Genomic DNA, 57,671 nt, shown 5'->3' with positions numbered 1-57,671 from the left:
CCGGCACCGAATTCCGGGAAAAAGGCGCCGGACGGCCCACAAAACGGGAACGACGTACCATCGAGCGCTTCAAAGGTGATCTTTTTGATCTTGAAGACGAGTAGCCCGCGCGCCTGAGGCGCGGCAAATGATTTACCCTTTACCCCGAACCGGCCACCGCTACGCTACCAACTACCCCGCTAAGGTTCGTACCTTGGCGCCCGCAACCCAATAGCCTATGTCCAAAAAGGAGCCTGTCGGCATAATCGGTGCCGGATCATTTGGAACGGCAATGGCCAACTTACTGGCCCTCAATACCGATGTGCTGGTTTATTCCCGTAACCCTGAACTGGTAGAGCAACTGCGTAAGAACAGGTTCCGGTTCGGAGTGCCTCTGCACGATCGTGTAACGGTACTCAATGATTTCGAAGAAATCGCCGGCCGCTGCCAGTTAATCCTGCCGATTGTTCCATCAGACAGTTTCCGGGCCATGATGAAATCGGTAACGCCTTACCTCGAGCCCAGCCACGTACTGTTGCACGGAACCAAAGGTTTCGACATTACGGGCGTAGACCTGAATGATGTGCCCAAGCTCGGCATCGACCGCAAGCAGGTCCACACCATGACCGAAGTTATGCTGCAGGAGAGCGTAGTGGTTCGTACCGGGGCTCTCACCGGACCGAACCTGGCGCGGGAGCTGCTCGATGGTCAGCCTTCGGGTTCCGTTATTGCCAGTAAGTTCGACGAAGTGATCAGGCGTTCCACCGAAGTGCTCTCTTCAAGTCAGCTGCACGTTTTCTCTACTCACGACGTACTCGGCGCCGAGCTTGCGGGCGTACTCAAAAATGTGATTGCCCTCGGCTCCGGCATCCTGAAGGGATACGGACTGGGCAAAAACGTTCAGGCCATGATGATAACCCGGGGCCTGCACGAAATGATACATTTCGGACGCGCACTGGGGAGCGACAACCGGGCGTTTTTCGGGACCGCCGGGGTTGGTGACCTGATTGCGACGGCTACTTCCAGCAAAAGCCGAAATTACACCTTTGGGTTCCGGCTCGGAACCGGGGAGACCCTGGAGGAAGTGCGCAGCACCAGCCAGGAACTGGCTGAAGGCGTCCGCACCCTGATGATTACCCGCCACCTGGCTAAAAACCTGCGCCTGCGGGTGCCCATCACCGAAATGTTGTACCAAATCGTCTTCGAGGGCTTTCCCATCGAAGTCGCCATGAATTACCTGATCACGTACCCTTACGAGGTTGACGTGGATTTTTTATAAGTTTGCCGTCCATGGATTTTAAGAAAGCACTACCCCACATTGCTGCAGTTGTTATTTTTCTGCTTGTTGCCTGCGTTACCTTCAGCCCTCAGTTTTCGGGCAAAGGCCTCCGGCAGGGAGACATACAGAGCTACCGGGCTGCCTCGAAGGAGATGAAAGACTACGCCGAAGCAACCGGCGAGCGCGCCAACTGGACCGGAACGAGCTTCAGCGGGATGCCAACCTACCTGATTTCGACGGTCAGCGCGGGCAACAACCTCAAATACCTCGGCAAGCCTTTCCGCGCCTTCATTGGCGGCGGAGCGGGTATTTTCTTTGCCGGTATGCTTTGTTGCTACCTGCTTTTGGTCCTGAATGGCGTAAACCCCTGGCTGTCAATAGCGGGCGGCGTCGGTGTGGGCCTCGCCACCACTACCCTGGTGGTGTACGGAGCCGGGCACACCACTAAGGTTCAGACCATCTTTTACCTGCCCCTGGTTGCAGGCGGCGTCATCATGGCTTTCCGGAAATACTACCTCCTGGGCGGTCTGCTGTTTGCCCTGGGTATGGGCATGGCAATCATGTCTAACCACCCGCAGATGTTGTACTACTTCGGCCTTACGCTGCCGGTGTACGGGATTGCGCAACTGGTCAAAGCGGTACGCGCGGGCGAGTTGGTCAGCTTTGGTAAATCTCTCGGCGTGTTGGTTGTTGGTCTCGTCCTCGCCATCGGAGCTGGCGCAAGTAACCTTATGACTACGCTGGAGTACAGCCCCGCCACCATGCGTGGCGGGCAGGTGCTGGAGACGCCCCTTGTAGACAGCAGCACGCCTTCGGGTGATGTCCCCGAGGACGGTCTTGCGTGGGACTACGCCACCATGTGGAGTAACAACACTAAAGACATCATTGCTACCTACGCACCGCTCGCCGCCGGAGGCGGCGGTGGCCAGGCCTTCAACGACCGGGCTTTCTCGGCGGCAATGCGCTCTGCCGGCTTTCAGGCTCCGCCGGCCAACCGGGTACCGGCTTACCACGGCGGTAAAATAGAAGGAACGGCAGGGCCTGAGTACCTCGGTGCCGTGATCTGGGCTCTTTTCATCTTCGGATTGTTTACCGCCCGCCGCTCGCTGGCCATCTGGCTTGGTCTGGGTACCCTTCTGGTCATGGGCCTGAGTATGGGTAAATACCTCGATGGCTTCAACCATTTCCTGTACGACACCCTGCCCTACCTCAACAAACTCCGCGCGCCCTCGTCGGCGCTGAACATCCTGCCCTTCATGATGGTCGGGCTGGGTGTGTTTGGCATCGACCGCTGGCTGCGGACCCGGGAAGATACCCCCGAGACTGCCCGTAAGCAACTGCTGTACAGCGGTATCGCAGCTGCCGTTTTCGGTCTCATGGTACTTTTCGTATTTCCCTCTGTCCTCGGATTTTCCTCACCGACCGATGCCAGCATGTTCGCCGGCGTCGAGCAGCAGAAACCGGGTGCACTCCGTAATATCCTTGCCGGCCTGGAGGAAAGCCGCCGGAGCCTTTACATGGCCGACGCCTGGCGCAGTTTCCTCTTCGTGGGGCTTACGTTCGGCGTACTGTTCCTGCTGTTCAGAAAAACGGTGAGTCCGCTCATCGCAGGTCTTGCCCTTACCGCACTGGTCGCTTTCGATTTCAGCGGCATCAACGGACGCTACATCAGCGACAAAAACTGGGTTACGGTCAATAAGCGCACGAAAGAAGTGCCGATGACAGCGGCAGACAAGCAAATTCTGGCGGACCCCGACATTCATTACCGGGTCTTCAACCTTACCACCAGTTTCCACCAGGACCCGATGACGAGCTACTACCACAAGCACATCGGTGGTTACTCGGCCGTAAAAATGCGCCGCTACCAGGACATCATCACGAAGTACCTCATTTCGCGTGATCCGGACGTGATCAATATGCTCAACACCAAGTACATTATCGTACCCGGTCAGGGAGGTGCGCCGCAGGCGCAGCAGAACCCCGCAGCATACGGTGCAGCATGGCTGGTGAACGACATTATGCCCGTCAGCTCCAACGATGCCGAATTCAATGCGCTAGGCACCGTCGAAAACCTCAAGGGAACCGCCATCGTTCACTCCGACTTCAGCGATGAGGTGGCGGGCTTGCAGCCCACCGGCGAAGGCTCCATCGAGATTACCAATTACTCGCCCAACGAGCTCACTTACTCCTTCAATTCTCCTTCCGAGCAACTAGTTGTTTTCTCCGAAGTATGGTACGGCCCGGACCTCGGTTGGGAAGCCACCATTGACGGATCGCCCGCCGAGTTGATCCGGACCAATTACATCCTCCGCGGATTGCGCGTTCCTGCCGGGCAGCACACCATCACGATGACGTTCCACCCAGCGAGCTACTTCACGGGCAAGACCATTTCCATGATCTGCAGCCTGTTGATTATTCTCGGACTCATCGGGTACGCCGGCTGGCGTTTTATGGAAAACAGAAAGGCTGCAACAGCGGCTTAAAACCTTCCTTGCATCCTGCGTTCGCGCCGCCTGTTCTTAAGTATTTCGGGGGCGCTGACGCAGGATGCAGAGAACGTTTGCGGATTTCTGACTTTCGCCCCCGGAGAGGCATTGAAGCCCACACCCCGTCTACTTTGTCCGCTTGGTTCTCAGGACGACCTGCCGTTTCTCGGCCTTCCTCACGTCCACAAAAAACTGGCGGTATTCCTCATAACCGGAAGCCGGTAAATCTACCGGCAAAAGCTTGAGCGTCCGGATCCATGTAATGGAACCGGGGGCAGAAACAACCTGCGCGCGGTACTCTCCGGCGGCATGCCGGATGGTGGTTTCCTCGTCGCCAAGACTCTCCACCTCCAGTTCGTCGGGGAAGTTTAGGTGAACGGTGTCCACGTAAAAGCGGGCAATGTTGCTGACGATCGGAAACTTCCTCTCCGTCAGTTTATCCGGCACATAATCGTAGGCGTAGAACTTATTCAGGGGAACAAACATCCGCTTACCCAATTTGCGGACGTAACCGGGTACTTCGGTGGTATACCTGAGTTCCGCTACGGGCAGGTCGGGATTGCAGGAGAGAGAGAAATCCTGTCCGTTCACATCAGGCAGTACGTCATTGCGCTGCAGGCCTTCGCGCAGTTTTTTTTCGTCGAGTTCGTTGCTGGCGTAATAGCGGAGCAGATCGTGGCTGGCTCCGTAGTATCCTGCGTCGAGCCGAACATCAGCCGAACCACTATTCTTCACAGCGATCGTGATGGTACGGAGATGACCGTTGTCGGCGGTTTTCAGGGCGGGAGTCCGGGCAAGCTTTCCTCCTTCGGGCGTGATGTGAAGTACGTTTCGGTCGTCGGTCCCATCACCGAGGTAACCAGGAGGTGCGTCGCTGCTGGTACATTCGAGATACATATCCTCAGAAGGCACGTAGAGAATCATGTGGTTGAAGGCGGAAGTCGTAAAGTTTTCGTCGACCGGGAAGTAAGGCGTTTCTCCGGCGTAAACGAGGACGGGATAGCTTTCTATGCCAACCTCTTTCAGCATTGCTCCCATGTAGTTACTCAGGGCTTTGCAATCGCCAAAACGGTTTTCCTCGACGTAACCGGCAGAAAAAGGCTGCCAGCCTCCCACGCCGAGTTGGACGCCTACGTAACGGGTGCGCTCCTGCAGGAGACGGTAAAGTTGTTCAATCTTTTCCCGCTCCGAGCTGATGCCATTAGTCGATTCGTGAACGAGAGTCACCAGCTCACCGGGGAGTTCGTCGCGACCGTCCATTAGTCCACCGATAAAAGCTCCGAAGCTTTGCCAGCTGTCGTAAGTGCCATGGTAATCACCGATCGAGAACGCCCGCAACCCGGTTCGCAGGTAGGGCATCGTTTTGCTGGCGGGCGGTGCGTCAGTTTCGTACTTTCTGGCGGTCAGGCCGCTCACTTCCCAGCGGTAAACCTTTCCTTTTGCGGATGAAGATGTTTCCGGCTCCGGTAATTCGTTCTGGTAGTAGAGTAGCTCGTTATCAGCCGGGACGATGGCCTCGAAACTCGCCCGCTCAACGGACTGATTGAAACCCAGTGGCTGCCAGTTCGGGAAACCAGCGACCATGCTGAAGTCTTTTACTACAGATTTGTACTCAAATTCCACAGTGTAAGGATAGCTGAGGTCTTCGATGACGGTTGTCATTACCCGGTTGTCCTCGTAGAACTGGCCGCTGGAGATGTAGAGAAAGTCTTCGATGTCTGACTTTTTCGCCGTTTTTACTTTATCTCCGTACGCATCGTAAAGAGTTGCTTTAAACGTAACTACGTCGGTATCCTTGTCGTAGTGCATCACCATCCTGTTTTCGTGCTGGTGCTGGTCATTGAGGATGGTAACCACCTTGCGCTCCGTTCGGGTTGCTTTATTGGTGGAATGCACTTCGTAGGTGATATCCCGCAGCCGGACGACAGAACTGGCGCCTTCCTTTAGTTCCGGCGGAATAGTGAACGCCGAGTAGTCCACATCCTGAGCACCGAGGTTAAATGAGAGGAAGACCAGTAGGATAAACGAACGCATTATTCAGCTTTTTTGAGTACAATAGTGGCCTCCTGGCAATTGATTACCCGTCGGAACATTTCCCGCAGGCCGGCATATTCATTTGCCGGATATACGGTCTGTTTTACAGAGACATTGAAATTGACTCCTATTACTCCGTTTCCTTTATCCTCTGATGCGAAGGTGACAACAAAGGTATTGTCTTCCGATACGATACGCTCCGAAGCGGGTAGTTCATCGACCACGTACCCTTCAGGAATGGTAATACTGGCGATGTAACGTTCCTGCCAGGGGTAAGCAAAATCTACGGGAAACAAACGCTGCTCCACATCGTCCAGCCCTTCATCCAGAACAGGGAAGAGGACTGGCTGCAGGTATAAATAATCGTCTACAGCCTGCGCAATCGGTACTTTGAGGTTCAACTTAAGGTTCAGTGGTCCGCTGTTGTCTTCTCCCTTGTCGACTTCCTTGTTTACAAGTTCGGTTTCCGGATAAGCTTCAATCACTTCGTCCAGGATTGGGAATTCATTATCGTTCTCCATTTCTTCCAGCTTTTCGCGGGCCGTGACGCCGTAGTAGCTTTTAAGGTTGGCCTCTAACCCGACATCAGCCATTCCTTCGGCATCGAGGCTCATGTTGACCTGAGTGATCTTGACTGCCCGGGGAGCGCTCACATCGATCCAATGGGGGTTTTCCGGATCGGCAACGAAAGCACGGTGGTTTAGTGCCGGAATCCGGGGCAGGCCCATGGGACGAAGTATGGTATTGGGGTCCAGGAGAACGTCTTTGCCATCGAGCGTGGCAAGTACCATGAGGTGATCGAACTGGTTGAGGAGCGGGTATATCTCCAGCGGTGCTCCGCCATTGCGCAGTGGAACTATCAGGGGTTTGGCTTCAATATTTGCCTGCCGAAGCAAGGCGAGCAGGAGGATACTCATTTCGCCGCTGGATCCCCGGGCGTTACTGAATACCTTGTTTGGGGTCAAATCTGCCGTCCAGCGGTAGTTCCCGTCCCAGCTGATTTTGCCCGCAACAAAATCGTACAGCACCTTAGCTTTCTCCTGATCGGTGGTTGCACCCGCGAGCAGAGGCTCGACTTCCTTCCAGACCTTGTTGCTGTTTATATCATTACGGTACGCTTTCCCGAAATCGATCCAGTCGTCAATTTCCTCGGTGGTTTTTTGCCAATCGGAAAAAATATTGTGAGGAGCCTGACCTGGATAATGGACCGTCTGCAGCTGCAACTTCACCTGGGGCAGGTAATCGCTGAAGTTGTTGATGTAAGGCTGGATACTGTAGGCCGGCAGGTCCTTCATCACCCAGCGGATTCCCGTGTGCTTGAGGTTCTGGCTGCCGTAATTTCCGTTTACCGTTTTGACACTGTTAATGGTATAATTTTTCGCTGCCGTAGACAAACTGACGTATTTGAAATACGGAGGAATTACTGCCCGGTACTCTGCCCAACGAACGGGGATGTCTTCCTGAAAGAAGTAACGACTGGGAATTACGATGTATTCATCCGTCTTCACGTAGCTGTACTCAATGATGGCTCCCTCCCTAACGCCGGGAAAGGTAAACTTGCAGATGTCGTAATCTTCATCGTAGCGTTCACGGATGAAGTCAGACCTGGACAGTTTTTTAGATGATCCGTCGGGGAAATGAACAACGCCTTTCAGGGTGTTTACCCGGTCGCTCTCGCGGTGGTAAATGATTTCGATGTCTGCGCGGTCAAAACTTGCCGCAGTGAAAAGCTTCAACCTGCGGTGGCGGTACTCTTTTGTCATCGGTGCGCCGTCGGTGTTCTGAACAAACTCGAGGCTCAGCAAATCGTGTAGAACGAATGCTTCCGCTGTAGAGTCGGTGGGGTGCGACATCATCTCCCGGTCTGCATCGGGGATTTTTCCGAATTTGACCTCGTCTTTCTGGGCGAAAAGTGTTCCGGTGAATAATAAAAGGCAAACGAATAGGGTGGTAAATGGACTGTTTTTCAAGAGACAGACGGTTGTTTGTATGGGTAACTTGTGCGCAATGCACAAAATGGGTTTTTCAGAAAATTCTATGTCAAGATACGGCACTCCCCCCATTATTAAAACCAATATTGCTATATATTATAAATTGGTCAGGTGGACTGCAATACGCATTGCACTTCGAACACCACCTAATATTATCTATTATATACTGATGTACAGCTGAATAGCAAACTATATTGTCGCTCAACCCCCTCCCTGCCTCCCCCCACCGCTGCGCTGGGGAAAAGCAATCACGACGATCTGGTTTGCGCCCAAATCGCATAGCCCTTATCGCTTTTCGCATATCCGCCTCCGGCAGGTCCGCGCTTCAACGGAGCCTTGAATAACTAAGTCTGCTGCTGAAGCAGCGCCTGCTGTAAACGCAGTATCGCAAAACTCAGAGCTGTTACGTGCTAACAATAGACGTAGTACCTGACAGCAGGGTTACGTATCCTGCTTTTAAAAACCCGCCTTTGCATCCTGCGTTCGCGCCTACTCGGCCTTGTAGAAATCATCGATCTTGCGCTCCTGCGGCTCGCCGAGCTTATCGACCGATTTGGCCACCAGCATCGCTACCGTTGCGTCTCCGGTGACGTTGGCGACCGTACGGCACATATCCAACGGACGGTCTACCGCGAAGATGAGCGCAAGCCCCGCTTCGGGGATGCCCGCCTGACCGAGCACGATCACGAGCATTACCATACCAGCGCCAGGCACTGCTGCTGAGCCGATACTCGCCGCCAGTGCCGTAGTGATGATGCCCAACTGGGTCATCAGGTCGAGGTCCATTCCGTAAGCCTGAGCGATGAATACTGCCGCAACGGCCTGGTAAAGACTCGTACCATCCATATTAATTGTTGCGCCAATCGGGAGCACAAAGGAGGTCACTTCCTCATCTACTCCCAGGTGTTCCTCCACCCTTTCCATCGTTACCGGCAGCGTTGCAGCACTTGAGCTCGTAGAGAAAGCCAGCAACTGAGCGGGGCTGATACCCTTGAAGAAAAAGCCGGGGCTGCGGCCGGTGAATACCTTTACCAGGGCGGGATAAACCACGCCGATCATAAGGCCCAAACCAGCCAAAACACAGAGGGAATAGTACAGCAGCGCCATGAACAGATCGGTGCTCGGGGCATCCACCACCAGAGCTGCAAGCAGGGCGAATACGCCATAGGGCGCCGCCATCATGATGAGGTCGATCAATTTCAGAATAACATCGTTGACCCCGTCGAAAAAGTCCTTTACGGGCTTCGCCTTCTTAGGGTCGATGAGGATAAGGCCAATACCAAAACAGATGACGAAGAAGATCACCTGCAGCATGTTTCCGTTGCTGGTTGCAGCACCGACGATGTTGTCGGGCACCAGGTCCACGAGGGCTTGCAACGGACCTGCCTCCCGCTGCGCAGCGGCAGCATCGATACGTGCTCCGGCATCGGAGGCAAAATCGTTGAGGAGACTGTCGCGGGTAGACTCGTCGAGGCCGCGACCCGGGCCTACGAGGTTTACAATTCCCAGGCCGATGACGATGGCAAGGACGGTTGTACCTACGTAAATACCAATGGTACGCCCCCCCATTGCGGATAGCTTGGAAATGTCCTTCAGGTCGGTGATTCCCTTGATTAGACTGGCAACGATCAACGGTATTGCGATCAGTTTCAGGCAGTTGATGAAGATGGTACCGAAAGGCTTGATCCAGTCGACCACAAACTCACCCCAACCCACATTCACCGCCAGGAGGCCGAAAGCCACCCCGACAACCATACCTATCAAAATTTTCCAGTGTAATCCCAAGCTTATCATCAATTTAAATTTGGGTCTGAAAGTACCGCTTTGATAAGCGAACCGCCAAATAAGAACTGAAATAAGAACAAAGCCGGTTGGGGCGGGGACGCAGGATGCAAGGCGGGTTTACTGAACAGACACGCCGTTGGGCAGGTCGTTTCGGAGGCGTTCTGCGGTAAAGGGCGAAGGCCCGTAAGCGGTCCAGCCTCCATCGACGAGCAGGGTTTGTCCGGTAATATGACGTGCCTGCGGGCTCAGCATAAAAGCAACCGTATGGGCGATGTCTTCGGGCATTCCCACTCTCCCGTTCGGGTTCAGCTTCGACCATATCCCGGCGTAGTCCGGTTCTTCCTCCATCGTTCGCTCGGTGAGCGTTGCTCCCGGAGACACACAATTGATACTGATACCTAGTGGCCCCAGGGGCAATACAAGTTGCTTGGCCAACATACTGATACCGGCCTTCGACATTCCGTAGGCCGCAAGGTTTTTGTACGCCCGTGCGCCTACGTTGGAGCCGATAAGGACGATATTGCCGCCACCGCCTTGTTCCTTCATCAGCTTTGCGGCCGTTTGGGAGAGGAAAAAAGCTCCCCTCAGGTTGAGATCAACCACCTTCTGAAAGCTTTCCGGGCTGAACTCGAAGAAATCACCGAATTCGGTAAGTCCTGCGTTGGCTACGATCATGTCGAGCTTGCTGTTCTCTATTTTGGCGGCAAAATCCACCATCTTGCGGATAAAGACCGGGTCGCCGGCATCGCCGGCGATGGCGTAGGCGCGGGCGTCGCAGTATTCACAACTTTTATTGATCTTATCGACGGCAATATCCGCTGCTTCCTGATCAATGTCGTTTACAACAACGTTTGCTCCTTCGTGCAGCAAGTGCTTGGCGATGGCGAAGCCAATTCCATTGGCCGCTCCAGTCACGATAGCCGTTTTGCCGATGTAAGGTTGATAGTTCATTTAGTATTTGGTTCGGGTTTGTAAAACACTCTTTAGCCCCGGGTTAAGACGAGAGTGACCAGGCACAGTCACTTATAAGTCTTTTAACACGGTGGTGCCGTCCTAATGTTCGGGTGAATGAAATGGTTCTGAAAAGAACTGAATTTGTTTGTCATAAAACGTCAGATTTCCGGAAGACGGCTCAATAAAAGCCCGGAAGGGGCCCACTGGCTTTGCGCTTATCCTAATTTCCAGCACCTTTATATACTACTCCATTTTTAGCTTGCTATATTTGCCGTCCAATTAAAATCAGATTCCATGGGACGCGCATTTGAATACCGCAAAGCAGCGAAAATGAAACGCTGGGCGGGCATGGCCAAAGCCTTTACTAAAGTTGGTCGTGAGATCAACATCGCCATCAAAGAAGGTGGTCCTGACCCGGATTACAACCCGAGGCTTCGCCTGGCGATGAACAACGCCAAGGCCGTGAACATGCCTAAGGCCAATATTGATGCAGCCATCAAACGGGCAACAGATAAAGACACCTCTGCTTACGAAGAGGTAACTTTCGAGGGCTACGGGCCCCACGGCATAGCTGTGTTCGTTGAAGCAACATCAGACAACAACAACCGCACCGTAGCCAGTATCCGCCACGCCTTCAATAAGTACGGAGGCAGCCTCGGCACCAATGGTTCGGTAGACTATATGTTTGTCCGTAAGGGCCAGTTCATCGTTAAAGAAGAGAACTTTGATGGCGACCTCGAAGAACTCGAGCTCGAACTGATCGACTTCGGCCTCGACAGCATCGAGAAGGAAGAAGACGAGATCAACTTTTACACCGCATTCGAAGACTTTGCCACCCTGCGGGACGAGCTCGAGAAACGCAAGATCGAAGTGGCCAAAGCAGAACTCATCCGTATACCGACCCACACCAAGAAGCTGACCGACTCGGAAGTGGACGATGTCCTGGTTCTGATCGAAAAGCTGGAAGAAGACGACGATGTTGCAAACGTCTTCCACACGATGGATGACAGTGAGTAGCTTCGCGTAGAGGAGCGCGGAAAAACCTGTCTGCGGCCTTCCTGCTGCCCGAAGTCAGGTTTCCGCGCGCCACCATCTCTTGCCGGAGAAAACACAGTCATTCGCTTTCTGCGCTTTAGCGTTGAGATAAATAACATTATGCTGCCTCACATCAAAAGCTATTTAGCTGATCATTCATCTGGTTCAGAATTCCCCTTTGCGCTTCACTCTCCCGGGCGGATCAATATCATCGGGGAACATACCGACTATACCGGAGGACTGGTCATGCCAGCTGCGATCGACAAAGGCATCGAGTTCTACGCCCGCCCGATTGAAGGTAATGCCTTACGGCTGCATGCGGTCGACCTGAATGAACAGTTTACGCTTTCCTTACCCGTAGGTACAAAGAAGACGGGGGAGCTTTGGGTAGACTACCTTGCAGGAATCGTACACGAGTTTCAGCTACTTGGCCACGAAGTACCCGCACTGGAGATTGTTTTTGGCGGCAACGTCCCCCGTGGATCGGGAATGAGCAGTTCTGCCGCCCTGGAGGGCGGCATGGCCTTCTTGCTCAACGAAGTTACCGGGGCCGGCATCGGCCGGCCGCAGCTGGCCGTCTTGTGCCGCCGCAGCAGCAACAACTATATCGGCGTACCCACCGGCATCATGGATCAGTTTGCGAGCCTCAACGGCTCTGCTGACGGCCCGATAAAGCTGGATTGCGAAACATTACACTTCACGCCCGTTGTCGCAGATCTGCCGGGATATTCCTGGATACTGGTAAACTCTATGGTTACCCACGAGTTAGGCAGCAGTGAGTACCCCGTACGGGTGAAAGAATGTGCAGCAGCGCTGGCAGCTATTCGGGCTGTTAACCCTGACGTCAATTGCCTCAGCCACGCGACGGATGAGCAACTCTCAGCCGTCGAGGCGAAGCTTTCGGCGAAAGAGCGTAGCCGGGCTCAGTACGTGATTTCCGAAAACCAACGGGTCGAAGAAATGGCACGGGCACTAAACGAGGGCGACGCCACTACGGCGGGCAAGTTGCTGAACGCAACTCATGCCGGCCTGCGGGACGACTTTGAAGTCAGTTGTGCCGAGGTGGATTTCCTGCAGCGTGAAGCGGTGGAGCATTTCGCCGAGCTTGTTGCTGGCTCACGAATCATGGGAGGAGGCTTTGGTGGCTGTACGATCAACCTCGTTAAGACCGATAGTATTCCCGCCCTGAAAGACCACCTGTCGTTGGTGTACGCCATGAAGTACGACCAGCAACCCGAGTTTTACGAGGTTACAATTGGCCCTGGCACTCGTCTTATTTAGTGTTTCCCCTTTCAAAGAATTAATTAAGCTACAGACTATGGCCATTCAGGTACGCATTCTTCCTGCTCCGGAACTTTTTTTAAGAGATCCGCAAGATACCGACCTGGGCCGCAGGATTCTTTCCAATTCTATTCACCTGATGGATGAACTGGGGCTGGAAGCGTTCAACTTTAAAAAGCTGGCCGCCAGACTCGGATCGGCAGAAGCGAGCGTCTACCGTTATTTCAGTAACAAACACCAGCTGCTGTTGTACCTCGTTAACTGGTACTGGGACTGGGTACACCACCTCGTCAACCGCGACATTGCCGGGAAGGCAGAACCCGATGAACGACTGAAAGCTGCAATTGCGGCCCTCACCCGGCCTTTCGTGGACAACCCCGGCGTGCCTTATATCGACGAGCGTAAGCTCCACCAGATCGTGATCAGCGAAGGCTCTAAAGCCTATCACACCAAAAGCGTGGACCAACAGAATAATAAAGGTGTATTCCACGGCTACAAAAGCCTGAGCGATGAGATCTGCCAACTCCTCCTCGCAGTAAACCCTGACTTCCCCTACCCCAGAACCCTCGCCACCTCTTTGTTCGAGATGGCCCATAACCATCCGTATTTCGCAGGCCACATCCCCCAACTCACCGACCTTAAGTCTGGCGATGACCTCAGCGAACGGCTGGAAGAGATGCTTTGGTTCTGGACCTCCACCCTGCTTAAACTCCCGAACAAATAGCTTTTTAGGATTACGGCAGCTTTTTTTCAAATTTCAGTGAACCTTCCGAGTAAGAACCTTGTCTACCCTGATATGACAGTAAAGCTATCAGGCAAGGTAGTAAAGGTATCTGCCAGCTGAGCAAGTCCCATTTCGGCTGATGAAGCCGTAACCTGCTATCACCCCTGCTCCCCTACCCTTTCGGAGCAACTCAACCAGAATTAAAAACAAACTTCGAAATGCATACTCAAACTAAGGAAACTCAGGCTCAGTTAACCCCGGAAGCTGCACTGCGCATTCTCCTGGAAGGCAATAAGCGCTTCCTGAGCCAAAGCCCTGCTGAACGTCACTTCATCGAGCAGGTCAACGCTACCGCTGAAGGGCAATATCCCTTCGCATGCGTACTCAGCTGCATCGACTCCCGCGTCCCCGCCGAACTGGTTTTCGACCAGGGCGTTGGCGACCTGTTCAGTATCCGGATTGCCGGCAACTTCATCAACGACGACATTCTGGGCAGCCTGGAGTTTGGTTGTAAGCTGGCGGGTTCGATGGTTATTATGGTCCTCGGCCACACTTCGTGTGGCGGCGTGAAAGGCGCCTGCGACAACGCAGAACTTGGTCACCTGACCCAAATGCTCGATAAAATCAAGCCTGCCGTAGACGCGGTTAAGACCGAACCAGGCACCGACCGAAGCTCTAAGAACAAGGAGTTCGTCGATCGTGTTGCCGAAGAGAACGTTCGCCTCAATGTGAAGGCCATTCCTGAGCGCAGTTCTGTACTCAAGGGATTGGTTGACGAAGGAAAACTGATCATTGTTGGTGCGATGTACGACGTGTCCTCAGGTAAAGTCACCCTGGTTGACTAAACCCTACCTCAAGACAAAAAAGTCGAAACAGAAAGCGGCCAGAACTCCTTGATTGGAGTTCTGGCCGCTTTGGTTTTAGCAGATATGTTACAACGGTGCCTTTAACTTGTATTGCACCTGCGGTCGCGCCTGACCGTTGATATAGTTGCCTCGGCCATCCCAGCTGACTTTTGACGACCGAGGCAACTATAAATGGTGCTGTATCCGTTACGCTTTAAAGTACTCGGATACAGCACCTGTTTTTAGTGTTAGCGTACGAGACTGAACTGTCCTTCTTCACTCACTTCTGCTCCGTTGATCCGGAACTTGACCAGGTAGAGGTAGATGTCGCTGTTCTGAGGCGTACCGTTTTTAGTACCATCCCAGGCCTGATCAACGTCAGAAGATGAGTATATCTGCTGGCCCCAGCGGTTGAATATGATCATACTGAAGTCAGTGATCTGTCCACCGTAGTAGACCCGGAACTCATCGTTTACGTCATCTCCGTTCGGCGTGATCAACTCGGGGATTTCGTAGTCTGATTCTTCAATTTTGGTAACAATACCATCAAAGAAAGGACAACCGCCCTCCTGGGTAGTAACCGTTACGTTGTAGCGCAGGTTATCGGGAGCGTTTTCATTCGGACCGGGAACCATGACGGTAATCGTTTCACCATTACCCATGTCCGGATTCAGGTTTCCGCTCCACTCATAGTTGACAGCCAGGCCATCCGGTACGCCCAGAACAGAGAGGGTAACCGTATTTCCGCTGAAGACAGTATCTACCTCAACCCCGTTTTCAAGAGTAGCGATAACGATTGGTTCAAAATCTGCGGCAACAACATCCACAGATGTAGAAGCGGTAGCAGTGGTTCCACAGGCATCACCGGTGAAAGTTACGACGTAGGTCGCAGCCATTTCGGGTGTAACCGAAATTTGAATTCCGGTACCTATCTCTTCGCCGTCGACAGTCCAGACGAAAGTACCCTGGGTATCGTCGCTCAACTGAGCGGTGAGGGTGACATCGTCGCCCTTACAGACAACCTCAGGACCGGACGCAGAAACCGTGAACTGATCGCGCAGGCGGAAAGTTACTTCGTCGGTAAAGGTCTCGCATTCACCAATCGTAGTTACGACGTAGGTGGTGTTATCAGCCGGCGGGGTGACCAGTACTTCCGGGTCAGAGGAATCAATTCCTCCGCCAACGATGCGGTAGGTGTAGTCGGGGTTAATGTTACCGACAATTACCCGGCGGGCATCTCCGGTACACACGGTAGTCTCGTTGGTCAGCACGGGCTCCTGATCGACGATAATGTCAATAGCGTACATTGAAGGCATGGTACAATCAGAGCCTTCGGAGGTGACCTCAATGTTGTAAGAGGTTGGTTCGTTTACCGTTGCTACGGGATCAAGGCAATCATCGCAGCTGAGGGTACCGTTCGGGTCTTCCCATTCCAGTTCTCCGTTAGGGCCGGAAGGGTCGAAGCTGACGTTGATCTGAAGTGGTGTTCCCGGACAAACGGAAGGATCAGCAGGATCGAAAATCAGGATTGGAGGCTTGATCACGTTCACCTGGAAGGTGTCGATACGGCCACAGGCACCATTCTCGGTGATGCGGGTAAAGAGGGCAGAATCTTGCGCAAAAACAACTGCGTTGTACAGTTCCTGCGGGCTGGCGATGCCCGGAGCTACCGTCCATTCGTGGGTAATCAGCGGGAAGTCTCCCACATCATAGATCGGAGACTGGATGTAAAAGGTGTCTCCCTGACAGAACGGATCTTTCAGAGGGTCAAGCGTGAGGTCGGTATTGGCCGGAAGAGAATCGGTGCGCACAACGACCGAATCGATCTGGTAACATCCGTTCACAATTGCTTCAACGTAGTATTTCACCTCGGTTTGCGGAGCTACGCGCAGCGTAGATTCGGTGGTTGACCCGATAACACCCGTACTTGGGAACCAGCGGACATCCAGGCCGGCAAAAGGATCTGCTCCAACTTCGATGACGGTCACCTCGTCCCCTACACAACGGAAAATAGTGTCTCCGCCGAAAATCTCGAGGTTACTGCGGATAAGCTCTACCCGAACCGATTGGGTGTCCGAACAAGCACCATTCTCCGCAGTAGAAACCAGAGTAAAGGTAGTGTCGATGAATACCGCAGGATCGTACACCGCGTTCACATCGGTTGAATCGGCAAGAAAGTCTCCGGGGCTGAAATCGTAGAGGGTATTACCCGTAACACGAAGGCTGTCGCTGGCCAGCATGATGGGATAACCCTGGCAAAGCAGGGTGTCACTGATCAGTTCCGGTACAATGAAGACATCGACATCGATGTAGATCGAATCCTTTGCGCTACATCCGCCTCCGGGGCCAACCTCTACGGTGTAGAAGCGGGAGAAGTTGGGTACTACAAAAGGGTTAGGCGTATCGGGGCTGTCGATAAAACCTGAGGTGGTCAGCCAGTTTACGCCCTGATCTTCCACGTTATTGGTTTGCATCAACTGAACAGTATCTCCCCGGCAGATCATGAGGGTATCGGGATTGGTGATTTCCACTTCGGTTTCTACTGCAACCAGATCGAACACCAGGGTGTCGGTACAAAAACCTACCGTGCCCACCAGGGTAACCTGCCCGTCGCCTTCCGGCGTAACGGACGTTACGTTTCCGGTAGCAATGATGACGCCGGTATTAGTGGACCAAGTGTAGGAACTGGCCCCAGTAGCCGACAGATCAAAAGTGGATCCCGGACAGAAGTAAATAGGACCAGTACTGTTTTCAGCCACGAGTTCCACATCGATCCGGTCGCGTAGTGGTATGGAAACAGCGCTTACATCGACGTCGGTATTACAGCCGAAGTCGGCCACGAAGGTGAAGGTGATTTCTTCTTCCCCTTCCTCTGTTCCGTCGGCGATGATCACGATGGGGAAAGTGAGGACGCTTAATCCCGGAGGGAAAACGATGTTTGCAGGCAAACCGGGAAGAATATAGTCCACATTTCTTTCGGCCGAACCGCCGGTTTGCAGCTCGAAGCTCTGGGGAACGTCTTTGCGGTTGTTGTAGGTGATCCGGATAGAGTCCTCGACGTTGAGGCATTCCTCGACGAGGAAGTCGATACCTGCGGTCATGGTAATATCGATGTCCGGCAAGCCACCATCGAGCCCCCCGATGAATACACCTGAATCGTAGAGGTGGTCGCCCCGGTCAGCGATGGCTAGTTTGAGGTGATAGGTTTCACAAGGGATCACATTGGCGCGTGCGCGCAAGGTTTTGGGGTCTCCACGGTATCCGCTGGTAATACCATCGTAAGCCACACTCTGGCCGAGGCGGTTATTGCGGTAATACTGGTTATTGGAATTGTCGTTGATACTGTCGATCTGGACCACAGTCTGCTGTTCGTTATCGAGGACGGCGATGTTTTGCTGTCCGTTGAGTTCTGCTACGCCGTCGATTCCGGGGCCACTGATAAAGAAGGCGAAAATGTCATTCACCTGATTGTCCACAAATTCCGGGTATTCATCGGACCCGAAAGCATAGTCGAAGACCAGTTCATCGGTATTCACAACAACATCGAGTTCCAGTACACATGCATCCTGGGAGATATTGAAGTCTCCGAGTAAAGTACCAAGCGAATCGAGGTCAGCATCTCCGGGGCCGAAAGGTGCTAATTGGTCTGAGCCAAGGCTTCCTCCGGTGTTGGGTCCAACCGCTGCGGCGGCGGAGCCGGTGGTTAATAGAATTCCAGTGGGGATGCCGAGGTCTGAACCGTCACCGGTAAAGACGCCATATTGGCCGGAGGGGCAGTTAAGGGTGATGTTGGAAATAACGGTACCCGGCCGGCGGATAGACTCGGTCAGGGCATCAAGAGTAACGGATGTATCCACCTCGATGGGCAGGGCCGCGTCACAATCTGCGGGGGCACAGTTCCAGCTGGCCGAGAAGCCAGCTCTTTCGGAATCACCGTCTGAGTTGAAAGCGACCGAGAGACAACCGTTGGTGGCAAAGGTGCGGAAGCAAACGCCGCCGTCGGCTTCTCCGCCGCTGTTAGCAGTACCGCCCAGGACGACGATCTCTTCCGCAATTTCATTGTTAAAATCGCCGTCATAGATCGTGAGCCGGTCTCCCCCGGTAGTATTGTCGAAGTCGTAGTATTCGAGGGTAAACTCAATACAATCGCTGCCTCCGGCGGGGCAGATCACAAAGACGTTATTTTCGTCTGTGCCGTAGTTTCCGTCGGGGCCACCGGTGTCAAAAAGTTGGCCGGTACAATCAGTCGAGCTACCTTCATTGATAAGGAAAGTAGACTGGGAAAATAGGTTCGGCAGGCCGGTAAGGGCACAGATCAGTAGTAAGAGTAAACGGTTCTTCATAGGTAAGCCGCCGCTGGTTTAGGTTATGGCACGGGGTTAGCCCGGCCTTTGGTGAGGCCAAAGTACGAATTTTACCCGCTCCGGGTACTATCCGGGCTCACGTAATGCGCACACGTCGCACAGCCGCTATTCTTCCAGCCATCTCCGGGTCTCCTCCACGGTAATCTTCCCAAAGTCGTTCCCCCAGGCCTGATTGATGTAGTTCATGATGTTGACGATCTGGAATTCGGAAAGCTCCTTATTACCGGGCATCTCGTGGTTAAAGGTCACTCCGTTTACGACCATCTCTCCGGACATTCCCTTACGGATGCCCCGAACCACCATCCCCGGATTTTTTTCCAGGTAATCCGACCCGGCCAGGGGTGGCATAAGCTGGCGCAGCCCCTCCCCCGTTTCAAAATGGCAACTCGCGCAATGCTGAAGGTACAGGTTCCGCCCCTGAAGGTGATCGGTTTTGCCGCAGGCAAACGGCAGGGCAATCAGAGTGCAGATAATAGCAAGGTACAGGAGGGAACGCATGGGCATAAACGGCTTTGGCCTTACTAACGGTTGGTTGCCGTTTAGGTTTGTAGCACACCACCTGATTCTTTTGCGGGCGCAGAACGCAGGTGCAGTGGGGAGGGACAAAGGAGCAATGAAGCCCGTTTTATCTGTTCACCGGGGTGCCCGGCCCGACGGTAGCGTCTTTAAACCAAACTTCAGCATAACTTCCGTTGGCGTACTGCTTTTCGATGTCTCCTCCGTAGATGTCGGCTCCTGTGCTCCAGATCATATTGGTTTCCGGAGCCTTACCGTTGGTTTGGTTATACGCCCCCTGCTTGAAATACTGAAGCTCGCCGGCGTAAGCCATCGCACGCTCCGTTCCATCCTGGCCAATCGGAACGAACACCCTTTGGGTCTGCTCGGGGATATCGGCGTATTCAGCAAAATCCGTAGCAATCAGGCTCTTGGTGAACGACACCGGAGGATGCCCCTTACTCGAGAAAGAAACGTACATGACTCCTTCGAATACGTTTATCTCATAGCTGAACTCCTCACCCAAGGCTATTCCGTCTGCAGGTTCTTCCGGATACGTATTTGCGGTTTCGCCCACAACCGACATGTCGTAGCCCCACACCGCTTCGGAGTAATCCCACCGGCCCGAGTTATCGTCCCCTTCGGTGTTGATCTCGTAATTCCAGAAGACCGAACCTTTGGTATGGCCGGGAAACTTCTTGTAGAATATCTTAATCGGTTCGTTCTCGTGACCTTCCGAACCATGAATCTGCCCCACTACGACTGAGTACGAAGCAGCTACCCTTGCGTCTCCGGAGGTAGAGACGTGCATCACCTTCAGGGTTCCCGTGAGTTTACCCCCGGTTTTGGGCAGCCATTCTTCTACCTGATGCAATTCTGTCCGGGTATTGCTGGAGTTTTTCGACGTGGTACCGGAGTTCGGCGTTTTATAGACAACCCAGTCCGCTCCGTCATTGGCAGCGTAGAAGAAATCTTTCTCCTCGTAGCCGATGAGGTCCTTCACGTTAGTTCCATCCCCCAATAATATCTTCCATTCGTCGAGGAACGGAAGCACGTCGCTGGGGTATTTCTTTGTTTCTGAACTATCTGTAGCGGTAACCTCGGGAGAGTTCGAGCAATTGCTCATAGTAATAGCTAACAGCGTTGCTGCAATGATCGGGAACAACTTGATCAGTGTTCGGGAAACCTTAAAATTCATTAAACTGTGTTTGGAAAGACTAATAGATGAACGCGCCGGTTTTTCCTTGTTCTAACCCTGAAAAGATGAGACCGAAAGGATAACCTGAACAGCGTCCGGTGAATGATCAACTTTACGAGGACAACTCGATCTTTAACTGCAACTCCGTTTGTTTCTGAGCGGAAGTGTGGACAATAGTAAGCCTGAAAGTGTTTTGCTAAAGCTAAATATACAGTCTCCTGGCTAAACATATAATGATTGTTTCCGCGCTATGTCCGGTGACCAACTCGTGTCCTGCCCCTTTCCCGCACTGTGTGGACACGACGATCACCGCATTCACCCGATCAAACACAGATGCCCGAAAGACGGCCCCAACGCTTATTGCACCTGCGACCGCGCCCGAAACCTGTTGCTTTTTTTCAATGCTACTTAGCCCCATACACCGCCGAAGCCCTGCCGCCGTTGTTCCGTCGGGATGCTTTTCAGCGTAGGAGCCACCACCTCTTCGTCGGGCAAAGGCTCGATCCTGAAGTGGGCCAGCGCGAGGTCTGCTGAGCGCAAAGACCCGTTTACCCAGGCTTGCATATCAGAAATTGCCTCGTTGCAGAAGTACAGGTTGCGGTCTTTGTACGGTTTCGACAGGTAAGCCCTTGTCTTGCTGTCTTCAGCGTTGAGTTTCCATTGGTGATAAGCATACTCGAAGTCATCTTTGCCGTTCCAGGCACGGTAGCTTGTCATGATCGGCTCCGGCAAATTGGTCGCACCGAACAAGAGGCCGAGTTGTTTCATCATTTCGTCAACCACCGCCTGCGTTGCCGGAAATATCTTCTGCACTTTGGCATCCGAAAAATGAGTCTGCAAGTCGGAGGAAAAGGACGGTGTGATATTCTGCAACCCTTCCCAGAACTGGCTCTTACTGAAATCGGTGTACAAAGTCAGTGCCGCGGGACGATCGTAGTGGCTCTTCTTCAAAGACACTTTTCCCTGCTCCGTTTCGAGGCTTTCGATCGCGTAGAAAGGATAGATCGCATTCAGGGGCAAGGTGGTAAAATTGCCTCCGAACTGAATTTCAGGGCGGCCCGTCATTCCGTTGAGCCACCAGGCCTCCTTGAAGTAAAGGTTGATTTTCATCAGCTCTGCACCTTCCACTTCATTGATGGCCTCCCATAATTTCGGAGCCTCCGCATGTCGGAACAAAGCCGGAGATTTATAGAAGATATCCTGAATTCCCTTCACCGCCGTGGCAATCACAATTTGCTTCGCGCAAACCGACTTGGTCTCCTTGCTGAACGGCGTGGCGTTCTGGCCGAACTCTGCCTCCGACAGGCGAAGCTCAAAGCCGTGCTCTTCCTCGTGCAGACTGTTCAGGTTAGTACTCAGGAAAATGGAAACCCGGTCGCTGATCTTATCAACGATGGCATCCGGCAGGGTACTGAAACCGTCGATAAAAGTGTTGTAGACCGGATTTTTCGGGAAATCCGCCAGCAGCTGAAATGCGCCACCGGCATTGGTGAAAGCCTTGAAGGTGTCCGGGAACCCCGTTGTGTCGGCCAGCATCCGGATGCACTCTTCGGAGTAGCCCATGTCGCGCAACAGTCCCCAGATGTGCCATCGGTTGAGGGTTTTGCCCTTCCATTCTACCTTTTCCCGCACTTCCGTCCACTGGTCGGCCGAGAGTTCCTCGCCCATGGTCCAGTCGTTGGCCTTCAGAATTCGGTTGAAAGCATTGGCGATGATCTGGTTGGGGTCAAGGTTTTTCTCCACCTGTTCGATGTCGTACAATTCTCCCCAGATGGTGTTGTTGCCTGCTGCGGCATCGGCTACGGAAAAGCCGCGCCCTCTGAAGAAAAAGCGGTTGGTATTTACGGGGTCTGCCCCTGGGTTCAGCTCCACTTCACTCTTCATCGGGAAGGGCACGATCTGATTTTCGAGGTTTAGTTCACGAATCAGGTTCATCAGTTCCTTCATGCTGTCGTTGAAGCGCATGCCACCCTGTTCTTCCTTGATCGTGTTTACGTCCTGCTTTTGCTTTCCGGTGGCCAGTTCTCCGTTGTTGGTGAGCCGGATGATGTCGGAATCCAACCTTCCTCCCGTACGGTTCAGGCGTTCGAAGATGGCGATCTTCAGCGAATCGTCGTTCTCAATCAGGCGGTAAGCAGTGTAGAGGCCGGCGATGCCGGCACCGACGATTGCGATGTCATAATCGGCCTTTACATGGAGGTCTTTGAAGTTTTGCATTATGGGTTGGTTGAAAAGAAACGGGTAATAAATGGTTGTTCAGCGGAAGGCCGCCACAGCTCCTAAAATTTATCGGCCGGAGGCCAGTTTTCGTTTGCGGTCTCGTCTTCGCCGACACCACCGGCCCCGGCGAGCAGATCGGCGGGGATATCGGTTTTAGGCACGACGATTTCCACGAGAAAATTCCGGTCGGGACAGTCGTCGATCTCGCAGAACACCTCTTCCAGTTGCGCCAGTGATTCTACCCTGCGGCCGATGCTTCCGAAGGATTCGCCCAGCTTTACGAAATCCCACTGGTGGAGATCGTTGTAGCTGTAAACGGAGTTCAGCAGGTCATCCTGAGGAGGGTAATCGACGGGAGAATTACGGAAAGGATTGGGATTGACGAGGTACTGCTCGATGCCGTAAATGGTATTTGACAGCACAAAGACCACGTTGTTCTGGCCATGGTAGTTCTGATCGGAGACCGCCTGGCATACCTCTTGAAAAGCGCCATCGCCGACGACCACGAAGGTCCTTTTGCATTCCCCGGTTTTTGCCATCCGGCGGCAGGCCTGCGCAACGCCCGTTGCTGCGGCAACGGGATAACCGATAGACAGCCAAACGCCATCGGTCAGATAGCCGTTTCTGGAGACTCCGGTCAGGTACGAAGCGATACTGAGCGTAAACCCGACTCCTGAAAGGAGGATATCGTCGTGTCTCCAATTGCGTTGCAATTGGTGGAAGAAAGTATCGAACGTCAGCATATCCCCCAGCTTAGGAGCGGGCAACGGAGCCAGCGCTTTACCGCTCAATTCCAGGTGTTTGGCCGCAGCAATTGCGGCGTTGAGTTCCCTGATAAAATCAGGCAGGGCCACCATCGGGAAGAACTGCGCGCCAACCAAAACGCCGCCGTTGCAGGCAACAATCAGGCGCTCGTCCCTGATGTTCTGGCTGGCTACGTTGGCATCCACCGTCCACCCACCGATACCCAGCAGGCAGTAATCGGGCTGGGGGTCGTACGTCATGTTCTTGCCGACCACCCGGCAACTATCGAACAATGGGTGCTGCTCGTCGAGCACGGATTTACTCAGGAAAGAAGTGATGAATTTAATAGGGGTTCCGCCCTCGGGCACGTGTTTATTGAGTTGGTGCAGCAGGGCTTCGAAAGGTCCGGTAAGCTGTTGCTGCCGCAGCTCAATCCCCGCCCAGGCGACCACCCGGGGGTAGCATTCGATTACTTCCATTGCCGCAGCAACCGCCTGGCCGACTTCGGAAACCGAGGTGGTCCGGCCGGGGTCTACCCTCAGTTCTCCTACCGGCGGTGGACAGGGAGCACGCCAGACATCTTCGGCAACTTCCAGGTAAGCGGGCTGCTGGCAGGCCATCATCGCGGTGAGAACCTTATCGATCTGAAACGGAGCAAGGTTAGCATTGGTGATGCGCTCCGCAGCAACGGTAACTTTCTGAAACACGTCCAGGTCTGCGAGTTGGTTCCCCGTGGAATGGGAAAACAGCAGCCCTGCATTTTTTTCGATGATGTTCTCTTTATTTGTCGGTGCGCCGTTGATCACCAGAACGGGCACTTTCTCCACATAAGAGCCTGCGGTGGCGTTGAGTAAACTGAAAGAGCCAACGCCGTAGGTTACAAAAACGGCTCCGTAGCCACAGTAGCGGGCGTAGGCATCGGCGGCGTAGCCGGCGTTCATTTCGGTACTCGTTCCCAGGAGTTTGATTCGTTGTTCCGCATCAGCCAGTACAGTGTCCAGAAACGGCGCGGCGTAATTTCCCGCAACGCCGAACATGTCCTGAACCCCCAACTCAATCAGCCGGACCTTCAGATAATTGGCAACAGTGTTTGCGGCCGGGGCTTTCAGTAAAAGCATTTCAATGGGTAGGTTTCTTCGGTTACATGAACGCGTACAATGTATAGGATTTTTCATCAGCTCAACTGCCAAGCGGCTAAAAACAAGGGTAAATACGTGTTTCGATGCGTACAAAAACTCAAAACAGCGGCCATTCGGCGCGAACGCAGGTGCAAAGATGGTTTTTGAGGGATTGAGTGCCCCATTGGATATTCCCCGGCTTGCTTCCCGGTTTCCATTTTTGCAAACTTATTTAGGAGTTTGGTACGCGCACTGTCTGGGAGCGGGCAGACTTTTGCAGTATGAATAAAATATCAAACTTCGGAATCTTCACCCTCTTGCTTGTCAGCAGCTTAACGATAATGGTTGGTACCGTGATTGCTCCGTCCTTGTCGGGTATCGTAGCAAACAGGGATTTGAGCTTCGCGCCCGGCTGGTTGATTACGCTTCCTTCTCTGGGCGTAGTGTTATCGGCCCAACTTGTGGGCCGTCTCCTCAACAGACTGGGCACCTTAAAACTTATGATGTGGGGCCTGACACCCTACGCTTTGCTCGGCCTCGCCGGAGCCTTCATCGTGAACGATTACCTGTTGATTCTGGACCGGGTTTTACTCGGCGTGGCTTCGGTGGCAATTCAGGTATCAGTAACGGCTTACATCGCAGACTTTTTCACCGGCGAGACGCGGATCAGGATGATCGCCTGGCAAGGAATGTCCATTGAGCTTGGCGGCGTCATCTTCCTGGCAATCGGAGGTGTGCTCGGAGAGTTGAACTGGCAGTTCCCCTTTTACATCTATCTGATCGCGCTGTTGTGCCTGCTTTTTGTGGTCAAATCACTGCCCGACCCCGCCGAAAAACCTCTCCCCAGGGAAGGCGGTTTAATCGTTAGCGGCAAAGCCGCTGCCAAAATGAGGTTAATTCTGATCGCTTCAGGGTTGGCTATGATGTTGTTCTTCATCGGTTTTGTAACCCTGCCGCTGTACCTGCCCCAGTCGTTTGGGTTCAGTGAATCCGAGACGGGATATTTTCTGGCATTCATCTCGGTGGTTGCCATCATCACCGCCAGCCAGATGCCCAAGATGGTTAAGCTCCTGGGAGACGGTAAAACGGTTGCGCTGGGCTTTATGCTTTTCATGACGGGCTACCTCATCCTGGCACTCATGAGTGCGGTTCCCTTCCTCATTCTCACCACCATCTTTATCGGGATCGGCTTCGGCTTCACCATTCCTCTCCTGAATTACATGACCGTTGAGACGAGCAACGCACAGAACCAGGGTAAAAACCTCGGCTTGTTTTCCATGGCGGTGTTTGGCGGGCAGTTCCTCTCTACGTTTATAGAGTATATCTCCGACAACTACACCGCCATTTACAGCATAACGGCCGCCCTGGCGCTGACGATCAGCGTTACGATGTTTTTCCTTTTCCGGAGAAACGCCGCTGTCCCTGAGTAATAGCTTATTTTTCCTGATTGGCCCCCGATAAGTACACCCCTTGCCCGGGCGCAAACCAGATTGTTGCTCCCCCCCCTCCCAGCCTCCTCACACCGCTGCGCTGGGGAGGAGCAATCGCGACAATCTGGTTTGCGCCCCCTTGCCCTCGGGTGAATAACAGAGTGCAGGTTATGAGGGCCAGAGGAGAGGGAGATTCGTGCATCTCGTGACACACCCTCTCCCCCAACCGATCTCAGAAGACCGGCCGAAATTCTTCTTACTTTTGAGACCAGTCCTCAGCAGCACATGGGTAAAGAAGAGCTACAAAACAAGGTGAAAATCGTAGAAGAATTCACAAGTAACGACCAGTTGCTTTCGGACAATTCTATGGGGATTTACTTCATGCCCCATCCTGACGCAACCCTTTCCATTCATTTCAAACCCCTGAATGAAATCTTTTCGGAAAAGGTGCTTACCCATCAGGGCGGCAAGCTGCTCAACTTCGAACGCGACCTGATCGATGAAGACGACATAGAGTATGCCCTCGATGTATTATCGATATTCAACAAATACCCCCTCTTCGTCTTGTCCGAACCGGACAAGGTTCGTAAGATCCGGCAACTGCTGGCACTGGTGGAAGAAGAGTATCACAATGCTTCCGGTTCCTACATTATGCTCAAGACTTTGCTGAAGGTTCTCTTGCTTCAGATGATAAGGTACCAGAATGACGACTTTCTGGTACAGGACCTGAATCAGAAGAGGGTTTTTCAGTTCCTGGAGCTGATGGAAATAAACTTCCTGCAGGAGACCGCCCCGCTATTCTACGCCAACAGCATAGGGATCAGTACCAAACGCCTGAACCAAATTCTCAAGGAAAAGCTGAATATGACCGCAAAACAAATCATTCAGCAACGCCAGATAACCGAAGCTAAGCGTCAATTGATCAGGAGTGAGATTTCCACAAAAGAGCTGGCTTTTGAACTGGGCTTCGATTCCATCAGTAGCTTCTCAAGGTTTTTCAAGAACAACACCGGGCTCAGCCCAACCGCTTTCAAGCAGGAAAACTGAAGCTTTGTAATCAGTTCCGTGATCAACGAACTGTTAGATTTTTTTGATAACCTGCAAGTAGCCGTGGGCGATATTACGGGTCTCGTTTTCGTTTACCCGAACCGCCCGGGTATAGCTGCCGAGTATAAACAGAGAAGCACCGAAATCAAGCGTCCAGGTTTTCTTTTGGTTCCAGAAGCGGACCCTGCTGTCGAGGGTATGCCCCAGAAAACGCCCCGACGCGCCGCTGGTGTCCTGATATTTCCCGATGATAAAGGCATCCGTAGCCGAAGCGAGGTTTGCGTACGAATAGTGCACCCTGGCATCCCAACGGGCTTCCGGCAGCAATTCGACGCGCAGGCCCGTTGCGGACAGGTTAGAAGGCGTGAGCGGCCCGTGGATCGAGGTATTGTTGAGGTCCGTTCGTCGTCCGCCAAACAAGCGTTCGAATTGCTGGAACTCATCGCCTGACGGGTCCTTGTCGCCACTCGCCACATAGTGCTGGAAGGCCACGTTCACTTTTAAGGGCAAACTGAAAGTGTACCCGGCCCGGAACAACAGCATATGGGCAGATACAGCCAGGGGAGCACCGTCAATAAAATCGTTTTCAGCCTGACGGGAACCACACCGGTAAGCAAACTCAACATCGTAGTTGAAGCGGTTTTCTTTTATTGGTTCCTGAAGCCTCAACCCCGTTGTGACGTAAAACCGGTTGCTGGAGCTCTTCCGAAAGGTATCCTGCTCATCGAAGCCGTAAACGAAGGCTTCCGCCCATTTGGGTCCACGATCTGTAAAAGGTCTGTGGTTCCGGTAATGAACGGCCCAGATATGTTGATTCCACATCTCCCTGTCCCACATAAACTCATTGCCCAACACCTGTGATTTCTCCTTCGGCAGTCTGTCGATCGGTACGACGTAGAAAACGTGCAGTTCGTCTTTTTTGTGGTTCTGCTCAAGGTAATGACCGCCGGTGTACGCCTTGATGACGTTCGCGTAGCTCACGCGCTCAATCTGTCTTTTGGATCCGACAGAGACGGTTTGGCGCCCAAGCTTCAAAGTGGCTTCTCCTTCTTTCCGGAGGAGCGGTTTGGTTTTCACTTCCACGTAGCCCTGAAGTATATCCGCAACATTAGTAAAACTACTGGAAACCGGACTATTCCCATCGCCCAGGTAAGTTCTTGAGTCCTGTAGTTCGAGCCCCACCTTTACCTTTTTACTTCCGTAGCGAAAGTGAAGGAGCGTGCGGAAGAGCAAGAGTTGATCGCTCCCGGATTTACCCGCTCTGAACTGCCCGTTCGAATGTTCGTAGCGCGCGCGTAATTCTCCCTGAAAATCAAGCTTTAAGGAATCCGTTTTTTGTGCGAACGATACCGTACACATCAGAAAGAGCAGAGCGAATAAGGTTGTTTTCATTTAGTTGAATCATCGTAAAATAGCAATATTGCAATATTACGACAACACAAAGGCCTGGCAAAAGTCCTGCCGCAAAAATGGCGAGCATCATACAACTTTATTTATCCTGAACCGACACAACAAACCAAACCCCCACGCAAAAACGTTTGCTTTAGCAAACAACCCAAATAACTATGAGATTTTTACTGATACTGAGTTTCCTGACCTTTACTTCTACCCTGCTCACCGCTCAGTTGGTTGGCGAGACCGAAAACGGACTAGCCAGTTACTACAGCAACGAATACCAGGGCGCTAAAACGGCCTACGAAGAAGTGTACAACAAAGACGAGCTCGTTGCCGCTCACCGGATGTACCCATTCAACAGCATCGTCCGGGTGCGGAACGTGGAGAACAATAAATCCGTCACCGTCCGTATTATCGACAAAGGCCCGTTCATTAAAGGACGCATTATTGAACTCAGTGAGCGAGCTGCCGCCAACATCGGCATGATCGGCAAAGAAACCGTGCAGGTAGAGCTTACCCTTATTTCCACGCCTGACCAGCCCGCGCAGCCGGGCCTCACCGCCGCTCAGGAAGCCGAAGAGCAGCGGCGCATAGACGCCGTTTTGGAAGAAACCAACCGGGTAACCACCACTCCCGCCGTTACCGAAACACCCGAGCCAGCGCCACAAACTGCCGACCGCCCCACCACTGCTCCATCAACCTACAGTGAACCTGCGGCCGCGCCCGAAAAACCCGCCGAACAGGTTCGGGCACCGGAGCCGACGGTATCGGTAACCGAAGCGAAAGCAATTGTCAAAGCTACCCCGGTAAGTAACAACGAAGTGGTGCGCAAAGCCGGGTTTGATGCTGGCACGTACAAAATCGAACTCTCAAAACCCACCGCTGGAACCTATGGCGTACAGGTCGGCAGCTTCAAAGATCTGGAAAGCGCGATGATCAAAGTGACCGAGTTACAGGCCAAATGGTTTGATAACATCATGCTGGAAAAAGTAAGCACCGGTACCGGCTCGGTTTATAAAGTCATCCTTGGCCCAAGCGATAAACCCGATGGGTTCGCCACCCAAAAGAGTGCCGCCCGGTTTGCTTCAGACCTGAAATCACGCTACAAAATTCCCGGTTTCACCGTTGAGATAAAGTAGAAAAAAGAAGTGCTGCCGCGGCGCGACCGCACTGGTTTCGTGCGGCGGCACTCCTTTTTTGTTTTTATTTGCTGGTCACTTTACCGTTGGCGTACACGAACCGCAGTTCGGCCATATCAGCGGCAACTACCTCGAAGGAAGTCGGGCCGTCCGAGAAACGCACCTCAGTTTCCTGCCCTTTATCCTGCAGGTTGATGAAGCAGATCTCGAACATCTTGTAGTTGTCTTCTTTGGTAACGCCTTTGAGGCTCAGGTCGGTCCACAGCGTGGAAACAACGCCCCGCTCGGCAAAGCGGGTACCGAAATTGTCCGCTCCGTAGCCCGGCAGACTAGTGGCCCGGATGGATTTGTACTCCAGGGCAGCACTATCGAACCGCATCGTGTACTGCAAGCCAATCAGGTTATTGAAGCCGGTGGCTTCAACCGGCAAACAGACCAGTTGGCCTTTTTTTGCCTTGGCTTCTCCCATACGCATTATTAGTGCCGGGGAACTGTTTCCCGCCTGGTCGGATTCCTGACGGAGTGGAGTACGGGGGTTGACTTTGCCCATAACGGCTTCTCCGTTTTGCTGAGCATTTGTAGCGCTGCTGCTACAACTAAGAATTACCATTAACAGGCTGGAGGATAGTAAATATTTCATCATTTTAAGAGAGACTTTTGCGTAAGCAAAGGTAGTTCTACCTCCGGCTAAATTTGAGTCCGGTGCAAACTTCGGTGAATTATCCTACTTTTAGGCTTATAATTAAGGAAAACTTACCAATTAAAGCTGTTCAAACCAACACCATGAAACGATTAATCATACCCGCCCTATTGACTGCCATCGGAATGTCTGCCTGTGTGCCAAAAAATCAGTACGAAGCGCTGGAGACGGAACGTAACTACTACCGTAACCAAACGGCACTTGCTGACAGTCTGAACGATCAGCGGGCCATTTCGTCGTACGACGAAGTAGACGTTACCGGTGTTGAGCTTAACCAACGCATTCGTCAGGTAGAAGCACTTACGGCCACCAACGTGGCCCTTAACCAGAGTTACCAATCTTTGCAGGCGCGCTACGAAGAGCTTCTGGGCCAAAGCCAGGAACTGTTGAGTACCAGCGGAGACCAGGTAAGCAGCCTGCAACAAAGCCTTGCCGAACGCACTACTGCAGTTAGCCAGCGCGAAGACGAACTCCGCCAGATGGAGGTCGATCTTGCCGCACGTGAGGCAGCGATTGCCCGGGTGGAAGCAGATTTCCAGACGGCCGGCGACGCGCCCGGAACTTACGGTTCCTCCGCATCAGCACCTCTGGCCTACGGAAGCAGCGTTACCCCACAGAACCTCTCGGCCAGCCAGAACACAGCCCTGCGCATCAACGAAATCCAAAGCGAACTGAGCCAGGTACTGGCGAGCTACCCGGTTTCTTCGCAAAAGATGGAAGTCGAAGGTTCGGACAAACTCCGCGTCACTCTGAGCGAGTCGCTGCTCTCTTCCGATGGCTTCTCCATTAACCCTGCCGGACAAAGCCTGCTCCGTAGTATTGCCGGCGTTTTACGTAACTATGCTTCTGCAGAAATTCTGGTGATCGGCCACGCCGACAATACCGGAGGAAACGCGCTGCGCGCTTATGAGGACAGTTCCGACAAAGCCATCAATGCTGCAACCCAACTCATCAATTTCGGCATCTCGCCCCGCAAGCTCACCGTTGCCGGTAAAGGGTTCTACGATCCCGTAACGAATGGTATCACCCAGGTCGATCTCGAGAAAAACCGTCGGACAGAACTCGTGATTTCAGTCTACGAATACTAACCAACAGTTCAGATTCAGTATTTCTTCAGGCGCGAACGCAGGTGCATACAAAGCTTTGCGGCATCAGGATTGATCTGATGCCTGAGTTTCTTTTCATCACCCCGTGTCTCTTCACCACTCTCCCAACACCCAATGAACCTCACTCACTTCCTGATCGTTGCCGCCGCACTGACGGCATTCCTCACCACCGCCTGCGACCCGGCGACCGTACTTGGTCCACAGGCCGAACGAGCCGACAATTACGACCTCCGGGTGCGGTATCACCGCGGAAGTTGTTACGGTCGGTGCGAAGTTTACACGCTCAACGTCTATGATAACGGGCTCCTCGTCTTCGAGGGTGAACGCTTCACCGACCGCCCGGGAACCTGGCAAAAAAGCATCGATCGCCGCCGGGTGAACAGCCTGCTCGACAGTTTCGCGATGTCTGATTTCGCCAATTACCCCCGTAGTTTCCGTGGTGAGATCCCAGACGCCGCAACCATTGAGGTAACTTACTACGACGACGAAGGCAAATCTTACCAGACTTCCTTCAAAGACTCCGCTCCTGCGGAGTTACAGATCCTGAGCAACAAGCTCCACGACCTGGCTCACCTGCCCAACTACCGCCTTGTTTCCGATACCATCGCCGGAACAAAAAAACAACCCGTTGCGGCTCAGGAACGGCAGGAGATCATCGTTCAGCTCAAAGAGGGCATCACGCCCGAGGCCTGGGTGGTTGCGTACAGCAAACAAAACGTCCGGATCAAAAGCAGGATCTCTCCCCGCAGCCCCTACTACGTCATCACCGCCGATCCCAACGTTATGGCCGCTGAAGAACTTCTGGAATTTCTGCGCCAGGATAAGGACGTCGTTTCAGCACAACTGAACCAGGAAGTCAGGCCGAGACGATAAGCGGACCACTGCCCTGGCTGCTTTTACTTTGCTTTAACAAGCTATTGACAGAAACCAGTAAACCACACAAGGCCTGAGGCGTAGTACCTTCGCCCTTAACTGAACTAAGGTATACTGCTATGACGCTGACAACAATCCTGCTAATCATCACCGCCGCGGCCATCGTGCTCACCGGTGTTACGTACTTCTGGCTAAAGCATAAAGACAGCCTGGTCGTTAGTTTTCTACAAAACTGGACCGGAGCACTCTTTCTGTTTTCCGGCTACGTGAAAGCCGTCGATCCCCTTGGTACAGCCTATAAGATGGAGCAGTATTTTGCCGAGTTTCAGGCCACCTTTGCCGATACGGCGCTGAGTTTCATTGCGCCCATGTTTCCCTTTCTGGCCGAGTACGCCGTTGGCGTTTCGGTTTTCATGATCGTGCTGGAGATCGTGTTGGGCCTGGCCCTCATCATTGGTTTCCGCCCCAAACTGACGAGTTGGGTTTTCTTTCTCATCGTACTGTTCTTCACGCTGCTGACCGGTTTCACCTTCATGACGGGCTACGTGCCTTCGGGTGTAAACTTCTTCTCCTTCAGCGAATGGGGACCATTTGCGGAGAGTAACATGAAGGTTACCGACTGTGGCTGTTTCGGAGATTTCATCAAGCTGGAGCCCTTCACCAGTTTCCTGAAGGATGTGGCCATCATGGTTCCTGCCCTCATCTTCCTGTTTGCAACAAGAGTAATGCACCAATTGGATACTAAGGAAACGATGATCACCTCTACGGTATTGACCTTTCCGGCGGCCCCGCTCATGGGCTCTATCATACCTGCCGCAACAGCGCTGGTTTTTGGCGCTTGTGCCTTGCTCCTCAAAACGATGAAAGCACCTGCGGCCCGCGCCCTAGCCATTGCTATCCTCACCGTCGGCACCCTGGTCTACTGTATGAGTAACTACGTCTGGAACATCCCCGGTCAGGATTTCCGCCCCTTCAAGGTAAATACCGATGTGGCCGCCGTGAAGCAGGCCGAAATGGAGGCAGCCTCCGCAGTACAGGTGATTGGTTACAAGATGGTCAATAAAGCCGACGGTACCGTAAAAGAACTTAGCATGGATGAGTTTCTTGCGTCCTACAAAGACTACCCCGAAGAGGCGTGGGAATACAACCAGCTCAAATCTGAACTCAGCATTAAGCCGACGAAGATCAGCGATTTCGAAATGACCGATGAAACCGGCGACGACCCCATCCCCGCCATGCTGGCCGACGATGGGTATTCCTTCCTCATCGTTGCCTTCAAACTGAAAGGTGAAAAGGGAAACTGGAAACCCGGTTACCTCGATGACTGGAAAGAAGACATTAAGCCCCTCACCGATGCTGCCCTCGCTGCCGGCCACAAAGTATACGGCCTCACTAAGCTCAACGACCCTGCCGCCATCAATGATTTCCGCCAGACCATCGGCGTCGATTACCCCTTCTGGCAAGGCGACGACATCATGCTAAAAACGATCATCCGCTCCAACCCCGGCGTTGTGCTGATGAAGGACGGCGTAATCCTCGGCAAATGGCACCACACTAAAGTACCGCCGTTTGCAGAAATGGATGAGATCAAATAAAAATTGATCATGTTCGGAAAAAGTGCTCAAGGCACCTAAGAATCAGGGAGCAGCAAGTTGACATTCAACTTTCTGCTCCCTGATTTTTTACTTCCAGTTCCAAGTCTCCAAACTTTTTCGTTGCTTTGCACCCGAAAGCGCGTCTTAACCGTAGCTTCTCTTTGAAAACTTGCCCCTTATGCTCAGTCGTCGCAACGTTCGCATCAAAATCATGCAGGTCCTATACGCTGGTCAGCGGCAGGAGTTTGTAAGTCCCCGGGCTTACGATTCTCTCCTTATGGGCTTCGTTCGCACCTCCTTCCAACTTTACCTGCTCAACCTGCTCATCGTCCAGCGGGTCTGTGAATACACCAAGCACGACATCGCCACGCGGCGGGCGAAGCTCCGCCCTACCGCCGAAGACAAGGCCTTCAGCTCCATCCTGGCCGACAACCCTTCGGTCCGCTCTTTGACCGACAACGTTGAGCTTTCGCGCAAGTACGACGAATACGGCGTCCGCGGAATGGTCGATGCCGATCAGGTACAGTCACTGTACCGTGAATTCATCCAAACCGTTGAGTTCAAAAACTACCACTCGGAAAATGACATGGGGCGCGAGCCAACCATCGCTTTGTTACTGAAGCTCTACAAATGGCTCCAGAGCCACGAGCTCTTCCTCAACATGGTCGAAGATCACTTTCCACTCTGGAAGGAAGACAAAAGCCTCGTGGTAGGTGCCATCAAAAAAACCATCAAGGCTGCTCCGCTGGAGCAGAACTTCTTCCAGGCCTACGAGAGCCACGGCGAATCCATCGTAGACTTCGGGCGCCCTCTGCTCAAGTTCGTCGTCGATGCCGATGAGCAACTTCTTACTCGTATTAAGACAGTTCTCCAGAATTGGGACGCCGACCGCGTTGCGATCATCGATATGATCCTCATCAAAATGGCAATGGGCGAATTCCTCCAGTTTCCTAAGATCGCTCCCGAGGTAACCATGAACGAGTACGTCGACATCTCCAAGGTCTACTCTACCGACAAAAGCCGGGAGTTCGTCAACGGTGTACTCGACAACCTGCAAAAGGCGCTCGCCAAGGACGGACTGGTCTGATCTGAATTACCTGTTTCAATACTCTTCCTGTTGGTTCAGCGATTCCGCCAGGGCAACGAGGTATGCTTTTTCGGCAGCATACACCTCATCGCTTATTACCTCCAGAGCCAAGGATGCCTCCGACGTATTTTTACCTCTAAATGCTCCCGTACTCCAGGCCTGTCCGTTTAGAGACGGGTCGGTAAAGCGTTCTGTCAACGCTGCAACCCGTTCGTCCGCGCCCGCAACGTCAAGTTCACTGTAGCCTTTAGCCAAAAGATTTGCAAATTGGGAGAGCTGCGTCTGAAAAGAATACGCAGCGGTTCCTTGAATCAACTCAAGCTGTACCGCAGTTGTGTCTCCGGGGTTGAGCAGATCAGTGCCCTTAACGTAACCACCACTACGCTCCGCCAAAGTCCTCATTAAATTAGTTCGGAAGACCTGGAAAGAACTTGCCTGGTCGGTGATCGCCTGCGCCATAGCGAATGCACGGCTGTCGCCGGACTGCTGAATAAATGAGAGCAGTTCTCCGGACTTCATAGATTCAAATCTATCCGAAGCAGGATTTTCGCCGTAATCCGGTGCTCCCTGCGGCCTGTCATTCTGGTTTTCGCCCCCCTGTGGTGGCCGCACTTCCTGACTATTCCCTCTGGCCGTTGTGTCCTGTATTGCTTCTACCATCGTCCGTAAATTCACCGGCATCACCAGGGTCAGCGTATCGAAGTATTCACGGTTGGTCAGGTTCTCGATATTCTCCAGGATGGTAATGGCCCTTTGCAGTAGAGTATCCCTCTCCACGCGCAGGTCAGCTACGTTGGTTCCGTTGTCAAGTTTCCCGGTAGCCAGGAAGGTATCACTTCCCTCTTCAGGCAAAAACTCGAGGGTAGGAAACTCTTTTTGGATCTGATTTATCTGTCGCTTGGAAAACCGGTTGAGCGGATACTTTTCGTTGAGGGTTTTATGCAGACCGAGCAAAACAAGGCCATCCTGATGGATTAAATCGACCCACAACTTTTCGTCCGTTGCGATGGCCGGTAGTTCCTCGGGCAAGTCTTCTTCCAGCAAATCTCTGAAGGCGATCTCTTTATCGGAGGCTACGTCCAGATAGGCAGCATTGATCCGGTAAGCATTGTTATTGAAATAAGCGAGCTGTTCGTTTTTCTCGGCCAAAGGATAGGTGCCACCCCGCAGGTCCCGTGCTTCTTTCAGCAGACTGCTTATTGATCCCAACGCTGTAGCGTCGCTTATACCAATCTCACCGTCTTTTTCCCCAATGCTGGTTTCTGTTTGCTTCCAGAGGTCTACCGCCTCGTTATTGGTTTCCAGTGCTAAATCGTCAACCACACTCACTTCAGCCCACCAGGGTGGCGTCTGGCCTTCTTCAAGTTGTCGTTCAGGGGTGAGCATCGATAGAGCAAGAAGCGCCAGCCCTACCATAACCACCAGAATGCCCAGGAATCGTTTTCCTGCGGCAAGGTCCCACCATTCGCTTTCCTCTTTCTCCAGAAGGCGGTCCAAGCCTCCGGGACGAAAGACAGGGGGCGCATCGAACTTCGATTGCATCTCAGTTTCGGGTTCTTCTTTTCGCTGGGCAGCAAGTTCCAGATCATGGAGCTGATCGGTAGTGAAGAGCCCGGCCCGGATCATCTCGCGCAATGACTCTTTCTGGGGCGCGGACGCAGGTGCAAGGTGAAGTTGATGAACGGCCATGCTCGTTTGCCACTCCGTTTGGGCGAAGGATTCCCGAACAGGATCTTTCACGAGTTCTAACTCAGTCATGACCGCCCTGCGGGCTCTTTCTTCGTCGTACGTCGTTAACCGCTCCAGGAGGGCAAACCTCAGGTCGTGATCTGGCCGGTTGCCGGCCAGCCACGGAATCCGACTTAGCTGCAGGAGCCGGTCGTGGGTTACTTCAACGTCCAGCGCCCGTCCGATCGTGATGGTCAGGTTCCAGTCGGGGTTGCCCGTTACCGCGAGGCCACAAAGCCAACGCATCAGTTCCGGGTCTTCACGCAGGTATTCCTGGTGGTCGGCAACGGTTTCCCACGTCCGGTACCGGGCCGGAGGTTCGGGATTATACCGTTGCTGCAGGCTTCGCCACTTCACGAAGTCATCGGGTTCGAACTCTTCGGTTTCGTTCAGTTTCCGCAGGCCGTCGTCCAGACCACGCATCGTTATCGGGTAAAGCAACGCGCTACGGTACAGCAGTACTTCCTGGGCCGTCCAGTCTGCAGCGGGCTCGGTAGTTAGAATCAGGCGGCGCCCCCAACCGTTGAACCACCTGGCCTTTTCCGGTACCAGCCGTGGCTCACGGCTGGCGTAAACGTCTACCAGCCCGTGAGCATTACCCAGCACCAGCAGGCGGAACTGCTGATAACGATCGAACAAGCGGTCTGGTGACCAGCCCTGCGGATACTCATTGTTCCAGAAGCGTTCGAATTGCCCTTCGTGGTAGTACACCGTAATGGCTGCTTCCCGGCTGGAGAGAAAATCGATCAGCCGCTTGAGCAACAGATCTTGCTGATTGAATTCATCGTTGTGCGTAACGAGCACCAGGTAATCTGCCGGGCGGTTGAGGCTTCGTTCACGCCAGGTCGGGAAACCACCGCTGCTCACCGTTGCTTCGATGGTGGCCGCCCCGTCGAAGACCTGAACTTCGGATGCTTCCCGGACGCGCAGATGATCGGCTATGCGGTAGAAATCTGCCGGGACGCTGATCTGATCGTTACGGTTACGGTACGGAATGCTATAGGGTCCCTGATCGAAAACCGGGTAGGCTTCGGCTATCTCTTCGTCTGTTTTTTCGCGGCGGGCCTCCGTTTCACGGCGGTGTTTCCACCACAGTAAAGGCACCAGAATAAGGGCCAGCACAAACCATTTGCCCCACTTATAGGCCGATGACCGGCTGGCAAAAGAATGTGGTGTATCCTTTACGAGCGGATACCTTGCCAGCAAGGGCAGTTGATCGTCTTTAGGTACAACGAGTACTTCGGCGGATGCTGCGGTGTAACACAAGTCTATGTTCGCGAGGTCGCCCCGGATGGCCCTAACCTCGATGGTGGTACGCCCCTCACTGGTAAATTCATGGCGGACATTCACTCCCTGAATCCCGTGGTTTTCGATCCCCCAATCGTAAACGACACCGCGTTCCGGGTTCACGACAGAAAAGCCGTGCTTTGCCCCCACCGTTATGAGGCCGTTAGTGCCCCTTATCTCCGGCTTCCGTGGGGGATCCGAACACTGGACCACAAAAAGCAGGGTATCCGCAGCTTTCCGCTCCGGTAACTCAAGGTGAAGCCCTTCGAGAATAACCCTTAAACCCTCCCCCTGCACCAGCGGCCGCGCCATATCGAGGTCAAAATCACCCGATAAAAACACCGTTTCTCCGCTCGTGACATCTTCAACCCGCCACTGAAAGCCCGTCGAGTCGACATTCCTCAGTTTGCCTTTAGTCCGATTTTCCAGGCGCAGGGTGTCACCTTCGGTGAGGCGGATGTATTCATCATATACAGAGTCTGCTTTGGCATCGGGAAGGCCAATATTGATGGCGTATCGCTCACCATTCAGTGCTGGTGGTTTCGGATTGAAAAACCGGAATGCTCCGTAGGCCAGCAACGCAAGCAAAGGCAGTAATACCCAACGCCAGCTGCCCACCGAACTGGCTTTGGCCGCTGTCTTTTCTTCGCTTGCCCATTTCTGCTCCAGTTCAGCGACGTAGCGATCCCAAAAAGCATAAAAGTTGCGCTGTTCTTCCGGCCGCGACGCCACAAAGGGCGCCAGCAAATACTTCATTTCTCCGAACCGGCCAACGTAATTTGCTGCACGTTCGTGCACTACCTTACGCAGTTGCATCTCCCGCCCGGGGTCGAGCGAAAAACCAGCGGCGCGAAGTTGCCGGATGAGAGAAGTGAGAGGAAGAGGGAGCAAATTGGTACGTTGGTATTTTGGAGTGTTGGTGCATTAAAATTTCACGGGCTGACCGTTTAAATAAGCGTTCTTACGGCTTCCAGGTCCGCCTGGGTTTTCACCAAAAAGGAAAGGTTGTATTCCTGCAATCGCTTTTTCTCCGCTTCGCTCTTTGACGCATAATCCTGCATTTCCAGCAATTCAAGCCAGCCCAGCAGTTCCGCAGTAGCGGGCTTTTTACGGGGTGCCTTGGCGCGGGCATCGTAGAAGAATTTCAGCAACTCCTCGCGGGCCTGAGCCGTTGCTCCCGAAGCTTTGCCAAGATGTTTTTCCACGATGGTGCGCAATAAAGGATCGTCGTATTCCGGGAACTCGATGTGGAAGAACGCACAACGCCGCAGGAAAGCATCGGGGAGGTTTTTCTCCGAATTCGAAGTCATGATGACCACAATTGGCACTCCGTCCGATCCGGTCAGGTGTACATTGAGCTCACGAAGGAAAAAGCGCTGATTATCAATCTCATCAAGTACGTCGTTGGTGAAGTCCCGCGGAGCTTTGTCCACTTCATCGATAAGTACGACACAGCCCTCGGGGCGAGCAGACAGTTCTTCACTTACGGCAGCTGCTCCCTGCTGGGTTGGGTTACTCAAAGCGATCGCCCGGCCGAGTGCCCGCAGTTCGATATAGTTACTGATATCGGCCGTTTCCGAAGAACGCAGGTTGGCCGCCTGAAAGTGAGAAAGCGCGTCGTAAGTATAAAACAGATCGCGGGCCTGGCTGTTGGTTTTAGTGGAAAACAACAGGGGCTCGGCCCGGAAGCCGAAGTCTTTTTCCTGTTTATAGTGGTCGTTCAGAAACCAGGCCGCCCATTTGGCCAGCGAAGTTTTCCCCGTTCCTGGCTCACCGGTCAGCAGCAGTGGTCTTCGCAGATAGATCGCGCCCATCAGGGCTTCTTTCAGGCCGGGTGGCAGTACGTAGTCCTTCGGAGAAAATGCCATGGTTTTAATGTTTGGTGGCTAATGAAATGCCTTCGTTATATTGATCTATGAGTTGTTGTAGTTTAGCGACTACGTCGATCATGTCCATTGTGTTTCCGTCCGGAAAAATTGTGGGCGCAAACGCATCCGCAGTGGTTTGAGGCGGGAGCATCACTTCGTGGTGGGTAAACCAATTGGCCACATGGTCGTGGGAGACGGGCATAAGCTCTTCCAGAGCTTCCCCGAATTTACTGTTACTGATGGCAGCACTTACCTCCTTCTTTATTGTTGGCTTTTCGCGGGGATATTCCATCCCGAAGAAGAAATAAAACGACGGAGCATCTTCGGGCAAATCTGCCTTACAGAAAGTTTCATGCAGGTCGTGCAGTACTTCGGGCACCACGAGTTTGTTCCAGTTGTGGTGGTCTATCCTGACGGTGATGAAGACCGCATCATCTTTCGTCAGCGGCGAGAGTTTCGGGCTCGGCAACAGGTCGAGCAGCGTCTTTTGTTCCAAACCACTCTGATTGTTGATCGGGCTGATGAATTTTTCCATCAGGCTCTTGATCAGCAATATCTTGAACAGCCGCTTGTTCCCGCGTGGATCAGGTTTACAGTCGACCATGAAGCGCACCCTGCCCTTTCCCTCGACTTCGAGCGAACTGGCCTTCAGTTTCGGTCCGCCCAGTTCGAGGCCCAGCCGCTTCACGAAGTTTTCCATTTCCTGCCTGGTGTCGCCCTGCAGGTGATAAAAGAAAACCTTTTGTCCTGAGCCCTCGCTGAGGATATCGTCAAGTTCAAACTTTTCAGCTTGTACATCCCGGTTTACGCCCAGAGCATGGTAAGAAGGAATAGCCCTGAACTCGGCCACTCTGCTTTTGAGGGTATTCCCCAAATCGGCGGGACCGATCAGCGACACCAATTCGAGGGCACCGCGGGATAACTCCGCCAGATGTAACCGACGCCCCTCTTCTGAGCTGGTCATCTCAATCTCGTTGCTTTTCAGGTCTCGGTACTGCGCACGCAGCGCGATCATCTGGTCGTACACCTTGCTATCCGCCGATAGTACCTTCCCTGCCAGTTCATCGAAGAACTGCATGAAGCGAAGTTCGGCTATCAGTTTTTTCAGATCGCGCTTAAGGGCGGATAACATGGGTGGGAAATACTGGCTTGAGGGGCAAGATAGGGAAATTAACTCGGTAGGAGTTTCCACCATTAATCAGCGTCAGATTGTTAGAGATTATTTCCCGGCGAGTGTTTTTTTCGCAATACCAGCGGAAAGGGCAACAGCTTTGCTTCGCTCAAAAAACCGCCATCCTTTTATCAGTCAGGAACTGGCTCCTGCTGGCTTCCTGCTTTAAAATTAATTCCCTGACCTGAATGCACCAAAACCACTATCCGGCGAGCAAAGCGGCCCAGTCTGACGTTGTCAGAGCGCTATTCGCGGGCATCCTGCGTGCGTTCATCAACTCGCCGATGGCGGCAATGTCTGCATCTCGTTTTACGCCTAATGCGGCCTGACAGTGGTCACCTTTGAGGTAGAACGCGATGAAAGGTCCTTCGCCGGGCGTGCCGTCCAAAACGATTTCATCGTAATCCGTAGCGTGCCCGACGTAGCGTATGTTGGTTCCCTGCTGGTTGCTCCAGAAATACGGGACCATTGTATAAGCTTCGTTTGCGCCGGCCATATTACGGCCAGCAACCCTACCCTGCTGGGCAGCGACTTTCCAGTGTTCAATTCGTACGGCACCTTCCCGGTCCGGATAGCGTGCAATATCTCCTGCCACCCAAACACCTTCCGCGCTGGCTTCGAGGTGATTGTCCACTTTCACTCCTCCTTCGTTGGTGGCGGCCAGCCCGATCAGGTAACGCGTTTCAGGGATTACACCGATGCCAACCACTACAATTTCTGCTGCCAGTTCATCGCCGTTGTCCAGTTTCACTCCGGAGACGGTACCCTCACCAGTAATTTCCTCTACTTTACGGCCCAGTTGAAAGCGGACGCCTTCTGCTTCGTGAAGGCGCTGAATCCAGTCGCCAACTTTCTTACCGAAGGGGCCTTCAAACAAGGTTTCCTCGGGTGCAACCACGGTGATGTTTCCTCCCTGCTTACCGAGGCTCATGGCTGCTTCCAGCCCGATGAAACTCCCTCCGACGATGACCACCTTAGTTCCTTTACTTACCTTCCCACGAACCACTTCGGCGTCGGATGCACGCCGCATCAGGTGAACATTGTTCAGGGCACTTCCCGGAACATCCAACTGCCGCGGTCTTCCTCCGGTCGCCAGCAATACTTTTTTGTAAGTAAGCACATCCCCGCCAAGAATTGTGATGGTTTTATTTTCGACGTTCACCTCAGAGACGATGGTTCTTTCACGCAGGTCTACTCCCTGTTCGGCGTAGTATTTTTCGGAGCGCAGTGGCAAATCTGCCACATCTTTTCCTCCGTCCAGAAGAGCTTTACTGACGTGGGTACGATCATAAGGGGGAAGGTCTTCCCGCGTGAGTAGTACAATGGAACCATTCTGGTCAAATTCTCTGATTCCGTCTACGGCATTTGCGGCAGCAATACCTCCGCCTACTATGGCGTAATCAAAAAAAGTCTCGTAATCAGGCGCGGTCGAAGGTGCCGGGGAAGGTTTTGAGGCAGCATCCGGCTCATCGGAGAGATAAACAGCACCATCTCTGATTTCCACGGCAAAGGTCGTCAGTCCATCCATTCCCGGAGCTTCGAGTTGCTTGCCGTCACGAACGTCGAAACAAGCATGATGAAACGGGCAACGCAGGCGGTGCCCGCATAAGGCAGCGTTTTCCAACGGCAGCCCGAAGTGGCTGCATTTTGATTCCACAGCGTAAACGGTGCCTTCTACGTTAGTCAGTAAAACTTTCGTGCCGGCATGTTCGAGTTGGTGGGTGTGCCCCTCCGGAAGCTGAGATAAGGGTAGTACGTTGGTCATGACTGTTTATTGGACTGGTGTTCCCTTACAAGTCCGAGTCACCGGGAATGGTTCAGTACAATGACAGGTTCTTCCCGGTAACAGAGTCGCTCTCCGGTAAATTTCAGACCAAATTACGGCTCCGGGTTCCCCCCTTGAGCATTACCGTGCCGACGGGAGCCGTCGTAATAATCAGCTGCACGACCTCCCGGTCATCAACTCCCGATAACCTGCTGAACAAACGGGCTCAGCCCAACTCCCGTAACCTGGGCTTCTGCTTCCACCCGGTATTCCGATTCTGCATTACGGGTTTTCCGTGCAACCCAGGCCAGCCCTTTATATAAAAAGTTCTTGCTCCCGAAAACATCTACTTCGGACTGCATCGGCTCAAAGGGCAACGAGAAGGGTACTTCAACAATCTCTCCTTCAGCCGGTACCGGAATTTCATCGCGGATGATCAGCTCTCCAAGCATATATTCGTCCACAAGCTGCTCTTCCTCACGGCCTCGGGTATATTTTTCAATCAGGACCAACCGCAGACCCGAGACGGTCTGGGCGTTCTTACTGTACATCCGGATCTTTCCTTCCAGTGTACCTTGTTCTACCGAGAATTTTTCGGGCAGTACGAGTTCGAGTTTGACGCCCTCTATACCGAGCCATTGTTTCATTTTTCCTAACATAGGGTGGAAGTTAATACGTTGTGTACTTTCGCATCGTTGTTACTCGACGAACAAAGGAGGACCTTCGATGGTTGGTCCGTTAGTACTTTAGTTCGCCGGAGTGTTGGTGCGTTGGGCCAACAAACCAAAACACTAAAGCACCAACGAACCAACTACCCCCAAATGCAACTAATCGACAACGAACAAGTAAGAAACCTCGGTAATTTCGACCTCCTCGCCCGCCAGGTAGTGGAAGGATTCATCATCGGCCTCCACAAAAGCCCCTTCCACGGTTTCAGCGTAGAGTTTGCCGAGCACCGCATTTACAACCCCGGAGAACCAACCAAAAACATCGATTGGAAGGTTTTTGCCCGGACCGACAAGATGTACTCCAAGCGCTACGAAGAAGAAACCAATCTCAGGTGTCAGATCGTGATCGACACGAGCTCGTCGATGTTCTTCCCCGAAGTAACTAAGACCTCAGAAGATTTCGTCAACAAAATCAGGTTCAGCGCCCTCGCTGCAGCAAGCCTCATGAACCTGCTGATGAAACAACGTGATGCCTTCGGCCTCAGCTTTTTCGACGAAGCCGTTACCCTGCACACCCGCCCAAAATCAAGCACCACGCACTACCGCCTGATGCTGACCCACCTCCAAAATCTGGCCGATAACCCGACCCGCGACGTAAAAACAGGTACCGCCAATTCTCTCCACCAGATCGCAGACAGTATTCACCGCCGCTCGCTGGTCGTGATCTTCAGCGATATGTTCGATGATACCGAGAAAGAAGAAGAACTTTTCAGCGCGCTTCAGCACCTCAAACACGCCAAGCACGAAGTGGTCTTGTTCCACACTGTAGACAAGAAAAAAGAGATCGATTTCGAATTCGAAAACCGCCCCTACGAGTTTATCGACATGGAATCCGGCGATCGGGTAAAGCTTCAACCTAACCAGGTTAAAGAATACTACATCGAGCAGGTGGTTGCCTACAAAGAACGGCTGCGCCTGAAGTGCCTTCAGTATAATATCGACTACGTCGAAGCCGACATCAACGATGGCTTCCGGACGGTCCTTCAGGCCTATTTGGTGAAGAGAAACCGAATGGGGTAAAACTGAAAATCAGATTTAACGTAGTTTACACCGCCCCTGCTTCACCGCCTCAGAGGATTAAAGTATTCGAAACCACCGGTTGGTTTTATTCTGCAGCATCCTGCTGCAACAATTTGTAAACGGTGTAAAAGGCAACAATCAATAGGAGGATGATTACCGCCAGAACGATGTAGGCCGTAGCGTCGCCGTTGCCGCCGAGAATGGGAGGGAATTTAAGAAGCATATTGATCATACCGCAAAGATAAGATGCAGCCGTGTATCTTCGCCCCATGCGCTCACCCAGGCTCAACTCCACCCTGTCCGGCCTCCTCGTCTTTCTGGCGGCGGGCCTTCTCTTTTCGCTCTACTTCAAAGGTTTGATGTGGGAGCCCAACCTCCACGCTCCCACCTTTGGCGGCGATGGCCTCACCATTCATTACAACCTTCAGTACCATACGACCTACGGCGAAGGCGTCTACCTGGAGTCGCAATACTTCCCCCACCACGAGAGTATCTTCATGACCGACGCCCAGGCTCTGGTCGCCGTAGTCATGGCCGGCTTGAAACCGGTTTTCCCTGACATCGGGCAGTACGCAACTGGTATCTCCAACACACTCATATTCTGGAGTTCCCCCCTTGCGGTTCTTTTCCTTTTTTTCATTTTCCGGAGGATGGGCGTACGCTGGCCACTCGCTTTCTTATTCGGATGTGTCATCGCTATGATGTCGCCGCAGATTCTGCGGCAATTGGGCGGACAGTACACGCTCGGCTTCACCTTTCTATTACCAATGGTGGCCTGGTACCAGCTCGCCTACGAAAAAGGTAAACGATACTGGCTCAAAAGCCTCGCCGTTACCTTGATGATCATCCTCATCGGCCTAAACAACCCTTACCTCTACGCTGTCGCTTCGGCCTTATTGATGGGAGCTGCCGGAGTCGGCATTCTCTTCAAAATAACCGGCCTCGTCAGGCTCCCGTGGAACCAATTGTTGCAATGGGTCGCTGTATGCCTGGTCGCCACCTTTGCAATCGCAGCAACCCTGGCGGCTTTCGATCAGGTCGAAGACCGGGTGGAGGTCCCCTTCGGCTTCTTCCACAACATTGCCGCCTGGGGCGGCATGCTTACCGATGCTAATACCTTCAGCTATGACTTCCTCCGGCGGGTCTTGCCTGATCTGGATACGCCCCGGCGGGAAAACCAGATGTACCTCGGGCTGATCCCCGTTCTGTTAGGTCTTGCCCTGCCCTTTATCCTTCTCCTCCCTAAAGCGAGAAAGATTGTTGGATTAACACAGGTCCCTACCCTGCTGGTGTTGCTGGTCGGAACCCTGCCCTGTCTCATCCTCGGCTTCGGGCTGCCCTTCGTTTACTTTGAAGACTGGACGTACGATAACCTCGGAAGTCTGCTGCAATTCCGGGCGCCCGTTCGCTTCAGCTGGCCACTCTTTTACCTGCTGGCAATCGTTGCTGGTTATGTCTTACACCAACTCTACGAGCATTGGTCCGGGACCAAAAAGGTCTGGTTGCTCGCCATCCCCCTTCTTATCTGGGGCATCGACGCCCACCAGTTCCTGGCCGGCCACACTACAGGGAAGGCCGGTCCAAGTGCCTTCACCCCAACCTCCATTCAGGAAAAAAGTGATCTGGCCGATGAGCTTCGTATCGATACCTCCAGCTTCTCCTGCATTTACCTGCTCCCTACCGAGCAGGGATGGTCGGATAAAATCCATCAGGACGGGTCCTGGCGCAGCAATCATGATGGCTATAAATTATCCATTGCAACGGGATTGCCGCTCTTGAACGGAAAGCTTTCACGGGTTGGCCTCAATCGTGTTCTTCGCAGTTTACAGGTCGTAAGCCACTCCCTCATCGAAAAACCCGCCCTCGGGGAGCTCCCGGCGGGGAAAGACATCCTTTTACTGGCTTCCAACGAAAATGAACTCGACCCGCATGAAGCTCGCTTGCTGGGTACCGGCAAGCCCCTGTTCTCCAACGAAAAGGTAGAATTACGACGCGTTAGCCCGGCCGCTCTTCTGGCGCGCACGCAGGATGCCAGGAAAGTTGCCCGGCAAGACACCTCCGCCCTGGCAACTCCCCTCCTCCGGATACCCTTCGAGGAAAATACTCAGCACGCCTTCTTCGGCCAGGGAGCGGAGAAAGTCGCTCCCGGCTGGACCACTTTCCCTCTCCCGGCACTTCAGGATTCTACCCTCACCGACAGCCTCGAACTGAGTCTTTGGGTTTTTGCCGACAAGAGCCGGTTCGGAGGCCCTAAGTTCTACCTCCGCCAGCTAGACTCCGAGGGAAAACGAATCTCCGAACTCAAATTCTGGACCAACGAAACCTTCGATACCCAGAACGGATGGCTCCGCGTAGCTTTCAGTTTTAAGCCAGATCCCCTTCTCTCAAAACTCGAACTGGTCGGGCAGTATGAATTCCCTTACTTCATCGACGAACTCTGGCTCCGCAACGCGCGGACGAACGTTAGGCTTGCCGGAAAAAACGGAACCCTGATCTACAACAACTACATCATCAAAGAAGCCGGCTAGAGCTACACTGCACCAGGTGATGACATTAAACGATGCCCTTATGTGGGTACATCACGCTCCGGGAGGAACGGATAGGTCAACTCACCGAAGCCTCAGGATTTCCCCCTTGCATCATTCTTCTTCATCAGACACTAACCGAATCTCAGCATCAGGCAATGCTGCTTTGATCATCGCGATCAACTCAGGAATTGTCGTTGCTTTTTCCAGGTTAGCGTTGCTCAAAACCGTTGTGATTTTTGACAACGCTTCGTCGTAGGCTGCAAATTGCTTCTCGAGCAACTCCCTGTCTCCTGTGTGGTAGTACTCTCCTTCATCGTTCACTTCTACTTCAGAAAAATACTTCCCGAACAAATATTTTAGAATACGGCACAAGACTATGTGCCCTTCGGCACCAGCAAGTTGGGTTTTTGTAAAGCTATAATGCGCCAGCATATCATCACTCCAGTCGGTAAGATCCGGACGGAAGAGCGCCATCGGAGACAACGTCCGCCCATCGGGTCCAAAGCAGAGCATAGTTGACTCTGCCTTTTCGTGCACCTGAAAAGATATTCCCTGAGCCCTGAACTCCGTTGCTTGCTCGTCGATAAGCCGCAGGTAATCTTCGGGCACACCGTGCAGTACCCGGTCAACAATCTGGTAGTTCCACCCGGCGCTCTCACAGATATCCGCTACTTCGTGAATAAGCTCCGGAACGTGTTCCGGGGATGTAAGCCTGCCAGAATGATGTAACGTAAGACCCATTTGAGTTGTATTTTTTTCAAAACTGCTGTTTCCGAGCGGTTTGACTGCTCGCACAATCAGCCCCACTTTCAACACAATAATACATTCAAAAATACTAAAAACAAAATTTTGTTTATATTTTAAACAGCACGTTTACCTCCAAACAGACTAAATAAGTGGCTCCTTCTGAACCTCCTCCTCTGCGTAACTATCCGTAGCGTTGACTGACTCCATTGTAAAGTCTCCCCCGTTTTACCGCACTTTCAGCTCTTCTCTTTTCAGCCTTTTTCATGTCGGAACCAGCTAATCGTCCGTCAACACTTTGTTATATAAAAAATACAAAATCCGTCTTATAATCAGCACTTTATCTCCGAACATGGCCAAGGGGGAAATCCGTTGTAGCCATACAAGGTATTTTGAGTACCTGCTTAGTAAACTATCATTTTAACCAAATTACATCCCAATGAAAACCTTCACAGCCTTCCGGGGAATTACCCCTAACAATGTACGCAGTCGCTATTCCGACAGCATCTTCGAAGATCAACGCCAACGCCTGTTCGGCAATTCTACCATCAGCGGAGATTACGAACTGAGCATCCCGGGTGCCAACATCACTCAGTACGATGAGGACGAGCGCAATGGCTACCTCATAGAATTAGCTGCTCCTGGTTACGATAAAAACGATTTCAATATAAACGTACACAATGATGTACTGACCATCAGCGGAGAATTGGGTGAAGACCGCGTTCGCACCCGTGATTCTTTCCACCGTCAGGAATACAACTACCATACTTTCAGTCGTAGCTGGAACCTTCCGGAGTCTGTTGATGAAGACAATATCACCGCAAACTACCGGAACGGCCTGCTTGAAGTCTTCATTCCCGTCATGAAGCCTGCTGAGGAGACAAAAACTCCCCGCCGCATCGCCGTCGGTTAATAAAAATAGTAGATTAGTGGTTATCTGGCCCGCCGTTCAACATTGAACTGCGGGCTTTTTTCGGGCTGATGCCTCCCTTTCAGCACTCCGCTATGCATGCGCCAGTCCGTTGTAGTACCGTATTGCTTCTACAATCAGTTCTTCTTCGGCAGTAGCATTGATGCGGGCTTTGCCGGCGGCAGAAAGTAAAGTGAAATTCACGCGGTGATCCTCATTTTTTTTGTCCTGCTGCATCAGCGCCAGCAACTCTGGCAGAGAATCCTCGGGGATGGATTGATGACCGTACATACTGAGGCAGTAATCGGTAATTTCCCTGAGTTCATCTGAGCTCAACGCTTCGAGTTGAGTACTGAGCCACGATTCCATAATCATGCCCGCGGCGACGGCCTCTCCGTGAAACAAACGAAGATCAGTCTCCAGCCAGTAAGACTCGATCGCGTGCCCGATCGTATGGCCAAAGTTGAGGGCTTTCCGCAGCCCTTTCTCAAAGGGATCTTCGAGAACAATCTCCCGCTTGATGTTTACACTGGAAGGTATGATCGTTTCCCAATCTACAGTACTCAGGTCTGTTATCGTTTTGATCTTGTCCCATTGATCCCGGTCGGCGATGAGACCGTGCTTTATGATTTCACCGTACCCCGAGCGTATTTCCCGCAACGGCAGGGTTTCCAGAAATACCGGATCTATCCAGACAGCGATCGGATCGTTGAACACCCCGATACTGTTTTTGACCTGGTTGAAATCGATCCCCAGTTTGCCGCCTACGGAACTGTCTACCATTGAGAGCAGAGTTGTTGGAATCTGAAGAAAATCGATACCTCTTTTGTAGGTAGAGCTTACGAATCCGGCCATATCTTCCAGCACTCCGCCCCCCAGGCAAATGGCACACCAGCGACGGCCCACTCCGGCCGCAAACAAGTCCTCCCACATGTCCTGACAGGTTTCTAGGTTCTTGTTCAACTCTCCTTCGGGCACGACGATTACGGGCGTGTCTTCGGGCAGAAACTCCTCAATACGGGGTAAACAAAGCTCCGCAGTGTTTTCATCGGCAAAAAGCACCCAACCGGCATAGTTCTTCGATGAAAGCCAGTCGAAGTTGGCCTGGCTGATTGTTCCGATTTGGATTTCGTATTTATTGGCTACGGATAAGATCATGCGGCGAAGGTAAGATTTAGGTCAGAGGTAACCTGCGCCCCAGGGGCGCGTAATTCTGTCAAAATACGACCCGGCAGTCAGGCAGCGCAGCTGTGATGCGCTTCTGCTCAGCCTCCGGAATAGGGTTACCCGTCAGTATTAGTGTCTTTAATTGCCCTAACCCCGAAAGGTCTTCGGGCAATGCGACAAGTTTGTTTCCGGCCAGCACCAAAAGTCGCAAATTCCGCAAACGGCTCAGTTCAGCGGGCAGGTTCTCCAGTTCATTACCGGTCAGCAACAGGCTGCGCAAACTTTTCATCTTCCCGAATGAGGCCGGTACTTCTTGCAGAAAGTTGAACTCGAGGTTGAGCGTTTCCAGCTTTCTGAGGGAACTCCAGTTATCCGGGAGCGCTCTTAGCTGATTGTAGCCCAGGTCGATGTCCGTAATCCTGCGCAACCCCCGCATGTCTTCCGGAAGGCGACTGATCTGGTTGCTGCGCGCTTCAATGGCTGTCAGGTCATGCAGGTTCGTGAGCGCCACCGGTAGTTTGGTCAGTGAATTTCCGCTCACCCGCAAATAGCTCAGAGCTTTCAGTTGCCCTAATTCTGCGGGGAGTTCCTGAAGTTCGTTTTCGCTTACGTTGAGGCTTTTCAGAGCAACAAGTTCAGCAATTTCTGCCGGCAGGTAGTGCAAGCCATTACCTTGCAGGTTCAAGGTTTCCAGGCGTTTAAGGTTGTTCAGAGCGGGACTCCATCGGGTGAGATTATTCCCCATCAGATTTAGAAAAACTAACGACTCCAACTCCCCGATTCCTGCGGGTAGAGAGAATAGTTTTTGGTCCCGCAGGCTCAGTTGCTGCGCGGCTTCCGGGGCCGCCTGCGCCGTTGTCACGTCATCGTATACGGGCACGTCGTTATTCGCATACTGGGCGCGGACGCAGGTGCAAAGTAAGGTGGCAAGGCAAAGTAAGACTGCTCTCATGGTTAAAATGTTGAAAACCCGGACGCGCAGGGCTGCGCGTCCGGGTTAATAAAAGTGTAGGTCCGGCTCTGGCTCAACACCACACTTTCAATCAGTGTATCGATTACTTCGTCAGACGAATCATACGATGGGTAGCTTCGCCGTCAAGCGTAACTTTCAGCACCACAACCTGGCCCTGTACCGCCAGATCAGCAGTATCGTAAGACCAGATGCCAGTACCAGCAATTCCGTCCACTACGCCAATGTCTGCCAGCAAGCGGCCAGTAAGGTCGAAGAGCTGGAAGGTGATTTTCTTGCCGGCAGTCTCTTCCATACGGATGTTGATCTTACCCGCAGTAGGGTTAGGGAAAACAGCAAGGTTTGTTCCCTGACCAACCGGATCGTTGCTGCTTACTGGGCGCATCACTTCGATATAGCTCGTCTTGGCTTCAGTAGTACCAGATCCCGCGCGGTTACCCGTCACGAGAGACACAGCGTAGGTGCCAGGCTCGGTGTAGGTTACAGTAGGCATCTCTACGTTGGAAGTCGCTGGGCTACCACCCTCGAAGATCCAGTCCCAGCTTGTTGGGTTGTTGGTACTCAGGTCAAAGAAGGTAACGTCGGCGTTGGTAGCCACCATTACGTTGTTGGCCGTAAAGTCAGTTACCGGCGCTGGCTCGATTACCTCGATGTATGCTTCTTCCACTACAGAAACCTCGCCCTGGGCGTTGGCCACTTCAAGGCTTACGGTGTAAAAACCCAATCCGTTGTAAGTCACATCGACTTGCTCTGCGTCAGAAACTGCCGGTACACCGCCATCGAACACCCAACGGCGTTCTTCAACGCCGTTTTCAGATACATCGCTGAACGAGACGCTTTCTCCCTGCACCACCACGCGGCGGTCTGCTTCGAAAGCAATCACGGGGGGCTGCTCGCCAAGGTACTCGCTGCGCGAGAAGATGATCGTGGTGGAAGCGTTGAAGGTTACTTCGTTGCCGGTAGCATCCAGCTGTGGCTGGTTGGTACCCGCAGGGTGCTGTACGCTGAAGAAGCCGTATTTGTAGTCGGGCGTAAAGGTCAGGCCCGTCAGTTCTGCGCCTACGGGTGCACTGGCGAACAGCTCTACCATCGGTGCTTCCTGAGTGTGCCCCGGACGTACCAGCCAGATGTAGTTCAGACCGCCGTCCTGAAGTACCCACAGGTTACCCTGATCGTCGAAAGTAAGGTTGTCGTTACCGGTCCGCCACGGCTCGGTGAAGACTCCGTTTTCGGTGTTCAGTACGTAGCTGGCTCCACCAACGAAAGTTTCGAAGTCGGTTACGCCTGCATCACCGTCGGTGAAGCGGTAAACACGACCGTGGCCCTTGGAAGTAAAGTAAATCTGCCCGGTAAGAGGAGAAAATTCAAGGTCTTCCACACCGTTGAAGTTGGTAGCGCCCATTGCAACCGCAAGGGCCCGGGTGTTGTTGCGGTCCTCCTCCGTGGTGTTCGGGATCTCGATCCAGGTACCGGCGGTACCGGTTGGCTCGCCGCCAACAAGCGGTTCGCTGAGCTGGAGGGCGTAGAGTTTACCAGAGCTCAGGTCACGCGGGTTATCGGCAACGAACTTGAACACGGCGCTCGACCCTCCGTCTTCGCCGGTGAAGAGAGTACGCTCGTCGTTGAGGACTACCGCGTTTTCGTGGCTGATGCGACCAGCAGCCCACAGTTTCTCCTGTTTGCCGTTGCCGTACTCTACCACTTTAGCGGTTACCGGATCGATTTCAATCAGCCAGCCAACATCAGTGTAACCATCGTTATTCGCATCGGTGTTGTTGCGGCTTTCTTCGGCGGTGATGACCGTACCCCAGGGGGTGATGCCACCGGAACAGTTGCGGACGGTTGTTACCAGGTCATCGTTGTAAAGATCAACGGCCTGAGAGCTGTCGACTACCCAGAGGTTTGTATCAGCATCGTAATGAAGGCCAAGCATAGAAACTCCTCCCGGGCTGGTTTCGTGGTTGATGCTCAGGTAGCCCGCCGTGCTGCTGGTGTTATTCAGCGGCACAAAGCCGGTAAAGTCGTGCAGGCCGGGGATGGTACCTCCGCCGATGCTGTACGTACCGCCCTGTTTATGGATGGCCTGAAAGCGGTGGCTGCCAGCAGGAAGAATGAGGTTCGGTGTCTCAGCCGTAGGCGTGATCGAGGTGAAACAGGCGATATGGCCTTCGTTGCCGTCTTCACAGCCGAGTGCCGGAGGGTTCACCACCGGAGCGGCATCCAGTTCGAGGTCAAAAACAAGGTCTGAGCTGTTCAGTGAAAACTGGTGTACTTCAACAGCAATGGTGTTTACGCCGTCGCGGAATTGCTCCGGGTAAAGGTTTACACCAAAGTAATTCGTTTCGTCCGATCCTTCCACACGGGTTGCCGCGGTAGTCAGGTAATCAACGTCGCCGTCGGGCATATTGCTGCGCGCTACTTCTACTCCGTTCAGGTAGACGATCGCGCCGTCGTCGCGGCGTAGCGACAGTTGTACACTGTCCGGCAGGGTCGTGAGGTCAATGTCAATCTCACGGCGGAAGTAAGTGGTAACGAATTTGTTTTCCGGATCGGTTCCGAAGCTGAGTTCGGTAGCTACGTCACCTCCGTAGCCGAGGGGACCTTGCCCCGCCAGCCATGAATCATCGGTGATCGCATAGCCGGTGTCTTTCCAGTCCTGATCGTCCAGCGAGGTCCCGTTGTCCAGGTAATGCCACTCTGTTCCGCGGGTAAGCGGGAAGCTCGCTGGCGAAAGCGGTGGGAAGGTGAAGCCCAGCGCCAGGTCGAAGCTGAGGTCTGAACTGGACGCAGTAGCCTGGTGCAGCTCAACGGCAATTACGTTGCGGTCATTCGTCAGCAGGTTGGCTATTTTTTCGCGGTAGTAGGTGTTTTCATCGTCGGACCCAACGGTTCCTGAAGCCAGATCGCCGAAAACCACATCGCCCGCAGGCATGTTCTGGCGGAATACCTCCGTACCGTTCAGGTAAACGATCACGCCGTCGTCGCGCAGCACGTCGAACAGTAAACTGTCGTACTGGCTGGCGTTTTCAACCTCAAAGGTGTGGCGGAAGTAAGTCGTGACGTGCTTGTTCTGCTCGTCAGAGCCGTAGCCGAGGGTAGTGATTTCGCCGTTACCTCCATAACCGAGTATAGCATCACCAAAAGACCAGGCAGCGTCGTCGTAGTCCAGGCTGGTCCAGTCAACGGTATCCAGGGCGATGCCCTGGTCCAGGAACTTCCAGGAAGAGCCCGCCGCGACGGGGAAGCCGCCATCCTCGAACGTAACGGGAGGGAAGTAAGAAACCACAAGCTTCGGACTGGCATCGGTGTCGCCGTCGTAGCTCTCAGCTACCCGCTTACCGGTGTTTCCGGTATAACCGGGAATGCTCAAAACAACGGGGTCTACCATTCCGATCAACAGGGCGTTACCGGAGCGCCAGTTCCCGAGGGAAAATACCTGCTCGAGGGAAGAAGAAAGGTCTGCAGAGCGCTGGTCCGGTCCGGCTTCGCCGACGGTGCTCCAGTCGGGGATGTTGTTCCAGAAAACGGGCAGGTCGAAGTCGGGGCTGGTAGGATCGTAAGTAGCCGTTAGCGGAGCGGCGTTGCCGCTCTGGTCGAACAGGATCATCGCGTCTACGTCACCACCGATGCTGGACTCGTCGACGGCGAACTGAATGTACGAGCTGGTGATCTCCGAACCGGAAGGAATCGTTACGCCGGGGAAGCGCAGCGAAATAACCTGCGGGGCGTTCTCAGTCGTAATCTCGAGATCGGAGCTGGTGATGTCGTTGGCACCACTGCTCACGTTGGTTTCCACATCGTCGCTGCTGTCTCCCAGGGTGAAGGTGGCGGTTACCATTTCCACGTACTCGACTACGAGCATTGGGGCACTGTCGGAAGCACCGTCAAACGCTTCGGCGGTACGCTCTCCCGTTCCGGTCATTACAAGACCGAGTGCGTTGCCGGCGGCCCAACCGTCACGATCGACGATGGCCTGCACCAAAGCAGAAATGTCCGGCGTGCGCTGGTCGTCGCCAGCGTCTCCCGCTGCCGTCCAGTCTGGAATATCAGACCAGGTGATGGTATCAGACAGCAAGGCTCGCCCGGAGATGTTGCCCAGTACTTCCTGGTAAGCGAGGGCATTATCGGTATCCTCCGCCTGAATAAATACAGTACCGTCGGCATTTACAGTTTCGTCGACGGTGAATTGCACGTAAGCATTGATGATGCGTGCGTTTTGCGGAACCTGCAGTCCGTTGAAGCGCATGCCGACGAACTGATCGCCGTCGCTGCCGTCGTTCACAAGCTCGAGGTCGGTACTGGTAAGGTCGATAACGCCGGGCGAACTGCTGTTTAGGCCACGCTCCTCGGCATCATCAGAAGAAGACGTTATACGTACAGAAGTAGTAACGACCTGTGCGTTGAGGGCGCCGCAAAGACAGCACAACAGTAGTAGTAAATAATTGCTAAAGGTTGATCTCATAGTAATGGAAGTTGAATCTTTTAGAAACTTCCGCGAAGGTCTTTAGCAAGTATTATTTGTTCATTAGCCCCCCGTTAATCCAATGTTGGGCGTGTTAATTCTATTTTACGCCCTACGGTTCCTCTAACTTACACCGCACCTGCGGCCGCGCCCTTAATGGAAAATTAACGGGATGGTAATATCGGATCGGACAAACTTTCCATAAACGCTACCAAATCTGCCTTTTCCTGATGGCTGAGCAGGAGTGAATCGGGCGGCAATGTCTGGTTCGGTACGTCGAGACCAATGCCCTGCCCCCCTCCGTGGTCGTAAAAACCGACCACCAGCTCCAGGGTTTTGTAGGCGCCGTTGTGAAAGTATGGTGCAGTCAGGGCGGCATTGCGAACGGTCGGCGTTTTGAAGGAGCGATCATAGATCCACACGCCGTCATGGTGGATGCCACCGGCACTCCTCCCCTGGTCGGGGTCGAGTTCCTTGCGCAGGCGGTGGGGCGAGGAAAGCACGCCGAGAATTTCGGTTTCGTTCTCCAGATATGCCGGCGGAACCAGGCCGGAAAAGGTCGGTGCAAAGTGGCAGGTTCCGCAAGCCGCTTTCCCCATAAACAGGTTAAACCCCCGCTTTGCGGCAGCGGGAAAATCTGCAGTTTCTCCGCGAATATACCGGTCAAAAGGACTGTTGAACGACCGCAGGGAAAGCACGTAGGAGGCCAGTGCCGAGCTGAAACCATCGCGGTCAATGACCTTTGTGCCGAGCGCTTCGCGCACCAGCTTCCGGTAGTCTTTTTCACCGTTTATTTTCCGCAGTATTTCAGCGTATGCCGTGCCAAATTCGGCCCCTTCGAAGATGACGTGCTCGGCCTGTTGCTCGAGGGTAAACGCGCGCAAATCGTAGAAGAACCGATCGGCATAAACAGCATTGATCAGGGTAGGCGCATTCCGCTGCAGGGTTTCACCGGCGCGGCTGCTCAACGATTTGGGCTGCCCGTCGGTAAAAGCCAGTTCGGGCTGGTGGCAGCTGGCACAGCTCAGCTTACTGTCGGCGCTCAGCGTCGCATCGTAAAACAGCCGCCTGCCCAGGCGGCGCAGGGCATCGCTGTCTTCTTCGGCGGTCATTTCCGTGAACGCATAAGGGTTCAGGAAGCCATCATTGAACATCGACCGGGCCGAAGGCCGGATGGCTGTCAGGTTACCCGACGGGGCTGCTGGAGGCAGTGTTTCCGCCCAGCCCGTCAGGCTGGCAAGGAGAGGCTCGGTCACTTCGCGTACGAAGCGCAGCCGGTCGAAGGTGTCGAAATCGTCGTTTTGGCTGAGCATCTCCAGGCCTTCATTCAGGTGGGCGCGGACGCGGGTGCCGTGGGAGGTTGAAGTGCCGGCCGATTCCAAAGCATCGCCTATAGCTTTCAGCACCACTTTTGCCTCGGCAAGGGCATTCACCGATCCGGGCGTATCAAAGCCCGTAAGGCCAAGGGTTGGCAGCGCTATCGTTGCCGCGCGGGCAGCGGCCAGCAGTTCCGGCAGATCGTAGGTACGGGTTGCCACCTCCGGCAATAATTGCCGGGAACTGACCAGTAAAGCCTTGCTTACAATCGCCAGGCTGGCGGCATCCGGTGCTTCCGCAAAGGCTCCTTCGTCCAGCACCTGTAAGCCTTCGGGCAGCACGACCTCCGCCCGCGTTCCTGACCGTTTTGCTTTCAGCAACGGTGCCCCGTTAAAATGCTTGGCGGCAAAACCCGGGTGATCGTATTCCACCAGCCAGGCTACGCGTTTGTAGGCCATGCGGGCCGCTGTTACACTATTGCGCAACTCATCCGCACCGGCCGTTTTGGCCCTGAAAGCTTCTCCCGTTTCGGCCAGTGCCCGGGCGCGCTCCACAAACAACTGATAATCATCTGCGGGTCGGTAACCGGCAGTCGGTTCCGGTCGGGGAGCGAAAGCAACCAGCGAAAAAAAACAAATCAGCAAAAAGGCAGTACGTAGCAACATAACCGCAAAAGTGCCGTCAGTGGGTTACCTGAATGTAGCGGCCTTGTTACGGAAAGGATAAGTTTTAAACTGTGGGGAACGGGGACGACTATGCTCGCTAACGCTCGTAACCTCATCCCCAGCCCTTCTCCAGGGGAGAAAGGGAGAAGGTCCAACACTTCAGGTGTCACTTCCAATTACCGAAGCACCCCATTGTCAGAATCTCAGATTCTACCAGTTTTATATCAGCCGATACAGGTGTGTATCACGAGATGCACGGATCCCCCTCTCCCCCGGCCCCCAGGGCTAACGCATACTATAAAATTAATCTAGCTGGGATTGTTTTCCGTTATTGAGTCATGCAAAATAAGGAAACGACCAATCTCCCCCTTGATCCATTACCTGGAGTCGATCAGATTCCTGACCCAAGAAACGCTTGTTTGGTTCACCATCCACTT

General features: G+C 53.3%; 39 protein-coding genes (1 of these 39 running past the window's edge). 17 read left to right on the top strand and 22 right to left on the bottom strand.

What is annotated here, in order from left to right; genetic code table 11:
• The 3 genes from FUA23_RS17365 to FUA23_RS17355 form a co-directional block, all read left to right on the top strand.
• On the top strand, positions 1 to 104 hold the 3' portion of the coding sequence (locus tag FUA23_RS17365; RefSeq protein ID WP_147932036.1) for an RNA-binding S4 domain-containing protein. It extends 298 nt beyond the left edge of the window; 104 of the gene's 402 nt are visible here — the last part of the coding sequence; its start codon lies off the left edge, out of view; its stop codon occupies positions 102 to 104.
• 113 nt (positions 105 to 217) lie between these two features.
• On the top strand, positions 218 to 1,258 hold the full coding sequence (locus FUA23_RS17360; RefSeq protein ID WP_147932035.1) for an NAD(P)H-dependent glycerol-3-phosphate dehydrogenase: 1,041 nt from the start codon (positions 218 to 220) through the stop codon (positions 1,256 to 1,258).
• A gap of 11 nt (positions 1,259 to 1,269) precedes the next feature.
• Positions 1,270 to 3,741 (top strand): YfhO family protein, encoded by a 2,472-nt coding sequence (locus FUA23_RS17355; protein ID WP_147932034.1) that lies wholly within the window; start codon positions 1,270 to 1,272, stop codon positions 3,739 to 3,741.
• 129 nt (positions 3,742 to 3,870) lie between these two features.
• Here the strand turns inward: FUA23_RS17355 and FUA23_RS17350 are convergent, their stop codons facing one another.
• The 4 genes from FUA23_RS17350 to FUA23_RS17335 form a co-directional block, all read right to left on the bottom strand.
• Positions 3,871 to 5,778: a DUF3857 domain-containing protein gene (locus FUA23_RS17350; RefSeq protein ID WP_147932033.1), complete on the bottom strand. Its 1,908-nt coding sequence runs from the start codon at positions 5,776 to 5,778 to the stop codon at positions 3,871 to 3,873.
• A complete protein-coding gene (locus FUA23_RS17345; RefSeq protein WP_187271112.1) occupies positions 5,778 to 7,748 on the bottom strand; it encodes a DUF3857 domain-containing protein in 1,971 nt (656 codons plus the stop codon). The genes FUA23_RS17350 and FUA23_RS17345 overlap by 1 nt, the downstream gene beginning before the upstream one ends.
• Positions 7,749 to 8,258: 510 nt before the next feature.
• A complete protein-coding gene (locus FUA23_RS17340; protein WP_147932031.1) occupies positions 8,259 to 9,563 on the bottom strand; it encodes a dicarboxylate/amino acid:cation symporter in 1,305 nt (434 codons plus the stop codon).
• A gap of 108 nt (positions 9,564 to 9,671) precedes the next feature.
• On the bottom strand, positions 9,672 to 10,505 hold the full coding sequence (locus FUA23_RS17335; protein WP_147932030.1) for an SDR family NAD(P)-dependent oxidoreductase: 834 nt from the start codon (positions 10,503 to 10,505) through the stop codon (positions 9,672 to 9,674).
• 297 nt (positions 10,506 to 10,802) lie between these two features.
• On the opposite strand from FUA23_RS17335, the gene FUA23_RS17330 reads away from it, so the two are divergent.
• The 4 genes from FUA23_RS17330 to FUA23_RS17315 all read left to right on the top strand — a co-directional run bounded on the left by FUA23_RS17330 (position 10,803) and on the right by FUA23_RS17315 (position 14,393).
• Positions 10,803 to 11,525, top strand: coding sequence for a YebC/PmpR family DNA-binding transcriptional regulator (locus tag FUA23_RS17330; RefSeq protein ID WP_147932029.1), 723 nt, complete (start codon positions 10,803 to 10,805; stop codon positions 11,523 to 11,525).
• A 138-nt stretch (positions 11,526 to 11,663) separates the two neighbouring features.
• The gene (gene galK / locus FUA23_RS17325; RefSeq protein ID WP_147932028.1) at positions 11,664 to 12,824 is read left to right on the top strand and encodes a galactokinase; all 1,161 of its coding nucleotides are present in this window, start codon (positions 11,664 to 11,666) and stop codon (positions 12,822 to 12,824) included.
• A gap of 37 nt (positions 12,825 to 12,861) precedes the next feature.
• On the top strand, positions 12,862 to 13,548 hold the full coding sequence (locus FUA23_RS17320) for a TetR/AcrR family transcriptional regulator (RefSeq protein ID WP_147932027.1): 687 nt from the start codon (positions 12,862 to 12,864) through the stop codon (positions 13,546 to 13,548).
• Positions 13,549 to 13,766: 218 nt separating this feature from the next.
• Positions 13,767 to 14,393, top strand: coding sequence for a carbonic anhydrase family protein (locus tag FUA23_RS17315; RefSeq protein ID WP_147932026.1), 627 nt, complete (start codon positions 13,767 to 13,769; stop codon positions 14,391 to 14,393).
• 248 nt (positions 14,394 to 14,641) lie between these two features.
• Here FUA23_RS17315 and FUA23_RS17310 read toward each other — a convergent pair whose 3' ends face one another.
• The 5 genes from FUA23_RS17310 to FUA23_RS17290 form a co-directional block, all read right to left on the bottom strand.
• Positions 14,642 to 18,736 (bottom strand): choice-of-anchor L domain-containing protein, encoded by a 4,095-nt coding sequence (locus tag FUA23_RS17310; protein ID WP_147932025.1) that lies wholly within the window; start codon positions 18,734 to 18,736, stop codon positions 14,642 to 14,644.
• A 126-nt stretch (positions 18,737 to 18,862) separates the two neighbouring features.
• The gene (locus FUA23_RS17305; protein WP_187271111.1) at positions 18,863 to 19,255 is read right to left on the bottom strand and encodes a c-type cytochrome; all 393 of its coding nucleotides are present in this window, start codon (positions 19,253 to 19,255) and stop codon (positions 18,863 to 18,865) included.
• A gap of 127 nt (positions 19,256 to 19,382) precedes the next feature.
• Positions 19,383 to 20,450: a polysaccharide lyase family 7 protein gene (locus tag FUA23_RS17300; RefSeq protein ID WP_147932023.1), complete on the bottom strand. Its 1,068-nt coding sequence runs from the start codon at positions 20,448 to 20,450 to the stop codon at positions 19,383 to 19,385.
• Positions 20,451 to 20,858: 408 nt separating this feature from the next.
• Positions 20,859 to 22,667 carry a flavin monoamine oxidase family protein gene (locus FUA23_RS17295; RefSeq protein ID WP_147932022.1) on the bottom strand — a complete coding sequence of 603 codons (1,809 nt, stop codon included), beginning with the start codon at positions 22,665 to 22,667 and terminating at the stop codon, positions 20,859 to 20,861.
• A 62-nt stretch (positions 22,668 to 22,729) separates the two neighbouring features.
• Positions 22,730 to 24,532, bottom strand: a complete 1,803-nt coding sequence (locus FUA23_RS17290; protein WP_147932021.1) for a thiamine pyrophosphate-binding protein — start codon at positions 24,530 to 24,532, stop codon at positions 22,730 to 22,732.
• A gap of 281 nt (positions 24,533 to 24,813) precedes the next feature.
• Here FUA23_RS17290 and FUA23_RS17285 point away from each other — a divergent pair, with 281 nt between their 5' ends.
• Both FUA23_RS17285 and FUA23_RS17280 read left to right on the top strand, forming a co-directional pair.
• Positions 24,814 to 25,962, top strand: a complete 1,149-nt coding sequence (locus FUA23_RS17285) for an MFS transporter (RefSeq protein WP_147932020.1) — start codon at positions 24,814 to 24,816, stop codon at positions 25,960 to 25,962.
• Between the two features lie 285 nt (positions 25,963 to 26,247).
• The gene (locus FUA23_RS17280; RefSeq protein WP_147932019.1) at positions 26,248 to 27,009 is read left to right on the top strand and encodes an AraC family transcriptional regulator; all 762 of its coding nucleotides are present in this window, start codon (positions 26,248 to 26,250) and stop codon (positions 27,007 to 27,009) included.
• 33 nt (positions 27,010 to 27,042) lie between these two features.
• Here FUA23_RS17280 and FUA23_RS17275 read toward each other — a convergent pair whose 3' ends face one another.
• Positions 27,043 to 28,401 carry an alginate export family protein gene (locus FUA23_RS17275; protein WP_147932018.1) on the bottom strand — a complete coding sequence of 453 codons (1,359 nt, stop codon included), beginning with the start codon at positions 28,399 to 28,401 and terminating at the stop codon, positions 27,043 to 27,045.
• Positions 28,402 to 28,574: 173 nt separating this feature from the next.
• Between FUA23_RS17275 and FUA23_RS17270 the strand changes: the two genes are divergently transcribed.
• The gene (locus FUA23_RS17270) at positions 28,575 to 29,543 is read left to right on the top strand and encodes a septal ring lytic transglycosylase RlpA family protein (protein WP_147932017.1); all 969 of its coding nucleotides are present in this window, start codon (positions 28,575 to 28,577) and stop codon (positions 29,541 to 29,543) included.
• Between the two features lie 64 nt (positions 29,544 to 29,607).
• On the opposite strand, the gene FUA23_RS17265 is transcribed toward FUA23_RS17270, so the two are convergent.
• Positions 29,608 to 30,186: a cohesin domain-containing protein gene (locus FUA23_RS17265; protein WP_147932016.1), complete on the bottom strand. Its 579-nt coding sequence runs from the start codon at positions 30,184 to 30,186 to the stop codon at positions 29,608 to 29,610.
• 140 nt (positions 30,187 to 30,326) lie between these two features.
• Between FUA23_RS17265 and FUA23_RS17260 the strand changes: the two genes are divergently transcribed.
• The 4 genes from FUA23_RS17260 to FUA23_RS17245 all read left to right on the top strand — a co-directional run bounded on the left by FUA23_RS17260 (position 30,327) and on the right by FUA23_RS17245 (position 34,904).
• Positions 30,327 to 31,331, top strand: coding sequence for an OmpA family protein (locus FUA23_RS17260; protein ID WP_147932015.1), 1,005 nt, complete (start codon positions 30,327 to 30,329; stop codon positions 31,329 to 31,331).
• 132 nt (positions 31,332 to 31,463) lie between these two features.
• Complete coding sequence (locus tag FUA23_RS17255) at positions 31,464 to 32,222, top strand: DUF6438 domain-containing protein (RefSeq protein WP_147932014.1); 759 nt, start codon at positions 31,464 to 31,466, stop codon at positions 32,220 to 32,222.
• 119 nt (positions 32,223 to 32,341) lie between these two features.
• Positions 32,342 to 33,817, top strand: coding sequence for a DoxX family protein (locus FUA23_RS17250; RefSeq protein ID WP_147932013.1), 1,476 nt, complete (start codon positions 32,342 to 32,344; stop codon positions 33,815 to 33,817).
• Between the two features lie 178 nt (positions 33,818 to 33,995).
• Positions 33,996 to 34,904, top strand: coding sequence for a transcription antitermination protein NusB (locus FUA23_RS17245; RefSeq protein WP_147932012.1), 909 nt, complete (start codon positions 33,996 to 33,998; stop codon positions 34,902 to 34,904).
• 15 nt (positions 34,905 to 34,919) lie between these two features.
• Here FUA23_RS17245 and FUA23_RS17240 read toward each other — a convergent pair whose 3' ends face one another.
• The 5 genes from FUA23_RS17240 to FUA23_RS17220 all read right to left on the bottom strand — a co-directional run bounded on the left by FUA23_RS17240 (position 34,920) and on the right by FUA23_RS17220 (position 43,382).
• Entirely contained in the window at positions 34,920 to 38,810 is a 3,891-nt protein-coding gene (locus tag FUA23_RS17240) for a hypothetical protein (RefSeq protein WP_147932011.1), read from the bottom strand.
• Between the two features lie 56 nt (positions 38,811 to 38,866).
• A complete protein-coding gene (locus tag FUA23_RS17235) occupies positions 38,867 to 39,787 on the bottom strand; it encodes an AAA family ATPase (protein WP_147932010.1) in 921 nt (306 codons plus the stop codon).
• A gap of 4 nt (positions 39,788 to 39,791) precedes the next feature.
• The gene (locus FUA23_RS17230; protein ID WP_147932009.1) at positions 39,792 to 40,919 is read right to left on the bottom strand and encodes a hypothetical protein; all 1,128 of its coding nucleotides are present in this window, start codon (positions 40,917 to 40,919) and stop codon (positions 39,792 to 39,794) included.
• Positions 40,920 to 41,160: 241 nt separating this feature from the next.
• Positions 41,161 to 42,723, bottom strand: coding sequence for an FAD-dependent oxidoreductase (locus FUA23_RS17225; RefSeq protein ID WP_147932008.1), 1,563 nt, complete (start codon positions 42,721 to 42,723; stop codon positions 41,161 to 41,163).
• 194 nt (positions 42,724 to 42,917) lie between these two features.
• Positions 42,918 to 43,382: a hypothetical protein gene (locus FUA23_RS17220; protein WP_246144316.1), complete on the bottom strand. Its 465-nt coding sequence runs from the start codon at positions 43,380 to 43,382 to the stop codon at positions 42,918 to 42,920.
• A gap of 162 nt (positions 43,383 to 43,544) precedes the next feature.
• Here FUA23_RS17220 and FUA23_RS17215 point away from each other — a divergent pair, with 162 nt between their 5' ends.
• Entirely contained in the window at positions 43,545 to 44,471 is a 927-nt protein-coding gene (locus FUA23_RS17215) for a DUF58 domain-containing protein (protein ID WP_147932007.1), read from the top strand.
• An 85-nt stretch (positions 44,472 to 44,556) separates the two neighbouring features.
• Here the strand turns inward: FUA23_RS17215 and FUA23_RS22415 are convergent, their stop codons facing one another.
• A complete protein-coding gene (locus FUA23_RS22415; RefSeq protein WP_187271110.1) occupies positions 44,557 to 44,703 on the bottom strand; it encodes a hypothetical protein in 147 nt (48 codons plus the stop codon).
• 37 nt (positions 44,704 to 44,740) lie between these two features.
• On the opposite strand from FUA23_RS22415, the gene FUA23_RS17210 reads away from it, so the two are divergent.
• Complete coding sequence (locus tag FUA23_RS17210) at positions 44,741 to 46,999, top strand: hypothetical protein (protein ID WP_147932006.1); 2,259 nt, start codon at positions 44,741 to 44,743, stop codon at positions 46,997 to 46,999.
• 111 nt (positions 47,000 to 47,110) lie between these two features.
• Here the strand turns inward: FUA23_RS17210 and FUA23_RS17205 are convergent, their stop codons facing one another.
• Entirely contained in the window at positions 47,111 to 47,740 is a 630-nt protein-coding gene (locus tag FUA23_RS17205) for a hypothetical protein (protein WP_147932005.1), read from the bottom strand.
• A 442-nt stretch (positions 47,741 to 48,182) separates the two neighbouring features.
• On the opposite strand from FUA23_RS17205, the gene FUA23_RS17200 reads away from it, so the two are divergent.
• Positions 48,183 to 48,656 carry an Hsp20/alpha crystallin family protein gene (locus FUA23_RS17200; protein WP_147932004.1) on the top strand — a complete coding sequence of 158 codons (474 nt, stop codon included), beginning with the start codon at positions 48,183 to 48,185 and terminating at the stop codon, positions 48,654 to 48,656.
• A gap of 90 nt (positions 48,657 to 48,746) precedes the next feature.
• Here FUA23_RS17200 and aroB read toward each other — a convergent pair whose 3' ends face one another.
• The 4 genes from aroB to FUA23_RS17180 form a co-directional block, all read right to left on the bottom strand.
• On the bottom strand, positions 48,747 to 49,811 hold the full coding sequence (aroB, locus tag FUA23_RS17195) for a 3-dehydroquinate synthase (protein ID WP_147932003.1): 1,065 nt from the start codon (positions 49,809 to 49,811) through the stop codon (positions 48,747 to 48,749).
• Between the two features lie 58 nt (positions 49,812 to 49,869).
• Complete coding sequence (locus FUA23_RS17190; RefSeq protein ID WP_147932002.1) at positions 49,870 to 50,772, bottom strand: leucine-rich repeat domain-containing protein; 903 nt, start codon at positions 50,770 to 50,772, stop codon at positions 49,870 to 49,872.
• Positions 50,773 to 50,875: 103 nt separating this feature from the next.
• Positions 50,876 to 55,252: an alkaline phosphatase PhoX gene (locus tag FUA23_RS17185; RefSeq protein ID WP_147932001.1), complete on the bottom strand. Its 4,377-nt coding sequence runs from the start codon at positions 55,250 to 55,252 to the stop codon at positions 50,876 to 50,878.
• A gap of 164 nt (positions 55,253 to 55,416) precedes the next feature.
• Positions 55,417 to 57,234: a cytochrome-c peroxidase gene (locus tag FUA23_RS17180; protein WP_147932000.1), complete on the bottom strand. Its 1,818-nt coding sequence runs from the start codon at positions 57,232 to 57,234 to the stop codon at positions 55,417 to 55,419.
• Positions 57,235 to 57,671: the final 437 nt, after the last annotated feature.

This window comes from Neolewinella aurantiaca, assembly GCF_008014675.1.
GTDB classification, from domain to species: domain Bacteria; phylum Bacteroidota; class Bacteroidia; order Chitinophagales; family Saprospiraceae; genus Neolewinella; species Neolewinella aurantiaca.
Note: the sequence above shows the minus strand (reverse complement) of the source record. Positions and strands in the feature narration are given on the sequence as shown.

What these genes read in the sequence shown, in the direction of transcription:
- FUA23_RS17360 (WP_147932035.1), top strand. Translation starts at nt 218, where the DNA reads ATGTCCAAAAAGGAGCCTGTCGGCATAATCGGTGCCGGATCATTTGGA.
- FUA23_RS17355 (WP_147932034.1), top strand. Translation starts at nt 1,270, where the DNA reads ATGGATTTTAAGAAAGCACTACCCCACATTGCTGCAGTTGTTATTTTT.
- FUA23_RS17350 (WP_147932033.1), bottom strand. Translation starts at nt 5,778, where the DNA reads ATGCGTTCGTTTATCCTACTGGTCTTCCTCTCATTTAACCTCGGTGCT.
- FUA23_RS17340 (WP_147932031.1), bottom strand. Translation starts at nt 9,563, where the DNA reads ATGATAAGCTTGGGATTACACTGGAAAATTTTGATAGGTATGGTTGTC.
- FUA23_RS17335 (WP_147932030.1), bottom strand. Translation starts at nt 10,505, where the DNA reads ATGAACTATCAACCTTACATCGGCAAAACGGCTATCGTGACTGGAGCG.
- FUA23_RS17330 (WP_147932029.1), top strand. Translation starts at nt 10,803, where the DNA reads ATGGGACGCGCATTTGAATACCGCAAAGCAGCGAAAATGAAACGCTGG.
- galK (WP_147932028.1), top strand. Translation starts at nt 11,664, where the DNA reads ATGCTGCCTCACATCAAAAGCTATTTAGCTGATCATTCATCTGGTTCA.
- FUA23_RS17320 (WP_147932027.1), top strand. Translation starts at nt 12,862, where the DNA reads ATGGCCATTCAGGTACGCATTCTTCCTGCTCCGGAACTTTTTTTAAGA.
- FUA23_RS17315 (WP_147932026.1), top strand. Translation starts at nt 13,767, where the DNA reads ATGCATACTCAAACTAAGGAAACTCAGGCTCAGTTAACCCCGGAAGCT.
- FUA23_RS17310 (WP_147932025.1), bottom strand. Translation starts at nt 18,736, where the DNA reads ATGAAGAACCGTTTACTCTTACTACTGATCTGTGCCCTTACCGGCCTG.
- FUA23_RS17305 (WP_187271111.1), bottom strand. Translation starts at nt 19,255, where the DNA reads ATGCGTTCCCTCCTGTACCTTGCTATTATCTGCACTCTGATTGCCCTG.
- FUA23_RS17300 (WP_147932023.1), bottom strand. Translation starts at nt 20,450, where the DNA reads ATGAATTTTAAGGTTTCCCGAACACTGATCAAGTTGTTCCCGATCATT.
- FUA23_RS17295 (WP_147932022.1), bottom strand. Translation starts at nt 22,667, where the DNA reads ATGCAAAACTTCAAAGACCTCCATGTAAAGGCCGATTATGACATCGCA.
- FUA23_RS17290 (WP_147932021.1), bottom strand. Translation starts at nt 24,532, where the DNA reads ATGCTTTTACTGAAAGCCCCGGCCGCAAACACTGTTGCCAATTATCTG.
- FUA23_RS17285 (WP_147932020.1), top strand. Translation starts at nt 24,814, where the DNA reads ATGAATAAAATATCAAACTTCGGAATCTTCACCCTCTTGCTTGTCAGC.
- FUA23_RS17280 (WP_147932019.1), top strand. Translation starts at nt 26,248, where the DNA reads ATGGGTAAAGAAGAGCTACAAAACAAGGTGAAAATCGTAGAAGAATTC.
- FUA23_RS17275 (WP_147932018.1), bottom strand. Translation starts at nt 28,401, where the DNA reads ATGAAAACAACCTTATTCGCTCTGCTCTTTCTGATGTGTACGGTATCG.
- FUA23_RS17270 (WP_147932017.1), top strand. Translation starts at nt 28,575, where the DNA reads ATGAGATTTTTACTGATACTGAGTTTCCTGACCTTTACTTCTACCCTG.
- FUA23_RS17265 (WP_147932016.1), bottom strand. Translation starts at nt 30,186, where the DNA reads ATGATGAAATATTTACTATCCTCCAGCCTGTTAATGGTAATTCTTAGT.
- FUA23_RS17260 (WP_147932015.1), top strand. Translation starts at nt 30,327, where the DNA reads ATGAAACGATTAATCATACCCGCCCTATTGACTGCCATCGGAATGTCT.
- FUA23_RS17255 (WP_147932014.1), top strand. Translation starts at nt 31,464, where the DNA reads ATGAACCTCACTCACTTCCTGATCGTTGCCGCCGCACTGACGGCATTC.
- FUA23_RS17250 (WP_147932013.1), top strand. Translation starts at nt 32,342, where the DNA reads ATGACGCTGACAACAATCCTGCTAATCATCACCGCCGCGGCCATCGTG.
- FUA23_RS17245 (WP_147932012.1), top strand. Translation starts at nt 33,996, where the DNA reads ATGCTCAGTCGTCGCAACGTTCGCATCAAAATCATGCAGGTCCTATAC.
- FUA23_RS17235 (WP_147932010.1), bottom strand. Translation starts at nt 39,787, where the DNA reads ATGGCATTTTCTCCGAAGGACTACGTACTGCCACCCGGCCTGAAAGAA.
- FUA23_RS17230 (WP_147932009.1), bottom strand. Translation starts at nt 40,919, where the DNA reads ATGTTATCCGCCCTTAAGCGCGATCTGAAAAAACTGATAGCCGAACTT.
- FUA23_RS17225 (WP_147932008.1), bottom strand. Translation starts at nt 42,723, where the DNA reads ATGACCAACGTACTACCCTTATCTCAGCTTCCGGAGGGGCACACCCAC.
- FUA23_RS17220 (WP_246144316.1), bottom strand. Translation starts at nt 43,382, where the DNA reads ATGTTAGGAAAAATGAAACAATGGCTCGGTATAGAGGGCGTCAAACTC.
- FUA23_RS17215 (WP_147932007.1), top strand. Translation starts at nt 43,545, where the DNA reads ATGCAACTAATCGACAACGAACAAGTAAGAAACCTCGGTAATTTCGAC.
- FUA23_RS22415 (WP_187271110.1), bottom strand. Translation starts at nt 44,703, where the DNA reads ATGATCAATATGCTTCTTAAATTCCCTCCCATTCTCGGCGGCAACGGC.
- FUA23_RS17210 (WP_147932006.1), top strand. Translation starts at nt 44,741, where the DNA reads ATGCGCTCACCCAGGCTCAACTCCACCCTGTCCGGCCTCCTCGTCTTT.
- FUA23_RS17205 (WP_147932005.1), bottom strand. Translation starts at nt 47,740, where the DNA reads ATGGGTCTTACGTTACATCATTCTGGCAGGCTTACATCCCCGGAACAC.
- FUA23_RS17200 (WP_147932004.1), top strand. Translation starts at nt 48,183, where the DNA reads ATGAAAACCTTCACAGCCTTCCGGGGAATTACCCCTAACAATGTACGC.
- aroB (WP_147932003.1), bottom strand. Translation starts at nt 49,811, where the DNA reads ATGATCTTATCCGTAGCCAATAAATACGAAATCCAAATCGGAACAATC.
- FUA23_RS17190 (WP_147932002.1), bottom strand. Translation starts at nt 50,772, where the DNA reads ATGAGAGCAGTCTTACTTTGCCTTGCCACCTTACTTTGCACCTGCGTC.
- FUA23_RS17185 (WP_147932001.1), bottom strand. Translation starts at nt 55,252, where the DNA reads ATGAGATCAACCTTTAGCAATTATTTACTACTACTGTTGTGCTGTCTT.
- FUA23_RS17180 (WP_147932000.1), bottom strand. Translation starts at nt 57,234, where the DNA reads ATGTTGCTACGTACTGCCTTTTTGCTGATTTGTTTTTTTTCGCTGGTT.